This is a genomic window from Acinetobacter sp. MF4640 (assembly GCF_002018895.1).
Lineage (GTDB): Bacteria > Pseudomonadota > Gammaproteobacteria > Pseudomonadales > Moraxellaceae > Acinetobacter > Acinetobacter johnsonii.
In genome coordinates this window covers 1-57,671 of sequence record NZ_MVOM01000010.1, presented here as the reverse complement: position 1 = coordinate 57,671, position 57,671 = coordinate 1, and the positions used below count along the sequence as shown (strand labels likewise).

45 protein-coding genes, 6 tRNA genes and 2 pseudogenes (1 of these 53 running past the window's edge) are annotated in these 57,671 nt (G+C 42.2%); 27 read left to right on the top strand and 26 right to left on the bottom strand.

The window, feature by feature from the left end; all coding sequences use genetic code 11:
• The 3 genes from MF4640_RS05155 to MF4640_RS05145 form a co-directional block, all read left to right on the top strand.
• On the top strand, positions 1 to 214 hold the end of the coding sequence (locus tag MF4640_RS05155; RefSeq protein WP_078388900.1) for a PepSY-associated TM helix domain-containing protein. Its footprint begins 1,514 nt before the window's first position; the window shows 214 of its 1,728 coding nt (coding positions 1,515–1,728); its start codon lies beyond the left edge, outside the window; its stop codon occupies positions 212 to 214.
• Positions 211 to 549, top strand: a complete 339-nt coding sequence (locus MF4640_RS05150) for a DUF3325 domain-containing protein (RefSeq protein WP_078388899.1) — start codon at positions 211 to 213, stop codon at positions 547 to 549. The genes MF4640_RS05155 and MF4640_RS05150 overlap by 4 nt, the downstream gene beginning before the upstream one ends.
• Positions 550 to 628: 79 nt before the next feature.
• A complete protein-coding gene (locus MF4640_RS05145; protein WP_171263854.1) occupies positions 629 to 1,147 on the top strand; it encodes a tetratricopeptide repeat protein in 519 nt (172 codons plus the stop codon).
• Positions 1,148 to 1,416: 269 nt separating this feature from the next.
• Here the strand turns inward: MF4640_RS05145 and MF4640_RS05140 are convergent, their stop codons facing one another.
• Together MF4640_RS05140 and MF4640_RS05135 are read right to left on the bottom strand one after the other, a co-directional pair.
• Positions 1,417 to 2,367, bottom strand: coding sequence for a DUF4424 family protein (locus MF4640_RS05140; RefSeq protein WP_078388897.1), 951 nt, complete (start codon positions 2,365 to 2,367; stop codon positions 1,417 to 1,419).
• A gap of 20 nt (positions 2,368 to 2,387) precedes the next feature.
• On the bottom strand, positions 2,388 to 2,921 hold the full coding sequence (locus MF4640_RS05135; RefSeq protein WP_078388896.1) for a cysteine peptidase family C39 domain-containing protein: 534 nt from the start codon (positions 2,919 to 2,921) through the stop codon (positions 2,388 to 2,390).
• Between the two features lie 221 nt (positions 2,922 to 3,142).
• Here MF4640_RS05135 and ahcY point away from each other — a divergent pair, with 221 nt between their 5' ends.
• The 6 genes from ahcY to MF4640_RS05105 all read left to right on the top strand — a co-directional run bounded on the left by ahcY (position 3,143) and on the right by MF4640_RS05105 (position 13,087).
• Positions 3,143 to 4,525: an adenosylhomocysteinase gene (gene ahcY / locus MF4640_RS05130; protein WP_078388895.1), complete on the top strand. Its 1,383-nt coding sequence runs from the start codon at positions 3,143 to 3,145 to the stop codon at positions 4,523 to 4,525.
• A gap of 185 nt (positions 4,526 to 4,710) precedes the next feature.
• Positions 4,711 to 5,547 (top strand): methylenetetrahydrofolate reductase [NAD(P)H], encoded by an 837-nt coding sequence (gene metF, locus MF4640_RS05125; RefSeq protein WP_078388894.1) that lies wholly within the window; start codon positions 4,711 to 4,713, stop codon positions 5,545 to 5,547.
• Positions 5,548 to 5,587: 40 nt separating this feature from the next.
• On the top strand, positions 5,588 to 6,304 hold the full coding sequence (locus MF4640_RS05120; protein ID WP_005399751.1) for a 16S rRNA (uracil(1498)-N(3))-methyltransferase: 717 nt from the start codon (positions 5,588 to 5,590) through the stop codon (positions 6,302 to 6,304).
• Between the two features lie 181 nt (positions 6,305 to 6,485).
• On the top strand, positions 6,486 to 9,362 hold the full coding sequence (locus tag MF4640_RS05115; protein WP_078388893.1) for an EAL domain-containing protein: 2,877 nt from the start codon (positions 6,486 to 6,488) through the stop codon (positions 9,360 to 9,362).
• Between the two features lie 138 nt (positions 9,363 to 9,500).
• Positions 9,501 to 11,780: an NADP-dependent malic enzyme gene (locus tag MF4640_RS05110; RefSeq protein ID WP_078388892.1), complete on the top strand. Its 2,280-nt coding sequence runs from the start codon at positions 9,501 to 9,503 to the stop codon at positions 11,778 to 11,780.
• 83 nt (positions 11,781 to 11,863) lie between these two features.
• Complete coding sequence (locus tag MF4640_RS05105; RefSeq protein WP_078388891.1) at positions 11,864 to 13,087, top strand: multifunctional CCA addition/repair protein; 1,224 nt, start codon at positions 11,864 to 11,866, stop codon at positions 13,085 to 13,087.
• Positions 13,088 to 13,139: 52 nt separating this feature from the next.
• On the opposite strand, the gene epmA is transcribed toward MF4640_RS05105, so the two are convergent.
• The 9 genes from epmA to lldP all read right to left on the bottom strand — a co-directional run bounded on the left by epmA (position 13,140) and on the right by lldP (position 23,923).
• Positions 13,140 to 14,123, bottom strand: coding sequence for an EF-P lysine aminoacylase EpmA (gene epmA / locus MF4640_RS05100; protein ID WP_078388890.1), 984 nt, complete (start codon positions 14,121 to 14,123; stop codon positions 13,140 to 13,142).
• Positions 14,120 to 15,187, bottom strand: coding sequence for a 4-phosphoerythronate dehydrogenase (locus MF4640_RS05095; RefSeq protein WP_078388889.1), 1,068 nt, complete (start codon positions 15,185 to 15,187; stop codon positions 14,120 to 14,122). The genes epmA and MF4640_RS05095 overlap by 4 nt, the downstream gene beginning before the upstream one ends.
• Before the next feature lie 302 nt (positions 15,188 to 15,489).
• Positions 15,490 to 15,759, bottom strand: coding sequence for a hypothetical protein (locus tag MF4640_RS05090; protein ID WP_005399757.1), 270 nt, complete (start codon positions 15,757 to 15,759; stop codon positions 15,490 to 15,492).
• A 129-nt stretch (positions 15,760 to 15,888) separates the two neighbouring features.
• Positions 15,889 to 15,979, bottom strand: a tRNA-Ser gene (locus MF4640_RS05085).
• A gap of 87 nt (positions 15,980 to 16,066) precedes the next feature.
• Positions 16,067 to 18,103 (bottom strand): NADPH-dependent 2,4-dienoyl-CoA reductase, encoded by a 2,037-nt coding sequence (locus MF4640_RS05080; protein WP_078388888.1) that lies wholly within the window; start codon positions 18,101 to 18,103, stop codon positions 16,067 to 16,069.
• Positions 18,104 to 18,292: 189 nt separating this feature from the next.
• The gene (gene dld, locus MF4640_RS05075) at positions 18,293 to 19,990 is read right to left on the bottom strand and encodes a D-lactate dehydrogenase (RefSeq protein WP_078388887.1); all 1,698 of its coding nucleotides are present in this window, start codon (positions 19,988 to 19,990) and stop codon (positions 18,293 to 18,295) included.
• A gap of 332 nt (positions 19,991 to 20,322) precedes the next feature.
• Entirely contained in the window at positions 20,323 to 21,477 is a 1,155-nt protein-coding gene (lldD, locus tag MF4640_RS05070) for an FMN-dependent L-lactate dehydrogenase LldD (RefSeq protein ID WP_004694007.1), read from the bottom strand.
• 2 nt (positions 21,478 to 21,479) lie between these two features.
• Entirely contained in the window at positions 21,480 to 22,223 is a 744-nt protein-coding gene (lldR, locus tag MF4640_RS05065) for a transcriptional regulator LldR (protein WP_078388886.1), read from the bottom strand.
• Positions 22,224 to 22,255: 32 nt separating this feature from the next.
• The gene (lldP, locus tag MF4640_RS05060) at positions 22,256 to 23,923 is read right to left on the bottom strand and encodes an L-lactate permease (protein ID WP_171054209.1); all 1,668 of its coding nucleotides are present in this window, start codon (positions 23,921 to 23,923) and stop codon (positions 22,256 to 22,258) included.
• Positions 23,924 to 24,549: 626 nt separating this feature from the next.
• On the opposite strand from lldP, the gene argG reads away from it, so the two are divergent.
• The gene (argG, locus tag MF4640_RS05055) at positions 24,550 to 25,893 is read left to right on the top strand and encodes an argininosuccinate synthase (RefSeq protein ID WP_004694013.1); all 1,344 of its coding nucleotides are present in this window, start codon (positions 24,550 to 24,552) and stop codon (positions 25,891 to 25,893) included.
• A 56-nt stretch (positions 25,894 to 25,949) separates the two neighbouring features.
• On the opposite strand, the gene MF4640_RS05050 is transcribed toward argG, so the two are convergent.
• On the bottom strand, positions 25,950 to 27,212 hold the full coding sequence (locus tag MF4640_RS05050; protein WP_078388885.1) for a GGDEF domain-containing protein: 1,263 nt from the start codon (positions 27,210 to 27,212) through the stop codon (positions 25,950 to 25,952).
• Between the two features lie 151 nt (positions 27,213 to 27,363).
• Between MF4640_RS05050 and pyrC the strand changes: the two genes are divergently transcribed.
• The 11 genes and pseudogenes from pyrC (at position 27,364) to MF4640_RS05000 (ending at position 34,171) form a co-directional block, all read left to right on the top strand.
• Positions 27,364 to 28,398 (top strand): dihydroorotase, encoded by a 1,035-nt coding sequence (pyrC, locus tag MF4640_RS05045; RefSeq protein WP_078388916.1) that lies wholly within the window; start codon positions 27,364 to 27,366, stop codon positions 28,396 to 28,398.
• Positions 28,383 to 29,042, top strand: coding sequence for a ribonuclease T (gene rnt / locus MF4640_RS05040; RefSeq protein ID WP_005399764.1), 660 nt, complete (start codon positions 28,383 to 28,385; stop codon positions 29,040 to 29,042). Before pyrC ends, rnt begins: the two co-directional genes overlap by 16 nt.
• A gap of 20 nt (positions 29,043 to 29,062) precedes the next feature.
• Positions 29,063 to 29,138, top strand: a tRNA-Glu gene (locus tag MF4640_RS05035).
• Between the two features lie 125 nt (positions 29,139 to 29,263).
• Complete coding sequence (locus tag MF4640_RS19405; protein WP_171263853.1) at positions 29,264 to 29,425, top strand: hypothetical protein; 162 nt, start codon at positions 29,264 to 29,266, stop codon at positions 29,423 to 29,425.
• 125 nt (positions 29,426 to 29,550) lie between these two features.
• Complete coding sequence (locus MF4640_RS05030) at positions 29,551 to 30,981, top strand: amino acid permease (RefSeq protein WP_078388884.1); 1,431 nt, start codon at positions 29,551 to 29,553, stop codon at positions 30,979 to 30,981.
• Between the two features lie 176 nt (positions 30,982 to 31,157).
• Positions 31,158 to 31,233 (top strand) — tRNA-Glu (locus MF4640_RS05025).
• A 109-nt stretch (positions 31,234 to 31,342) separates the two neighbouring features.
• Entirely contained in the window at positions 31,343 to 32,755 is a 1,413-nt protein-coding gene (locus MF4640_RS05020) for an amino acid permease (RefSeq protein ID WP_078388883.1), read from the top strand.
• An 80-nt stretch (positions 32,756 to 32,835) separates the two neighbouring features.
• Positions 32,836 to 33,740 (top strand): annotated as a pseudogene (locus MF4640_RS05015) (alpha/beta hydrolase).
• 132 nt (positions 33,741 to 33,872) lie between these two features.
• Positions 33,873 to 33,948: transfer RNA gene (locus MF4640_RS05010), tRNA-Glu, on the top strand.
• A 24-nt stretch (positions 33,949 to 33,972) separates the two neighbouring features.
• A tRNA-Glu gene (locus MF4640_RS05005) sits at positions 33,973 to 34,048 on the top strand.
• A gap of 47 nt (positions 34,049 to 34,095) precedes the next feature.
• A tRNA-Glu gene (locus MF4640_RS05000) sits at positions 34,096 to 34,171 on the top strand.
• A gap of 78 nt (positions 34,172 to 34,249) precedes the next feature.
• Here the strand turns inward: MF4640_RS05000 and MF4640_RS04995 are convergent.
• Positions 34,250 to 34,858, bottom strand: a complete 609-nt coding sequence (locus MF4640_RS04995) for a YiiX family permuted papain-like enzyme (RefSeq protein ID WP_078388882.1) — start codon at positions 34,856 to 34,858, stop codon at positions 34,250 to 34,252.
• A 62-nt stretch (positions 34,859 to 34,920) separates the two neighbouring features.
• Here MF4640_RS04995 and MF4640_RS04990 point away from each other — a divergent pair, with 62 nt between their 5' ends.
• A complete protein-coding gene (locus MF4640_RS04990; RefSeq protein WP_078388881.1) occupies positions 34,921 to 35,586 on the top strand; it encodes a glutathione binding-like protein in 666 nt (221 codons plus the stop codon).
• Between the two features lie 8 nt (positions 35,587 to 35,594).
• On the opposite strand, the gene MF4640_RS04985 is transcribed toward MF4640_RS04990, so the two are convergent.
• The 6 genes from MF4640_RS04985 to MF4640_RS04960 form a co-directional block, all read right to left on the bottom strand.
• Complete coding sequence (locus MF4640_RS04985) at positions 35,595 to 36,839, bottom strand: NADH:flavin oxidoreductase/NADH oxidase family protein (protein WP_058869293.1); 1,245 nt, start codon at positions 36,837 to 36,839, stop codon at positions 35,595 to 35,597.
• A 118-nt stretch (positions 36,840 to 36,957) separates the two neighbouring features.
• Positions 36,958 to 38,547, bottom strand: a complete 1,590-nt coding sequence (locus tag MF4640_RS04980; RefSeq protein WP_078388880.1) for an ABC transporter ATP-binding protein — start codon at positions 38,545 to 38,547, stop codon at positions 36,958 to 36,960.
• A complete protein-coding gene (locus MF4640_RS04975) occupies positions 38,522 to 39,535 on the bottom strand; it encodes an ABC transporter permease (protein ID WP_078388915.1) in 1,014 nt (337 codons plus the stop codon). The genes MF4640_RS04980 and MF4640_RS04975 overlap by 26 nt, the downstream gene beginning before the upstream one ends.
• Positions 39,535 to 40,596 carry a microcin C ABC transporter permease YejB gene (locus tag MF4640_RS04970; RefSeq protein WP_078388879.1) on the bottom strand — a complete coding sequence of 354 codons (1,062 nt, stop codon included), beginning with the start codon at positions 40,594 to 40,596 and terminating at the stop codon, positions 39,535 to 39,537. Before MF4640_RS04970 ends, MF4640_RS04975 begins: the two co-directional genes overlap by 1 nt.
• A 21-nt stretch (positions 40,597 to 40,617) precedes the next feature.
• Positions 40,618 to 42,459, bottom strand: coding sequence for an extracellular solute-binding protein (locus tag MF4640_RS04965; protein ID WP_078388878.1), 1,842 nt, complete (start codon positions 42,457 to 42,459; stop codon positions 40,618 to 40,620).
• Positions 42,460 to 42,494: 35 nt separating this feature from the next.
• Entirely contained in the window at positions 42,495 to 45,764 is a 3,270-nt protein-coding gene (locus tag MF4640_RS04960; protein WP_078388877.1) for a LysM peptidoglycan-binding domain-containing protein, read from the bottom strand.
• Positions 45,765 to 45,973: 209 nt separating this feature from the next.
• Between MF4640_RS04960 and dnaQ the strand changes: the two genes are divergently transcribed.
• From dnaQ to nudC, 3 genes are all read left to right on the top strand, one after another.
• Entirely contained in the window at positions 45,974 to 47,395 is a 1,422-nt protein-coding gene (gene dnaQ / locus MF4640_RS04955; RefSeq protein WP_078388876.1) for a DNA polymerase III subunit epsilon, read from the top strand.
• A 126-nt stretch (positions 47,396 to 47,521) separates the two neighbouring features.
• On the top strand, positions 47,522 to 49,165 hold the full coding sequence (locus MF4640_RS04950; protein WP_078388875.1) for a chemotaxis protein: 1,644 nt from the start codon (positions 47,522 to 47,524) through the stop codon (positions 49,163 to 49,165).
• Positions 49,165 to 49,941, top strand: coding sequence for an NAD(+) diphosphatase (gene nudC, locus MF4640_RS04945; RefSeq protein WP_078388874.1), 777 nt, complete (start codon positions 49,165 to 49,167; stop codon positions 49,939 to 49,941). Before MF4640_RS04950 ends, nudC begins: the two co-directional genes overlap by 1 nt.
• A gap of 42 nt (positions 49,942 to 49,983) precedes the next feature.
• Here nudC and MF4640_RS04940 read toward each other — a convergent pair whose 3' ends face one another.
• Genes MF4640_RS04940 through MF4640_RS04930 form a run of 3 tightly spaced genes read right to left on the bottom strand, consistent with a single transcriptional unit; the run spans position 49,984 to position 52,009 of the window.
• The gene (locus tag MF4640_RS04940; protein WP_078388873.1) at positions 49,984 to 50,868 is read right to left on the bottom strand and encodes an alpha/beta hydrolase; all 885 of its coding nucleotides are present in this window, start codon (positions 50,866 to 50,868) and stop codon (positions 49,984 to 49,986) included.
• Complete coding sequence (locus tag MF4640_RS04935) at positions 50,858 to 51,541, bottom strand: BON domain-containing protein (protein ID WP_078388872.1); 684 nt, start codon at positions 51,539 to 51,541, stop codon at positions 50,858 to 50,860. Before MF4640_RS04935 ends, MF4640_RS04940 begins: the two co-directional genes overlap by 11 nt.
• 60 nt (positions 51,542 to 51,601) lie before the next feature.
• Positions 51,602 to 52,009 (bottom strand): YraN family protein, encoded by a 408-nt coding sequence (locus tag MF4640_RS04930; protein WP_078388871.1) that lies wholly within the window; start codon positions 52,007 to 52,009, stop codon positions 51,602 to 51,604.
• 331 nt (positions 52,010 to 52,340) lie between these two features.
• Between MF4640_RS04930 and rsmI the strand changes: the two genes are divergently transcribed.
• A complete protein-coding gene (rsmI, locus tag MF4640_RS04925) occupies positions 52,341 to 53,186 on the top strand; it encodes a 16S rRNA (cytidine(1402)-2'-O)-methyltransferase (protein ID WP_062034476.1) in 846 nt (281 codons plus the stop codon).
• A 209-nt stretch (positions 53,187 to 53,395) separates the two neighbouring features.
• Here the strand turns inward: rsmI and MF4640_RS04920 are convergent, their stop codons facing one another.
• The 4 genes from MF4640_RS04920 to MF4640_RS04905 all read right to left on the bottom strand — a co-directional run bounded on the left by MF4640_RS04920 (position 53,396) and on the right by MF4640_RS04905 (position 57,347).
• Positions 53,396 to 54,325: a LysR family transcriptional regulator gene (locus MF4640_RS04920; RefSeq protein ID WP_010326350.1), complete on the bottom strand. Its 930-nt coding sequence runs from the start codon at positions 54,323 to 54,325 to the stop codon at positions 53,396 to 53,398.
• A gap of 95 nt (positions 54,326 to 54,420) precedes the next feature.
• Positions 54,421 to 55,239, bottom strand: coding sequence for a peptidoglycan DD-metalloendopeptidase family protein (locus tag MF4640_RS04915; protein WP_005399783.1), 819 nt, complete (start codon positions 55,237 to 55,239; stop codon positions 54,421 to 54,423).
• 153 nt (positions 55,240 to 55,392) lie between these two features.
• On the bottom strand, positions 55,393 to 56,163 hold the full coding sequence (gene surE / locus MF4640_RS04910; RefSeq protein WP_005399784.1) for a 5'/3'-nucleotidase SurE: 771 nt from the start codon (positions 56,161 to 56,163) through the stop codon (positions 55,393 to 55,395).
• Between the two features lie 479 nt (positions 56,164 to 56,642).
• On the bottom strand, positions 56,643 to 57,347 hold the full coding sequence (locus tag MF4640_RS04905; RefSeq protein ID WP_078388870.1) for a DUF1003 domain-containing protein: 705 nt from the start codon (positions 57,345 to 57,347) through the stop codon (positions 56,643 to 56,645).
• 197 nt (positions 57,348 to 57,544) lie between these two features.
• Between MF4640_RS04905 and MF4640_RS04900 the strand changes: the two are divergent.
• A pseudogene (locus MF4640_RS04900) lies at positions 57,545 to 57,671 on the top strand (IS5/IS1182 family transposase); the annotation flags it as partial.

The following is a 57,671-nucleotide window of genomic DNA, read 5'->3' as shown; positions in this document are numbered from 1 at the left end:
ACTCGCTTTCGCCCTGCTGCCAGTGGTCAACTTGATGACAGGCGGTCAAGCTTTGTGGAACAGCATTGCGCAGGGTCAATGGATGATTGCATCGGTTGATTTAGCCATGTGGGTAATGGCAGTGATCTTCTATTTCGCTTATGACAAAGTGAAAAAACATCAAGGTTTGCCGAATAAAAAAGTGAAAGCACCCGTTCAGGAGGCCGAAGCATGATTTGGTTTCTGATCATTTGGACTTTAGCGACCTTAGGTTTTTTTGCACTTGCTAGCAGTATGTCTAAGCACCAAAAGCAAATCTTTGCTAAAGAACTGACACTTCAGCAAACACGCTTAGCAACCACTGTGGGTTGGTTACTGTTAATTGTTTCTTTGCTCATTTGCTTAACACAAGGACATTGGAGCACCGAAATCAGTTATTGGGTCGGCGTGATTAGCTTCGCAGCACTTTTTGTTGGACTTTGCTTAAGTTATTTTGAGCAAAAAATTAAGAATAGTGCTGTTTCAGTTTTATTCTTATTTATATTCAGCCTAACTTTGCACCTGATCTGAACCTAAAAGCCAATCTTCGAATTGGCTTTTTCACTTGAAAGCATTAGGCTATCCACAGTTTAAATCTTTGGTTATTTGTATGCCTAAATCTCCTAAAATTCCTGCTGAATTGGTCAACCTTGCAACAACAGGTAATAGTGATGCTCAATTTGAACTTGCTGAACTGTATATGCAAAGTGAAAATGAAGATGACATTACGCTTGCAGAAGAATGGGCGCTCAAAGCAGCAGCATTGGGTCATGTAGAAGCCATGTATTGGCTGGGTGAAGGTTATGCTTTTTATGCAAAAGAACTTCGCGAAGAAGATCCAAGCGAAGCTAAAACCTACTTTGGACATGCACATCACTGGTTAAAACAAGCCGCTGAACTCAAACACCCAACTGCAATATTAGAGTTAGCTGGTTTTTACCGTCGGGGCGATGTGGTTGAAAAGGATGGCGCTAAGTCGATTGAACTGGTACAACAAGCGGCGGAACTGGGTGAGGCTCAAGCCATGCGTGATTTGGCTTTCATTTATGAAAATGCACTAGGTGTTGATGCGGATGAAGAAAAAGCCAAATACTGGCACGACAAAGCAGATGCCGCAAAACAAGAATAAACACAAGTCCATTCTTTGATGTCATGCCAGTTAGTGAATATACTGACTGGCATTTTTTAAATTTCATTCGATACGCCATAAGGTCATCCGCAACCTGAGCAAGAATAAAAGTAATGCTTTTATTTGCAGCGTAAGATGAAGTAATCGCCTTTAAAATGAATTGTTTTTGCAACAAAAGGCGCTCTACATTCATAACGCAAACAGATTTTTCGGATGAAAAATGTTTTTGGTTCTTTTGCCGAAACAAAAGAACGCCCCAAAAATTGGACTTAAAACTTACGCACAAAAATAATATCTAAATCCTGCTTCGGCACAAAATTCTTTTCTGTCATTTGAAATTGTGTCGAACTGATCTTTTTCACCTGACCCTTCCAACAAAATGAAACCAGCTCATTCGGGTCACGCTCAATGGTCAGTTTAAAACTTTGAATAGGTTTCGCCCAATTTGCGCCCGTTTTTAAGATATAGCCCAAAGCTTGATAAGGTGCATATTGCGACTTGGCCTTTTTCAAACCCGCTTTGAAGTTTTGATCCATACAATAGGTTTTTTCATCCTCTTCAGGATATAAAGAGACCGAACCACCGACCAATGGCATGTACTCATGTTGTACATGGGTCAACGCATTGGCCTTAAACTTCTGCTGCCAACTATAAATAATTTGCGATTCCCAATAAATTTCATCATCCACCTGATAAGGCTTTAAAAGCTGCTGTACCGTTTTGTCCTGACAACGGTACAAACGCTGATTAAGCGTAGAGTCTTGTTGCAATAACCACGGATACATCAAATCTCGATCGGAAAAACCACATTTTTTCAAACCCGTAGTCACATCGACAACGTCACCATTGGAATTGAAGTCCCCACTGGCTGTTAAAGCGGGTAAAAATGCACGCACATGCGTTTCTGGCTGAATCTTTTGTGCATTCGCTTGTACTTTAAAGCTTTCAATCAATTGTTCGGTATGTGCAAAATCGCTTTCACGCGAACTGCCCACACGCGGCAAGGGAAATAAAACAGTTTCCGTAATATCTTGAGTTGTAAGATTTTTAAATTGGTAATTCACCCGAATGATGTTTTTACTGATAAACAAATCTTCACTTTGCATACTGATTTTTGGATTTTTCAGATATTGCACACCGCCCGTTGCCACAAAACCCGTGCTGTCATTCGCACTGATCTGCATAGAGATGAACACGCATAGTCCAAGGATTTTTTTCATTTAATGCCTCCTTTTCATGTTTATTGTGCTGTTTCCATGCGAGCGCTTGAATGATCAAGCACGATCACTTGTCGGCAGATGCCCTCGACTTGACGTTGCTGTTCAAATACAGATGCAGGCATCGCATCAAAACTATCAAAGAAACAGATTTCCTGCTCATCTATAGCATAAACCAGTGAATGGTTTCCGACGCCTTCTAAAGTATCGTAATAGACAATGATAAATTTATTTTGCTCAAATGCCTGTTGAATTTGTTGGTAATTGATGGCCGCTAAAACTGGCAGTTTTAGTTGCTCAGCTTCTGCATAACTCAATTTTTCTTGTGCTTGAAGCTCTGGGTCTTCATCAGTATAAAATTGAACATCAAAGCCAAATTTCTTTAATCCGACTGCCAAGCCAATGGTTGTCGTTCCGTTTTCTGCATCATAACCACAGACCTCTATCAACTGTTCAATATCCGCATCGATATATAAATGCTGGAGTAGCATCCATACCGCATAAATACCGCCATTAGCTTCAAGGTTCATTAAGGATTCAGGGATATTCACGGCCATAACACAATTCGAAAAAGATGATTGTGTTGATAATAAACAAAACATCGTTGGAACTGAATCAATTTCCAAGTACAATACTTCGCTAGTCGAGGGATGCTGCGACTTTTTCACAGGTACATAAATGTGAAATCGCTAGGCTCGACGATCCGGTTCAAATCCCTTTTGAATCAACAACGGCATCCGCGAACTGAATGATCAATTTTTTATATTAGGAGATCGTGATGAACGCGGTTACTGCTTCATTTACAGATTACAAAGTTGCTGATATTTCACTCGCTGACTACGGCCGTAAAGAAATCAAACTTGCTGAAGCTGAAATGCCAGCTTTAATGGGTCTTCGTAAGCGTTATGCTGCTGCAAAACCACTTGCAGGTGCGAAAATCCTTGGCTGTATCCACATGACCATTCAAACTGCTGTTTTAATTGAAACATTGGTTGAATTAGGTGCAGAAGTTCGCTGGACTTCTTGTAACATCTTCTCTACTCAAGACCACGCTGCTGCTGCAATTGCTGCGTCTGGTGTTCCTGTATTTGCTTGGAAAGGCGAAACAGAAGAAGAATACATGTGGTGTTTAGAACAACAAATCAATGTGAATGGCACACCTTGGGATGCCAACATGATTTTGGATGATGGCGGTGATTTAACCCTACTTGTTCATGAAAAATATCCTGAAGTGATTGCAAAAATCCACGGCGTAACTGAAGAAACGACGACAGGTGTTCAACGTCTGTATGAAATGCTTCGTGACGGTACTTTGAAAGTTCCTGCAATCAACGTGAATGACTCTGTAACTAAGTCTAAAAATGACAACAAATATGGTTGCCGTCACTCACTGAATGATGCCATCAAACGCGGTACAGATATGCTTTTATCTGGTCGTCGTGCGCTTGTGATCGGTTACGGTGACGTAGGTAAAGGTTCTGCTCAATCTCTTCGTCAAGAAGGCATGATTGTACGTGTCACTGAAGTCGATCCAATCTGTGCGATGCAAGCATGCATGGACGGTTACGAAGTTGTATCTCCATACAAAAATGGCGTACAGACTGGTAAAAAAGAAGATGTAAATGCAGACCTTCTTCAAAATACTGACCTGATCGTAACAACAACAGGTAACTACCACGTATGCGACGCTGCAATGCTTGATTCATTAAAAGCAGGCGCTGTTGTATGTAACATCGGTCACTTTGACACTGAAATCGACACCAACTACTTACGTGGTTACAAGTGGGTTGAAGTGAAGCCACAAGTTCACCAAGTTTATCGTTCAGAAGATGAAAACAATTACTTGATCCTTCTTTCTGAAGGTCGTTTAGTTAACCTAGGTAATGCAACGGGTCACCCATCACGTATTATGGATGGTTCTTTTGCCAACCAAGTACTAGGTCAAATGCACTTGTTCGCTGAAAAATTTGCGGATCTTGCAGAAGATCAAAAACAAGCTGCGATTCGTGTAGAACTGCTTCCTAAGAAATTAGATGAAGAAGTTGCTGCAGCAATGGTTGCTGGTTTTGGTGGCGTCTTGACTAAATTGACTCAAGAACAAGCAGACTACTTAGGTGTAGCTGTTGAAGGTCCATTCAAGTCAGATGCTTATAAATACTAAGTTTTATATTTCCCCTCATCCTAGCCTTCTCCAAGTGGGAGAAGGGACTTTTCATTATTAATTCAATTTATAGTGAAAGTCCCCCTCTCCTGTAAAGCGGGTTTTAAGCACTGCTGTAAATCTACGCGCAAGAGAGGGCTCGGAAGAGGTCTAAATAAAAAGCATTTATAAAAAAGGATTTGAACATGTCGAAACACATTCCTATTTCTTTTGAGTTTTTCCCGACCAAAACGGATGCGGGCGCAGAAAAACTGAAAGTTGTACACCAAGAATTACAGCTGCTCAACCCAGAGTTTTTCTCAATTACCTATGGTGCAGGCGGTTCAACCCGTGAACGCACCTTAGCAGCCATTGCAGAATTTAATGGTAAAGGCACACCTATTGCCCCTCACTTGTCTTGTATTGGTGATGACAAAGCACGTATTGCTGAGTTACTCGACATTTATAAAAATCAAGGCATTGACCGTATTGTGGCGCTGCGTGGTGACTTACCTTCAGGTCAAGTTGGCCTAGGGGAACTACCTTATGCTACGGATTTGGTACGTTTTATCCGTGAACATTCGGGCGATCATTTCAAAATTGAGGTTGCCGCTTATCCAGAAATGCACCCTCAAGCAGATAGTTTTGACCTAGACATTCAACGTTTTTGCGACAAAGCCAATGCAGGTGCGAATGCGGCACTGACTCAGTTCTTCTTTAATCCAGATGCCTACTTCTACTTTGTAGATCGCATTCAAAAAGAAGGCGTGAACATTCCAGTTGCACCAGGCATTATGCCAATTACCAATGCCAGCAACTTGATTCGCTTTGCAGATGGTACAGGCGCTGAGATTCCACGTTGGATTCGTAAGCAACTGGCAACCTATGGTGATGACACTGCCAGCATCAAAGCATTTGGTCATGAAGTGATTGTTAAACTTTGCGAACGCCTGATTGCAGGTGGCGCACCGAGTTTGCACTTCTACACCATGAATACGACTGATCCTACCCGCCAGCTTGTACTAGACCTCGGTTTAGCATAAGCATTTAAACTAGATTCACCCTATTTGAGAGTAAAACCGAATGCCTCGTTTTTTTATGGAAGCAGAACTCAATGTTGATCACACTGTCGAACTGACTGAAACTGTGTTTCACCACTGGGTAAAAGTTTTGCGTGCTCAAGTCGGTGAAACGGCTACTTTGTTTAATGGACAAGGCGGCGAATATGAAGTGACCTTAAGTGACGTTGCTAAAAAGTCAGCATCAGTTCAGGTCACTGCTTTTAACCCAACCAATCGTACGCCTGCGTTTAAAGCTTTACTCGGTCAAGTCATGAGTAAAGGGGATCGTATGGACTATGTCATTCAAAAGGCAGTTGAATTAGGCGTTTCCGAAATTCAACTATTAACGTCTGAACGTTGTGAAATGCGTTTGAAATATGACCGCGACCAAAAGAAGATTGATCATTGGCAAGGCATTGCCATCGCGGCTTGCGAACAATGTGGCATGAATCTTGTGCCAAAAATTCTTGCACCAGTTAGTTTGGAAAAATGGCTTGCATCTGAATTACCTGCGACGCGACTTGTACTCGCCCCAAATAAAGAAAAACTCGACGTATTGGCACATGCGACACCAAACATTGCACTACTCATTGGGCCTGAAGGTGGTTTAAGTGAGGCTGAAATTATAACAGCCAATGAGCACGGTTTTATCAGCTGGTGTATTGGTGAGCGTGTATTACGTACAGAGACAGCACCTGTCGTCGCTTTGTCAATCCTCAACTACAATTTAGTGATTTAAATCACATAAACAGCAGAGTCACCCTTTTGTTCTGTTAATATATTGATTATTATGTACAACAATATTACCCTTGACTTATATCAAAATATAAATTGATTGTGTTTTACACAATGCATTTAAATTTGAAAAAAGACACAACACAACGCCATTGGGTCATAAAAAAAATAAGGTTTCGCGATTCATGCCAGATATTTCTACAGAAAATCTTGATCGGCACTTGCAGACTGCGCAAATATCGCATTCCATTAGCCATCTTCGTTTCCTCATCAGTAGCTTACTGATTCTTAATTTTTATATTTTCTGTGCATATCACTATAATTTTTCTCAAGATTCTTTTTATTTTAACCTGTGGTTTTTTATTTCCGAGTTTATTCTCAGTATTTTTTGGCTCGTGAACACCGTGTATTTCAACCCGAAAAATCACTCTGCCAAACATGCACACCGCTGGATTCAAGGCATCTGTTTAAGTATTGGTCTTTTGGTTGCAGCAGGCGTCGTATGTATCTACTACTACTTACCCAGCCTATCTGGCAATTTTAACTATACAAATGCCCTACTCTTATCTGCACTTTTAGTGATTGTCACACAGACCGTTTGCCTCACCTATTTAACGCAACGCATCAGTTATTTTTGTTTGGTTTTTATTCCGTCTATCACCCCTTATGTCCTCTCGCAATTTATCAACTTCGATGCCAATCATACTCTTTTTCACCTTGCTGTGAACTTTATTCTGATTGTGATTTTGCTCTGTGCCAATGCCACCAACCGTATTAATCAGCACTTATCCCGTCTCTCAATTAAAAATCGAGAGTTGAAAAAAGAAGCTGAAAAACAAGTCGCTTGGACCGATGATTTATGCAAACAGCTACAAAACGAAATGAATAAATCCAAAGAAATTGAACAACAGTTACAACTGAATAATCAATTACTTGAGCAAAAAGTACGTGAACGAACCTTTGACGTAAATCAAATCAATAAAGACTTAAAAAATAAGCAAGAAAACCTATCGCTTGCCCATGAAATTTCAGGTATTCGTCCTTGGGATTGGAATATTAAAGATCGGCTCATTTCCCTGACCAATCACAAACAAGAAAAAGTACTTAAAAATTCCACAGAGCATCAACTTCAGCTTCAGTATCTGATTCATCCAAATGATATTGCCCCGTTTAAATCTGCAATGAAAAGTCATTTGCGGGGTCATTCAGATCGTTATGAAGCCACTTATCGTGTGCAACATAACAATGGGAAATGGTACTGGGTACATGACACTGGGCGTGTCATTGCTCGCGATCCAATCAATCAAAAACCGTTACAAATGGTGGGTATTCGACGAGATATTCAACATGAAAAAAGCAACCAAGAACGTCTGCGACTAGCAGCAAGCGTACTTGAACAAGCTGAACAAGGGATTTTCATCTTAGATGAAGACCTGCGTTATATCGACGTAAATCCGTTCTTTGAACGTTTGGCTGGCTTTGAAGCTGCACAAATTAATGGCAAGCATCTGTTTGATATTGTTGCAAACTATAAGTCGCATCAACGCAGCACACATAACCAAATCATTGGACAGCTCCTAAAAAAAGGCGAATACGACGGTGAACTGAATGAAAAGTTCCTATCAGGCAAAGAGCTGTGTATTTGGATGCATCTGAATGCCATTACCGATGAGCGAGATCGTGTCACGCATTATATTGGTATCGTATCCGATTTAACCGAGCGCAAACTGCAAGAACAGCGTCTGTCTTATTTAGAAAACTACGATACGCTGACCGACTTACCCAATCGTTTTTACTATAACTATCAGCTTCATCAGTATTTGGTTTCTCAACAAGACAGCATTAAACAACTGGCAATTATTCGGCTCAACATTGACCGTTTCCGCCCATTGAATGAATTCTTAAGCAATAATGGCGGCGATGAACTTCTGCGCCAAGTTGCTCAGCGCCTTCGTTTAACCAATGCTGAAGCCTTGATGGTGGCTCACTTAAATGGTGACGATTTTGCAATTGTATATGAGGTCTCTCATATTCGCCCCTCAGTTCAGGAACATATCGATCGAATTAACAAAGCCTTTAGCCTACCTTTTGATATTTTTGGTCAAGAACATATTATTACGCTTTCAATGGGGATTTCGCAGTACCCTGAACATGGTCGTCAACTGGACTACTTAAACAACTGTGCAGAACAAGCACTGAGTGAAGCAAAACGTTTAGGTGGAAATGCGACCAAGTTCTACAGCCTGAGCAATACCGTTGCATTAGAAGAAGTAATTTATTTAGAGCGTGATTTAAGGCTAGCGATACAAAACAATGAGTTGGTGGTTTATTACCAACCCAAAATCAACTTTCACGATCAGAAAATTTATGGTTTTGAGGCGTTGGTACGCTGGAATCACCCAACCAAAGGCATCGTGCCGCCGGGTCTCTTCATTCCGATGGCAGAAAAAACCAGCTTGATTTCAGATATTGGCCGCATTGTAATTTTACAAACCGCTAAGCAAATCAAAGAATGGAATAAATTGGGTTTTGATAATATCTGTGTTTCGGTCAATGTGGTTGCCCAACAATTACAACGTGGACAGCTTTTAAAGGACTTAGATGAAGCCCTTGATCGATATAAAATCAGTGGTAGTAGCCTCGAATTAGAAATTACAGAATCCACTTTGGTTGAAAATTCGGAAGCAGTGAAAAACCTCCTCGAAACCATCAAATTGCGTGGCATTCATATTTCTTTAGATGACTTTGGTACAGGTTATTCATCACTGTCTTACCTAACTGACTTCCCTATCGATACTTTAAAAATTGATCGAAGCTTCATTTCAAAAATTGGACACTGCAAACAAGAAGCCATTGTGAGCGCCATGATTGCCATGGGGAAAGCCATGGGTATGACCGTGGTGGCGGAAGGAATTGAGACCGAACAACAACTGAGTTACCTACAAAACTTAGAATGTGATATCGCGCAAGGTTATTTATTTTCCAAACCTCTTCCGCAGCTCGATGCTACCCAATATTTAAGAGATCATCTCGACACACCCTCGTATACATACTCAATATAAATCAGACTGTTTTAGCTCTAAGTTTGCTTAAAAAGCACCAGCTATCACTGGGATATACCAGCAACTAATGGTATATTCGGTCTTGTCTACTAAAAACTACCAGCTCCGCTGGCTAACCCACGCTACAAAGAGATTCAGATGGACGATCAATCATTAAAACAGCAAGCTTTGTATTATCACGAATTCCCAACCCCAGGGAAAATCAGCGTTACACCTAGCAAGCAGCTGGTCAACCAACACGATTTAGCCTTGGCGTATTCACCTGGTGTCGCAGCACCATGTCTTGAAATTGAAAAAGATCCTTCAAAAGCAGCGCTTTATACTGCACGTGGGAACCTTGTTGCTGTAATCACAAATGGTACTGCCGTTTTGGGTCTAGGTAATATTGGTCCACTTGCGTCTAAACCTGTCATGGAAGGTAAAGGCGTTTTATTTAAAAAATTCGCAGGTGTTGATGTATTTGACATCGAAATTGCAGAAAATGATCCTGACAAAATTGTCGATATTATTGCTGCATTAGAACCGACTTTTGGTGGTATCAACCTTGAAGACATCAAGGCACCAGAATGCTTCTATATTGAACAAAAACTTCGTGAACGTATGAATATCCCTGTGTTCCACGATGATCAGCATGGTACATCCATTATCGTTGGATCTGCTTTACTGAATGCTTTGCAATTGAATGGCAAAAAAATTGACGAAATTAAAATCGTCGCTTCAGGCGCAGGTGCTGCGGCTCTGTCTTGCCTAGATTTACTTTGTGCCATTGGTGCAAAAAAAGAAAATATTATTGTTGCAGACTCACGAGGTCTACTTACAACAAAACGTGAAGGTCTAGACGACTCTAAAAAACGTTATGTACAAGATGTTGAAGGCACTCAACTGGCTGACGTGATTGCAGGCGCAGATATGTTCCTCGGCTTATCTGCTGCGGGTATCTTAACCAAAGAAATGGTTAAAGTAATGGCGAAAGATCCGATTATCTTCGCACTTGCCAACCCAGATCCTGAAATTCTGCCTGAACATGCACACGAAGTTCGTGATGACGTGATCATGGCAACAGGTCGTTCAGATTATCCAAACCAAGTGAACAACGCACTTTGTTTCCCTTACATTTTCCGTGGTGCTCTTGATGTAGGCGCAACCACCATCAATGAAGAGATGAAAATTGCGTGCGTATATGCGATTGCGCGTATGGCACACATTGAAGCAGATGCGGCATCTTATGGTGAAAAATCTGCATCTTTTGGTCGCGATTACTTAATTCCACGCCCACTTGATCAGCGTCTGATTTTAGAAATTGCACCTGCTGTTGCACAAGCGGCCATGGATTCAGGTGTTGCAAGTCGTCCAATTCAAGACTTCTCTGCATACCGTCAACGTCTTTCTGAGTTTGTTTATAACTCAGCACTGATGATGAAACCTATTTTTGCTCAAGCAAAATCTGATCCGAAACGTATTGCTTATGCTGAAGGTGAAGACCTACGTGTACTTCGTGCAGTACAAATTGCGGTCGATGAAGATCTTGCAAAACCAATCTTAGTTGGTCGTACTGCGGTTATTGAAGCGAACATTAAAAAGTTAGGCTTACGTCTTGAACATGGTGTGAACATCACTATTGTCGATCAAGAAAAAAACCCTGACTACGAATTGTTTGCAGATGACTACTACACACTTATGCAGCGTAAAGGTGTAACACCTGAATATGCACAACGTGAAGCACGTCGTCGTTCAACCTTGATCGCATCAATGTTGGTGAAACATGGTAAAGCAGACGGTATGCTATGTGGTACGTATTCAAGCTACGACATTCACTTAGACTTCGTTAAAAACATCATTGGTAAAAAAGAAGGTCACAACTCTTTCTTTACATTGAATGCTTTAATGCTTGAAGACCGTAACCTGTTCATTGCTGACACTTATGTCAACACCAACCCAACAGCTGAACAGTTGGCTGAAATGACAATTTTAGCTGCTGAAGAAGTACGTCGTTTTGGTATGACACCACGTGTTGCTCTACTTTCTCACTCAAGCTTCGGTTCAGATCAAACTGATCCAAGTGCGCAAAAAATGCGTAAAGTGTTTGAGATTTTGACGCAAATCGCGCCAGAACTTGAAGTTGAAGGTGAAATGCATGCGGACGCGGCATTGGATGAAAACATCCGTAACTTTGCATACTCAAACTCGCGCTTCAAAGGTTCTGCGAACCTATTGATCATGCCAAACTTGGATGCAGCCAACATTTCATTTAACCTGTTGAAATCAACTTCAGGTAATAATGTTACCATTGGCCCTATCCTACTTGGCGCAGCGAAACCAGTTCATATTCTTACACCGACAGCAACAACACGTCGTTTAGTGAATATGACTGCGCTGACTGTAGCGGAAATTCAAGAAGCGGAGAAAAACGGCGAATAATTGTTTGTCGTTATACTCGTATCTTGTGACTTGAGAAAACCTCTATTCTGTAGCATGATGGCTGCAAGAATAGAGGTTTTTTCATGCAAGTTTATTTAGTAGGCGGTGCGGTCCGAGATCAGCTTCTGGGTCACCCCTATCACGAAAAAGATTATGTAGTTGTCGGTGCAACGCCTGAACAACTGCTTGCCCAGGGTTTCCAACCTGTAGGTAAAGATTTTCCTGTTTTTTTACATCCTGAAACCAAAGATGAATATGCACTTGCCCGCACCGAACGTAAGTCGGGACAGGGTTATCATGGCTTTGAGTTTTATACCGACAGTACCGTTACCTTAGAACAAGATTTAATTCGACGCGACCTTACCATCAATGCCATCGCCATGGATGCGGAAGGTACACTGTATGACCCCTATGGCGGCCAACGCGATTTAGAGCTCCGTGTTTTAAGGCATGTTTCTGATGCTTTTGTAGAAGACCCACTACGCGTCCTCCGTGTTGCACGATTTGCTGCACGTTATAAAACCCTAGGATTTACGGTGGCCGAAGAAACGTTGGCACTGATGCAACAACTCGCAGACTCGGGTGAACTGGAGGCACTGACTCCTGAACGCGTTTGGAAAGAAACCTCTCGTGCTCTGATGGAAGATCATGCCGATGAATACTTCGAAGTGCTACGTCGCTGTGGTGCTTTAAAAGTGCTTTTTCCAGAAATCGAGGCCCTTTACGGTATTCCACAGCGCCCTGAATATCACCCTGAAATTGACTGTGGTATTCATACCATGATGTCCTTACAACAAGCGTGTCGTGCCAACTACGCACTGGATGTTCGTTTTGCTGTTTTAGTACATGACTTAGGCAAAGCTTTGACACCTGTGGACGAGCTACCGCGTCATATCATGCATGAAGAACGTGGGGTCAAGCCTGTGACAGAAGTGTGTGAGCGCCTAAAAGTTCCAACGCAGATGAAGCAGCTCGCAATTACGGTCTGTAAAGAACATTTGAAATGTCATCAAGCCCTGACCTTAAAACCAGGCACTTTGTGGCGCTTGCTGCAACGCTTAGATGTACTACGTCGTCCAGAACGGGTTGAAGCCTTTGTACAGGCCTGTGAATGTGACTCACGTGGTCGTTTAGGGCTTGAAGATCGTGAATACCCACAATCTACATATATTTTAAAGGTGATGGATGTTGTGCGAAATATTAAAGCGCAAGACCTACCTTCGGATATTAAAGGCCCTGATATTGGTGAAATGCTGATAGAACGTCGAATACACGCGATTGGAGAGCTAAAGGCTCAGTACAGTTAAAACTTGATCGACTCAAATAAAGCGCCACAATCGGCGCTTTATTTAATTTCACTTAAGAAATGGATGCGGGAAAGGTAATCACCTTTTCCAACTGCATTTGTTCTGTTGCAATCATTAACAAACGATCCACACCTAATGCAATACCTGCACATGCCGTCATTTGAGGCAAAGCAGCCAATAAAAACTCATCAATTGGCATCACATGTAAGCCTAATTTTTCACGTTCAGCATTATCGGCTTCAAAACGCGAACGCAATACCTCTGCGTCGATCAACTCATCATAAGCATTGGCGAGTTCCAAACCCTCAATATACAGCTCAAAACGTGCTGCAACCCATTCACCGTCTTCATCCGTTTTAGTTTTGGCAAGCGAGGCCAACTCTGGCGGAAAATCGGTCAGAAATACAGGCGTATCAAAACCTAGACTTGGCTCTACAAAATGTGAAAAGAGCAAATCGATATAGCCCAGTCGGTCATCGCCCAAGTCCAAATTTAAACCCACGCGGTTACAGCAGTTTTTTAACTCTTTCAAACTGGCTTGCAGTGGGTTCAAATCCAAGCGATCCATAAACGCATGCTTATAGCTCAAAATGGTAGGGCGGACTTCACCAAAACGCTGCTTTAATGTGACATTCAATAAATCTGTCACTTCAAACATCAAAACCTTCAAACTGAAATTCGGTCTATACCATTCCAACATGGTAAATTCACTATTGTGTTTACGACCATGTTCATCATCACGGAAAACTTTACAGATTTGATAAATTGGCCCACTACCGCTGGCCAATAAGCGCTTCATGGCAAACTCAGGTGAGGTCTGCAAATAATGCGTTTGTTGCTTGCCTTGTAGATGGCGCTGTGCTTGAACCGAAGCCAAATGCACATCGGTCACACCAGCTTGAGATAAAATCGGGGTTTCAACCTCAAGCACTTCACGTTCAGCAAAAAACTGACGAATTTGGCTGTACATTTGCGCACGCGCTCGCATGGCTTTTAAGTCACAGGTTGGCTGATAATGGATCACGTCCTGAGTCATGCCTTCGGCCCTCCATGTGCAGTCCATTCACGGCGTAATGGATAGGTCTTTCTTAAATGATCAAAAGCTTTTTGATCGATCATTCCCTCTTTTAAGCAAGCACGTAAGGCTTGGTCATCCCGTGCAATCAGGTAGATTTCACTTAAATGCTGTTGAAGTGCAGATTTCAAATCTTGCCCTTCAAAATATTGAGCACACACAGCCAACTGTAACTCGAAGCTTTTATGGGCTTCAAATTGGAAAGTTTTACAGAAAGCCTCATAGATCATTTGTGTACCACGAGCTTTACCTTCTAAGCTATAACCTGCGATATGTGGTGTCACCAGACTCACAGCATTCAACACTTGTTCAGAAATCACAGGCTCATGCTCAAAGACATCTAGTACCACTTTACGCTGTGTTTTTTCGATGTCGGCCAATAAAGCTTGCTCTTCAATCACAGGCCCACGCGCAGAATTAATCAATATTGCTTTCGCTTTCATCGTAGCCAAAGCTTCGGCATTGAACAAATGGTAGGTTGGATGTGGTCCTGTTTTGGTTAAAGGCACATGCAATGAAATCGCATCGGCAGTACTTAATAAGGTATTAAAATCGACCTGCTGAATCGCATCTTGCTGTACAAAAGGATCATGACCGATCACATTCCAGCCCAATAATTGGGCCATATAAGCTAAGCGAGAACCGACATTTCCTAGGCCAATAATGCCCAAAGTAAAACTTTCTTTAGCGTTCAGCAATACTGGATTGAGATGGAGTAAAGCCGTAATTACATATTCAGCCACCGCCTGCGCATTACAACCTGCGGCATTCGCCCATTGAATATTCTGTTTCTCAATGGCTTCAATATCTAAATGGTCTGTACCAATAGTTGCACTACCCACATATTGAAGTGTGGTGTTATTGATTAATGCTGGATTGACTTGAGTTACGGAACGCACCAACAGTGCTTTGGCATCTACAACATCGGCATGTGTTAAAGTACGCCCTGCTTTGTGCTCAATTTCACCAAATTCGGCAAAAAAATAATCGGTAAATGCGAGATTTTCATCTGCCACGATTTTCATAATGTCTTCCAACGCTTTGTTGACTCTATGATAACCGTTGCACAAGCTCAACACTATGTTGCTCTGCAATACATCTGAATAAACAGTCACGATGTTTCATCTTCATGGTAAAAAACCGAATACTTTAAAGAATTGTTTAATATAGATTTACTTCGTTCAAAATACTGAAAAATATAAAGTCAACTCCGTAAACGCTATGATAGTACAAACAACTAGACAAATAATTTAATACTGTTATAAAAAACCTTCTCCCAACATTTCAGAGAGAAGGCAAAACCTCAAGCAAGTAATAAGCGAGATAATTATTTAGATTTATAAGAGAGTTTCATCCCCACGATATAGCCTGTATTGTCCTCAAACTCGCCAACAATACGACGATCCGAAGTTTCACCTTCCGCATCACCAAACCACATATAGCGACCACCTACGCTGAAAGCCATTTTTTGACTAATATTGTATTTAGCAGCCAAACCCGCACCCCAATAACCCTTCACAGGACCTAAAGTTGGTGCGGGGTCACCTGCACCTGAGTCCCATAAACCAGAGACTGCAATTGCTAAATTTGGCGACAATTGTCTGCCTAACTCCTAAAAGTTGAGACTTTCAATCACACGGCTATTTTTTTATCAGTAATATGGATTAATTTGTGAGAAAAATATGAAAAAAAAAGCCCCCTGTAACTACAGAGGGCTTTTAAAATTTGGCGGAAGCGGTGAGATTCGAACTCACGGAGGGGTATAAGCCCTCGTCGGTTTTCAAGACCGGTGCATTAAACCGCTCTGCCACGCTTCCATGTGCGCCATCATACGGAGCTTTTGTTTTGATGACAAGTAAAACTTACTGTCAAAGCAACCAACTGCATATTGTTTCATCAAAAACTTATAATTTCGAAGCGATTTCAGCACCTTCACGAATCGCACGCTTCGCATCTAACTCAGCCGCCAGTTTAGCACCACCAATAATGTGATAATTCGCGAGTGTATTTTGCTCAGCGCTTGGCATTAAGTCTTTCACTGACTCCTGCCCAGCACACACGACGATAGTATCGACACGGAGCAATTGATCTTGTCCTGCCATATCGACCCAAAGCCCTTCATTAGTCACAGCTTTGTACTGAACCCCACGCAACATACGTACTGCATGCTTTTTCAACTGTGCACGGTGTACCCAGCCTGAGGTTTTACCTAAGCCGGCACCCAATGCAGAGGTTTTACGTTGCAATAAATAAATCTCACGAATAGGCGGATGAACTTTTGCAATCTGCATGCCCCCTTCAGAGACATAATTCGGGTTTGGATCTACACCCCATTCACGTTGCCAATCTGCAAGCGGTTGTGGCTGAGGTTGATGCTCTGGTTTCAATAAATACTCAGACACATCAAAACCAATCCCCCCAGCACCAATCACCGCAACTTTTCGACCGACAGGTGCGCCGCGTAACACTTCTGCATAAGACAAAACTTGCGGTAAGTCACTCCCTTCGATACGTAATGCACGTGGCACAACACCTGTTGCAATGATAATTTCCTCAAAGCCTTCACGCTCAAGCTGCTCACGATTCACCTTGGTGTTTAAACGTAAGTCGACGCCAGTTTTTTCAATCTGTACTTTGAAATAACGAATGGTTTCATGAAACTCTTCTTTACCCGGTACAACTTTTGCCAAGTTGAACTGACCACCCACCTCATAACTTGCTTCAAACAAAGTCACTTGGTGACCACGACTGGCTGCAACCGTCGCGGCCGACATACCTGCGACACCACCACCCACAACCGCAACTCGTTTCGGTTGTTTCGCCTTCAAATAAACCAACTCTGTTTCAAACGCTGCACGCGGGTTGACCAAACAGGTTGCACGTTGGTTTTTAAAAGTATGATCTAAGCATGCTTGGTTACAAGCGATACACGTATTGATCTCATCAACACGATTGGTCGCTGTTTTATTCACCCAAAAAGCATCAGCCAATAACGGACGTGCCATTTGCACCATATCCGCTTTGCCCGATGCCAAAATCTCTTCCGCGGTATCTGGCATGTTAATACGGTTTGAGGCAATCACTGGCACAGCCACGTGCTTTTTCACTTCCGCAGTATAGTCAACAAAAGCAGCACGTGGTACCGAAGTCACAATAGTTGGAATCCGCGCTTCATGCCAACCAATCCCTGTATTCAATAAGGTAATGCCTGCTTTTTCTAGTGCTTGCGCAATCGTAACCACTTCTTTCATGGTATTGCCATCATGCACCAAATCGAGCAATGACAAACGGAAGCAAATAATAAATTTTTCGCCGACTTGTGCACGTATTCCTTTAACGATTTCGACCGCAAAACGCATACGGTTTTCAATCGCCCCCCCCCAACGGTCTTCACGTTGGTTCACATGACGGCTTAAGAATTGATTCAGTAAATAGCCTTCTGAACCCATAATTTCTACACCGTCATAGCCTGCCTTTTTTGCAAGACTGGCACAGTTGACGTAATCATCAATGGTATTCAAAATTTGTTTTTCAGACATTTGACGCGGTTTAAAAGGCGAAATTGGCGATTTAATTGGGCTGGCAGAAACCACAAAGGGTTGGTAGCCATAACGTCCAGCATGCAAAATCTGCATTAAAATTTTTGCGCCATGCTTATGTACGGCATGGGTCACTAAACGATGTGGAGCAATATCCCCCAGCGTATTCATCGTTCCACCCGCAGGAAGGAGCCAACCTTGACGGTTTGGAGAAATCCCGCCTGTAATGATCAGGCCAACACCGCCTTTAGCACGCTCACCGAAGTATGCTGCCAATTTTGGATAATTATAAAAACGATCTTCCAAGCCCGTATGCATGGAGCCCATCACCACACGGTTTTTAATGGTGGTAAAACCCAAATGTAAGGGTTTTAAAATATGTGCATAGCTATTGGTTGTCATCATGAATCCTTATCTCTGGCTTTGCAACTTGTTGCATACTACTTTAGCTGTTTTTTAAAATATTGGGATGACAATTTATAAAAAATTCTTGGCATCTACGGTCAATTCAACTGAGCGCTCAAAAACATACGACAATAAAAAAACCAGTGACGTTGCCCTCACTGGTTTAGTTTTTTAGACCAAAGCCCTTTACTGCCAATGCTTCAGCTTACTGGTTTGACCAATGCCCACATTAAAACTATTGGTTGGATCGAGCTTTTCATAATGCGTTCGTAGTGCAGGTTTTGCTACATATAAATGTCCGACATTATGCTCAGCTGGGTATTCCGCCCCACGTGCATCCAGTAAATGCCACATTTGGTGTTCCATCGCCAAAGGATCTACGCCCTTTTTCACAATATAGTCCTGATGAAACACATGACATAAAAAGTGACCATAATAGAGTTTATGAACAATCAGATCATCCATCTCTTTGGGTAAAGTTTCCACCCACTCTCGATCATTACGACGTAATGCAATATCCAGAGCCACAATATCTTCAACTTCTGAACGGTGCGTATCCCGATAGCGAATTGCTGCACCTGCAACAGCAAAACGATGTAAAAATGCTTTACGCCCTTCTTCCTCGCTACAGTGGAAAAAATCACCTGAAGTTTTATCTTGGAAATAATGTTTTAAAAAGCTTTCAACTTGTTCGACATCTTGATTTTCAATCCGAATAACCAAATGGTGTTCATACAGATCACGAAAAGCATTCATCCGTTTCGGTAAATGATTGGGCAAAAATTTGGTGATCAATTGCAGGACTTTATCTGACAGACCTTTCATACCAAATTTTTCTAAGTATGCATCGACCTTATCTTTCATTGCAAATGCAGCAGGTACTTTGGCTGTACCTAGCTTTTCAATGAACATGAAGGTGTCTTTACCGTACTCTGCCCCAATGTCATAAGCCACGCGGTGGATGTATTCCCCTGCAATCGGCAATCGCGGCAAATCTTTTAGTAAAAAACGGCGGATTTCAGTCAAATCATCATGTGAATTTGTACCCACGTAGAATACTTGGCTTGGAATTTTTTCAAAGGTATCCAAACGTACGGCAAAGACACATACTTTACCTGCTGAACCCGATGCTTCATATAAACGAGATGGATCGGCATTAAAACGCGCGGGCGTATTTTCATCCACTTGTTTAACATCATGTCCATAACGCTGATCCGATGCGCAGCAGTCTGAGTTATTGATAATATCGCCGATTTGATAATTTTTCGTTTCAAGCTTGCTTAGAATTTCTTCAGGTGTTTCTCCGAGATTTACTCCTAGATGATTCACCAACTCTAACTGACCATCATCGTTGACACGGGCATACAGTGCCAGCTCAGTATAAGCAGGACCACGGCGCACCAAAGCACCACCTGAGTTATTACAGACACCACCTAAAACCGAAGCTCCAATACACGATGAACCAATCACCGAGTGTGGCTCCCGATTAAATGGCACCAATTCTTTTTCAAGTCGATCTAGTGTTGCACCGGGTAGACAAATCACTTGCTGACCGTCATTAATAACCTGAATGCCAACCAAACGACGCGTGCTGATCAGAACCACAGGACGGTCATAATCATCGCCAAAAGGCGTTGAACCACCCGTCAAACCTGTATTGGCTGCTTGCATAATCACAATACAGTCTGCATCAACAGTCGCTTGCAGTACTTGCCACTGTTCAAGTAATGACCCTGGTGCAACAACAGCCAGTACTTTCCCTGCACCGTAACGACGACCTTGGCGGTATAAACGTGTGTCTTTATCGTCAGTTAAAACGTGTTGTTTACCAACAATCTCGATGAGTTTTTGAATGGTTTGCTGTGGAGATAATTGAGTTTGCATAAGGAGTTTTCCTATTCCAAATTTTAATTAAGGAATAATGTTTATTTATTCATTTATTTAACTTCTTATATTCGAATTCAAAGTGCAAAGATAAATTCCATATTTGAAATCCCCCTATATCCCCCTTTTCCAAAGGGGGACTTTTCTTTTACCTAGATCAATTCAAGTAAAAACAAGCCCCTCCGTTTACAAAGGGAGAGTATTGCAAATTTTACAATCAATTAATTTGCAACATTCCCCCTCTTTTATAAAGAGGGGTTAGGGGAGATTTACATTGTGAATTAAAACAACTTCACACTATCCATTTTCATACAATAGAAATTATTAAAAACTTACTCAGCTAATTCTTTCTCTAACTTCACCAAACAATCTGAAGTAATATCAGCAATGGTTTTTGCACCTGTTAAAGTCATTGCCACACGCATTTCTTTATCAATTAAATCAAGCAGATTTGAAACACCCTCACCGCCTGCCGCACCTAAAGCATAAACAAAGGCACGACCGAGCATACACGTGTCAGCACCCAACGCCAGCATACGTACCACGTCTAAACCATTACGAATACCCGAATCCGCGAGGATTTTAATATCACCCTTCACTGCATCGGCAATCGGCGGCAAGGCACGTGCAGAAGATAAAACACCATCGAGCTGACGACCACCATGGTTTGAAACCACAATCCCATCTGCACCAAAACGCACTGCATCTTTGGCATCTTCAGGATCCAAAATTCCTTTAATGACCATTGGCCCATCCCAAAACTCACGAATCCACTCAAGGTCTTTCCACGAAATAGACGGATCGAAGTTAGAACCTAACCAACCAATATAATCTTCTAGACCTGTAGGCTTACCTAAGTATTTGGAAATATTGCCCAAGTCATGCGGACGTCCCATCATGCCGACATTCCACGCCCAGTGTGGGTGGAAACACGACTGCATATAACGGCGCATTGCTGCATTTGGGCCACTCATACCCGAGTGGGCATCACGGTAACGCGCGCCCGGAACAGGCATATCCACGGTAAACACCAACGTTGAACATCCTGCTGCTTTAGCACGTTCCAAGGCATTTTTCATAAAACCACGGTCACGTAGTACATAGAGCTGGAACCACATTGGACGCTGAATCGCAGGTGCCACTTCCTCAATTGGACATACTGAAACGGTAGACAGTGTAAATGGAATACCCTTTTTATCTGCAGCGACCGCAGCTTGAACTTCGCCGCGGCGTGCATACATGCCTGTTAAACCTACAGGAGATAATGCAACAGGCATCGACAAAGTTTCATCAAACAGTTTGGTCTCTAAACTTAACTGTGACATGTCGTTCAGTACACGCTGGCGCAAAGCAATTTTTGATAAATCTTCTACATTACGCTTCAGGGTATATTCTGCATACGCACCACCATCGATGTAATGGAATAAAAATGGCGGTAAACGACGTCGTGCCGCTTCACGGTAGTCATTGGCAGAAGAAATAATCATGCTTATATCCTGTTTAATCGACTGGCGCGCTGACGACGAGCTTCTTCTTCATCAATCATTCGCACCTGTTGTACTACAAACTCAATGTGTCCACAGACTGCTTTACGTGCAGCTTCTGGATCACGACGTTCAATTGCATTCATGACTTGAAAGTGCTGATCATGCAATTGATCAAAACGGTGTGCTTCGCTATAGACTTTTCGACGTCCCAAAGCGACGTTGAACTGCAACAAATCAAACAAACCACGCATCATCTGAATCAAGACCAAATTATGAGATGCTTCAGCAATCGCCAAATGAAATTTAGCATCTGCACGAGCCGCCTCATCATCATTTCCCAAAGCCTGAAAATGGTTAATCTGATCATAATGATTTCGGATGTTCACCAGATCTTCTTGGGTTGCGCGTTGTGCTGCATACCAAGTTGTTCCACCTTCTAAAATAATGCGCGCCTCTTGCACATCAAATCGGTAGGCAGGATCCTCACTCATCAAATTACTAATCGGTTGTACGATTTGATAACTGGACCAAGTTGCTGGTAATTGTTTTAAAAAAGTCCCCGCCCCCACTTTGCTGACCAACATACCCATGCTGGTCAACTGCGAAATGGCCTCTCTTAAAGAAGAGCGAGAGACTTGAAGCTGTTCACACAGTTTTCTTTCAGCAGGCAGACGGTCTCCAACTTGCATATTGCTTTGTTCAATCAATACACGCAGGCTTTGTACAGCTTTATCGGAGACTTTCATCTGCTTTCCTTAACGTTGATACACAATTTGTGTTATGGAATCATCCATGGGAACACATAGGCTTGTAGAGTAATCATAATACCCATCATAATTGTGAACGTTATACTGTGTTTTAAGGTAAAACGGAATAAATCAGACTCTTTACCAACCAGTCCTACCGCCGCACACGCAATCGCAATCGATTGAGGTGAAATCATCTTACCGGTCACACCACCACTGGTATTTGCTGCCACCAGTAAAACTTCTGGCACACCAATTTGCTGAGCCGTAGTGGCTTGAAGTGCTGAAAACAGTGCATTGGCAGAAGTATCTGAACCCGTGAGGAATACACCCAACCAACCCAAGAAAGGCGAGAAGAACGTAAATGCTGAACCTGTATGTGCAAGGGCCAAAGCCAAGGTCGAAGACATACCCGAATAGTTTGCGATAAAAGCAAAAGACAACACCATACCAATTGAATAAATGGGAACTTTCAACTCATTCAGAGTTTCACCAAAAGTTACCACAGCATCTTTCGGTTTCATCTTCAAATAGGCAATGGTGATCAATGCTGCAATAAAGATCGCAGTTCCTGTTGCCGAGATCCAATCAAACTTGTAAATCGCGTCATAATCTTTAATTTCAGCAACCACTGGTGGCATTTTTTGAATCATTTGATGCAAAAATGGCACTTTGATTGAAATCACTAAATCATGCAATGCACCGTCTTTGGCAAATAAGTCCTTAAACGGTTTCACACTCCAGATCGTCACCATCACAGTTAAAATCGCGAAAGGAGACCATGCTTTTGCAATTTGTCCTACAGTGTATTTTTGCTGTTTTTGTGCAGCCACATCTTCACTCATCGTTGCGTCTTGATCTGCAAAACGGAAAATGTGCTTCGGCTGCCAGTATTTAAACAAAATTGTTAAAGAAACCAAGGATGCAATTGCAGCCGTAATATCGGGTAATTCTGGACCAACAAAGTTAGAAGTTAAGTATTGTGCAATTGCAAAGCTACTTGCACCTACCACAACTGCTGGCCATGTTTCTTTAACACCGCGCCAGCCGTCCATGATTGCCATAATCCAGAACAACACGATTGGCACCATAAATGGTAACTGACGGCCCACCATTTGGCTGATTTCCATCGTATCGACACCAGAGACTTGTCCAGCAACGATAATTGGAATACCCATCGCACCAAAAGCCACAGGTGCTGTGTTTACGATTAGACAGAGACCTGCTGCATATAACGGTTTAAAGCCTAAACCGACTAATAATGCTGCGGTAATCGCCACAGGAGCACCAAAGCCTGCAGCACCCTCTAAGAAAGTACCGAAAGCAAAACCCACCAACAGCATTTGTAAGCGCTGATCTTCAGTAATTGAGAGAATAGAAGAACGAATGATGTCAAACTGGCCTGTCTTCACTGAAATTTTATACAGGAATACCGCACCAATAATGATCCATGCAATCGGCCATAAACCGTAGAGGAAACCATAAGCCATCGATGCGAATGCCATCAGCACCGGCATCTTATAGGCAAATAAAGAGACAAGAAGTGCAAGTACAACAGTGATCGTACCTGCCACACTGCCTTTTAAACGAAATACCGCGAGCGCCAAAAAGAAAAAGATAATCGGAATCAGTGCAATTAGACTTGAAATCCAAATATTCCCCATAGGGTCATACATTTGCTGCCATTGAAGCATTGTCATCTCCTTGAAATGCTTACTAAGATTTAATTTTGAGCATATTATTGGTACTTTTACTCATATTGGACAGACCAATATAAGCAACTGTAAAGAGAAACAAACCAATAATGACTTATACTTGGCTTATTTTGATTTAAAACGAAGTAAAACTTCAATTAAAAGTTGATTTTGGTATGACCAATATTTTCAACTTTTACAAACACGATCATATTTCAATCAAATCCATATTATTGTTTTTACTTATTTTTTTATGAAAATATAGCCAATTATAGACTTTAGTCTAATAATATAAAAAATAATCACCCCACTAAAACCTAGCTTAATGCACAAAAATTGGAAAAATCACACAATATTGGTAATACCAATTTAAAATCAAACTAACCAAACGCCGTTATTGATTAATTTATAGCCCAAACACTTTCTAGAAAGACAAAAATTAAGCACACAATATAGAAACCGATTTTATCCAGAATTTTTTCAGCAGTATCAATATGTACATGAGCTTTAATATTTTTAAAGCATTATGATTTTTTAGAAAAACCATTTGGAAAAGTGCTACAATCGCGGACATATGTATTCTTTCAGGCCACCCATTCTCGGTGCCTATATTTATATCGTTAGGATTAACAATGACTGATAATGCAACTATCTTGCAGAATGTCCCAGTTGGCAAAAAAGTTGGTATTGCCTTCTCTGGTGGTCTAGATACTTCAGCTGCACTTTTGTGGATGAAACAAAAAGGCGCAGAACCTTATGCTTATACAGCAAACTTAGGTCAGCCTGATGAAGACGACTACGATGCGATTCCAAAAAAAGCGGAAGCGTATGGCGCAGTAAAAGCTCGCTTAGTTGACTGCCGTTTACAGCTTGCACTTGAAGGTATTGCTGCAATTCAATGTGGTGCATTCCACATTTCAACTGGCGGTGTACCGTATTTCAACACGACGCCGTTGGGTCGTGCAGTAACAGGGACTATGCTTGTTACCGCAATGAAAGAAGATGATGTCAACATCTGGGGTGATGGTTCAACATATAAAGGAAACGATATTGAACGTTTCTACCGTTATGGTTTATTGACCAACCCTGCACTTAAAATCTATAAGCCTTGGTTAGACCAAACGTTTATTGATGAATTAGGTGGCCGTGCTGAAATGTCGCAATTCTTGATCGACAACGGCTTTGACTACAAAATGTCAAAAGAAAAAGCGTATTCAACTGACTCAAACATGTTGGGTGCGACCCACGAAGCAAAAGATCTTGAATACCTCAATGCAGGGATCAAAATTGTTGACCCAATCATGGGCGTTGCATTCTGGAAAGACGACGTAGAAGTTAAAGCTGAAGAAGTATCGATTACTTTTGAAGAAGGCTTCCCTGTTGCAATCAATGGTCAACGTATCGAAGACCCTGTTGAGTTCATTCTTGAAGCCAACCGTATTGGTGGTCGTCATGGTCTAGGTATGTCTGACCAAATCGAAAACCGTATTATTGAAGCAAAATCTCGCGGTATTTATGAAGCACCGGGTATGGCACTTCTACATATTGCTTATGAGCGCTTGGTTACAGGTATTCATAACGAAGACACGATCGAACAGTACCGTATTAACGGTCTACGTTTAGGTCGTTTACTTTACCAAGGTCGTTGGTTCGACTCTCAAGCATTAATGCTACGTGAAACCGCACAGCGTTGGGTTGCGAAAGCCATCACTGGTACTGTGACTTTAGAGCTTCGTCGTGGTAATGACTACACCATCATGAACACTGAGTCTGAAAACCTCACTTATGAAGCTGAGCGTTTGACGATGGAGAAAGGCGATTCAATGTTTACGCCAATGGACCGTATTGGTCAGTTAACTATGCGTAACTTGGACATTACCGATACTCGTGCGAAACTTGGTATTTATACCAATACTGGTTTGCTTGCAGTCGGTACAGGTTCTGCTGTTCCACAGCTAAAAGACAAAAACAAATAAGTTTGTTGAATGTCAAAAAAACCGCTCATAAGAGCGGTTTTTTTTATTTTAGCGATTCATTCTATACAGGTCGATGTGGTTAAAGGCTGATAATAAATCTGATTACGTCCCAATTGCTTGGCACGGTATAAAGCCTGATCTGCAATCCCTAGCAACTCGGCTTTGCTCAAATCAACCTCGCCTTTAAAGACTGTAATCCCTAAACTAATGGTGACAAATGCAGACACTTCAGACATTTCATGCGGAATTTCCAAACGCTCAATCGCTCGGTAGATATTTGAAGCCACCGCATAAGCGCCATGTGCATCAGTTTCAGGTAATAACACCACAAACTCTTCGCCGCCATAACGCGCCACAAAATCCATATGTCGAATCGCATTTTTAATAGATTTTGCAATCGATGAAATCACATCATCGCCCTTTTGGTGACCATAACAGTCGTTATATTTTTTAAAAAAATCAACATCGATAAACAAAATCGATAAGGGTGTTTCATCCTGACGTGATTGCTCATAATAGGTATCCATCATTTCGTCAAAATTACGCCGATTTGATATCTTCGTCAGCTCATCATTCTGACTCAAATGCAGTAACTCTGAGGTATGTATTCGATGTATTTTTTCACTAATCTTCGCGCGACGAATATTGAGAAAAATAATGCGCTCGCGGGCATAGATCATACGGCTGATGATAAACCCCAGCAAACAGCTACCAAACATCACACGCCCCATCACGATCGCATCAAACTTGACCAGCGTCGAAATGAGCACTAAAAATGAAACCCCAGCAGCTACTATGCCTGTGATAAAAACATATCCCGGTTTTACCCCAGTCAGTAAAAACCCCAATACATAAATCATGCAAATGATCATCATCGCTTGATGACGCAAAGCTTCGGTATGCACCGACATGGTCAACCAAGTCGTCGAGACCACAGCACAAAACACAGCAAACATGGCAGCATAGGCAAAAAAAGCCTTCAGCTTGGTAAAATGTGAAAAAATATAAAGGAACAAAAGCCAGACAGCACCATTCAGCAACCCAAGTAAGCAATGAATAAAATCTTGTTTAAAATGAGACTGTTCAATAATCCAGTAATCCCCTGGAATCGTTAAAATGGCAAAAATAAAATAAGCCAAAACACCAGACCAAAGAAAGTCATTAATATTGCGACGCGCGCGCTCTAAGTTTAATCGCCAAAACTCTTGTTCTAATTTCTGAGGAAAAACCTGACCAATACGACGGTTGTGTCGTGTAATCAGCTCTTCCATTTTTTCTTTATCGTACTGAAGTTTGGCGAGGTTGTATTTATATTCCATACCAGACCAGATTTAATTCTTGTAGTTGCCTAAAAATAACACAAAATTACAAAGATAAATCATAATAATCAGACAAGATGCCTTTATTTGTCATTACCATTTTTGGCGCATATGCATTATCATCTGTTTTATTTCTTTGACAGAAATCGCCTTGAATACGATTACGATTCTCCAGCCAGATGACTGGCACGCTCACCTTCGTGATGGTCTTGCATTACAACGTACTGTTCCCGATTTAGCCCAACAGTTTTCACGCGCTATTTGTATGCCAAATACCGTACCTCCTGTTAAAACGGTTGAGGAAGCGAATGCGTACCGTGAACGCATCATGGCGCACGTACCAAAAGGCAATGCCTTCGACCCACGTATGGTGTTGTATTTTACTGACACAACTTCGCCTGAAGAAGTCAAAAAAATTAAAAACTCTGAGTTTGTAAATGCCATTAAACTCTACCCTGCTGGCGCGACCACTAACTCAGATAATGGTGTAAGCGACATTCGTAAAGTCTATGCCGTTATTGAGCAACTTGAAGAACATCAGGTTCCATTACTGTTGCATGGTGAAGTCACACATAATCATGTCGATATTTTCGATCGTGAAAAACGTTTCTTAGACGAAGTTCTTTCTCCGTTGCTAAAGCAATTTCCAAAACTGAAATTGGTTTTAGAACACATTACGACCAGTGAAGCAGCTAACTTTGTTTTAGAACAAGACCGCAATGTGGCTGCAACCATTACTCCGCAGCATCTACTGTTTAACCGTAATGATATGTTGGTTGGTGGCATTAAACCGCACTTCTATTGCTTACCCATTTTAAAACGTCAAACCCATCAGCAAACTTTGCTCGAAGTTGCGACCAGTGCCAACCCTAAGTTTTTCTTAGGCACAGACAGTGCACCACACTCTAAAAATACCAAAGAAAATGCATGTGGATGTGCAGGTTGTTACAGCGCACCAACGGCAATTGAACTTTATGCTCAAGCATTCGATCAAGTGGGTAAACTTGAACGCCTTGAAGGTTTTGCCAGCCACTTTGGTGCAGACTTCTACGGTCTACCGCGCAATACTTCAACAATTACACTCGTAAAAGAAGACCAAGTCATCCCTGAGAGTTTAGACTATTTGGATGGTGAACAAATTATTCCGCTGTATGCGGGTAAAACCATTCAATGGAGAAAAGTGTGACAAATGAAACATTGCCAATAATTGGTCAGCGTTTCCGTGGTTTTCTACCTGTTGTTGTCGATGTCGAAACAGCAGGTTTTAATGCACAGACCGATGCCTTATTGGAAATTGCTGCAATTCCGATTATTTATAATGAAGAAGGTCAATTTGTACCGGGTCCTGCACATCACGCGCATATCAACCCCTTTGAAGGTGCAAATCTAGACCGTCGCTCATTGGACTTTATTGGTATTGATCCCTTTAACCCCATGCGCATGGCCATGGCTGAAGACGAAAAAACAGCATTAAAACGTATTTTTAAAGCCGTTAATGAAGTTCGTCGCCAACAAAACTGTACACATGCGGTCTTGGTCGGTCATAACGCCCACTTTGATTTAGGCTTTGTACAAGCAGCGATTGCACGTACAGGAACCAAAAATCAAAACCCATTTCACAGTTTTTCTGTATTTGACACCGTCACCTTAAGTGCTGTGATGTTTGGCCAAACCGTTCTTGCGAAGTCATGTATTCAAGCAGGGATTGAGTTCGATGGTAGAGAGGCCCACTCGGCTTTATACGACACTCAAAAGACCGCCGAACTGTTCTGTTATATTTTGAACAAACTCGCGCCACACCTACTTGACACTCTGGTGGCGGATCAATAAGATACCGCCATCCTCGCAACGTCCCTATCGTCTAGAGGCCTAGGACATCGCCCTTTCACGGCGGTAACCGGGGTTCGAATCCCCGTAGGGACGCCATCTTATTCTATTTCTAGAACACATCACTTTTCATTTAATCGGTTCTGATTGACCACCGATATTTCATTTCAATTTTAACCATACGCTCGCTATACGATGCTTCGTATTTTTCAAGGTTGATTGCTATGCTTAAGAAATTTTTAATCTTTTTATTGATTCTATCGCCTTCTATTTTTTATCTATGGTTTGTCCAACAAGGGACCAATAACACCAAACAAGACCCTGTTGCACAAGAAATCCACTCAAGTGCTGAAAACAGCTCTTCTTATCCAACACCCGACCACTAAAAAATAGTCTTTAAGCATTTGTTTTTTAAATTGATACCGATAGTTCATCAGAAAATTTCAATTCACGTGATTTTTCATCTTATTAAAAACTAGAATATAACTTTAAGCCCATTGTTTGATTTTCTATGCAATCTGCAACGCCGCCTTCGCAATCCTCAACTGATTCACCGCAAAATACCTCATTAAAACGTGCCATGAGCACACGCCACCTGATCATGTTATCGCTTGGTGGTGCCATTGGCACAGGCCTGTTCATGGGCTCAGGCGAAGTGATCTCTCAGGCAGGCCCTCTCGGTGCTGTACTGGCTTATATTATTGGCGGGTTGATCGCATATATGGTCATGCTTTGCCTCGGGGAGCTTGCAGTACATTTACCTGTTTCTGGTTCATTTGGTGCCTTTGCAACACGTTATATTGGCCCTGGCACAGGTTATATGGTGTCGTGGATGTATTGGCTCGGCTGGTCGGCAACACTCGGCACCGAATTTACCGCAGCAGCCATTTTGGTACAGGAATGGTTCCCACAAACGTCAATCTGGTTATGGACGTTAATCTTTGCCAGTGGCGTACTGATTTCAAACCTCAGTTCAACCCGAGCTTTTGCAGAATCTGAGTTTTGGCTCTCCATGATCAAAGTCGCAACTGTACTTATTTTCATTCTATTAGGCTTTGCCTGTATTTTCGGTGTTATCCCTTTTCAGGGCTATGAATCTGCGCCCTTATTTAGCAATTTGACTGCACAAGGCTGGCTACCAAATGGTCTTATTCCGTTGTTTACCACCTTATTAATTGTGAACTTTGCTTTTAATGGCACAGAAATGATTGGTATTGCCGCAGGTGAAACTGAAAACCCAGAAAAAAATGTGCCCAAAGCCATTCATGCCGCGGTTTGGCGCCTCATTATTTTCTTTGTTGGTACTATCATTGTCATCAGTTCCCTGCTTAGCTACACCAACACAGGTTTGCAAGTGGGCGGGCATGGCGGCTTAAGCAGCAGTCCATTTGTGACTGTATTCACCCAAATGGGCATTCCTTATGCTGAAGACTTTATCCGTTTTGTGATTATCACGGCATTATTATCAACCGCGAACTCAGGCTTATATGCTGCATCACGTATGATGTGGGCCCTGTCCTCACAAAACCAACTCCCCAAGCTTTTTGCTAAAGTAAGTAAATCTGGCGTGCCTTATATTGCCATTTGGGTCACCATGATTGGTGGCTTGCCGGGCTTACTCTCAGAGCAGTTTGGTGCAGATGTCATTTTTAAGAACTTGATGGGTGTCGCAGCATTTACCATGGTGATTGTTTGGATGAGTATTTGCTGGAGTCAGTTTAACTTCCGTCGCCAATGGTTAAAGCAAGGCCATGCTTTATCGGAGCTGAAATTCCGTACCCCTTGGTATCCGTTGGTTCCGATCCTAGGCTTTATCTGCTGTACAGCAACTGGCTTAAGTATGGCGGCTGACCCTGAAATGCTTTCAGGTTTTATTGGTTGCTTGCTCTTTATGGCGGCTTGCTATGCCAGTTATTATTGGCTCTATCACAATAAAAACTAAGCATTCTAACCAAAAGTGAGCTCAAGCTTATTTTTTGAGCTCACTTTTGTAACAATAAAAAATTCATTCAATTTAATTACTTGTTTTGCCTAATGTTTGAACTTTCAACCATCACAGAGCAAAAACCCTTTTGACAAATAGGCCTTTAATCCTTAATATACGCATCACCTCGCAACGTCCCTATCGTCTAGAGGCCTAGGACATCGCCCTTTCACGGCGGTAACCGGGGTTCGAATCCCCGTAGGGACGCCATATCTTGATCTTATCCGATCAACACTTATTCATAATTACTATTATTTCATTGCAGATTTGCAGTTTTTCACTACAATAGCCCGCTTCATTCCTGAACTTATTAACGCTTATGCACTCATCTCCGAATGATGCTTCGCATCAGGGCAATTCTGCGCCTTTAAAACGCGCTATGAGTACTCGACATCTGGTTATGATTTCGCTTGGCGGCGCAATCGGGACTGGCCTATTTTTAGGGTCGGGTGAAGTCATTGCACAAACGGGGCCTGTAGGTGCCATTATTTCTTATTTCCTCGGCGGGATCATTGCATATATGGTCATGCTGTGTTTAGGGGAACTTGCTGTTCATATGCCTGAGTCTGGCTCATTTGGCGCCTATGCCAAACGCTATATCGGACCAGGTACAGGTTATACCATCACATGGCTGTACTGGCTGACGTGGTCCGTCACGCTAGGCACCGAGTTTACAGCTGCTGCACTTCTCATGCAGGAGTGGTTTCCAGATAGTTCAATGTGGATGTGGACTCTAATTTTTGGTGCTTTTGTATTTAGTTTAAATATGATCTCGACCAAATGGTTCGCTGAATCTGAGTTTTGGTTGGCTTTAGTCAAAGTTATCACCGTTGTTATTTTTATTTTATTGGGTCTACTCGCTATTTTTGGCGTGATTGGCTACAGAGGCTATGAAGCTGCGCCTTTATTTAGCAACTTAACGGCTCAGGGTTGGTTCCCAGAAGGCTTGTTCCCTATCTTTACCACCATGTTGATCGTGAACTTTGCATTTTCTGGTACAGAGCTTATTGGTGTTGCTGCGGGTGAAACCAAAGATCCTGCTAAGAACGTACCCAAAGCCATCAATACCGCGATTTTCCGTTTATTGATTTTCTTTGTGGGTACCATTTTGGTCGTGACTTCACTCCTTCCGCATCAAGAGGCAGGTTTAGCGGCTGAAGGCGTGAGTAGTAGTCCATTTGTAACCGTATTCCAACACATTGGCATTCCTTATGCTGAAGATATCATTCGTTTTGTGATTATCACTGCGTTGCTATCTGCTGCGAACTCGGGACTATTTGCCGCTTCGCGTATGATGTGGTCGTTGTCTTACCAAAAACAGTTGCCAGCAGTCTTCTCAAAAATCAATGCACGTGGTGTCCCTTATGTGGCAGTTATCGTGACCATGATTGGGGGTATGCCAGGTTTACTGTCTGAACAGTTTGCACCTGAAGCCATTTTTACCAATTTACTGGGTATAGCAGCGTTTACCATGGTTGTCGTTTGGATGAGTATTTGCTTAAGCCAATTTAACTTCCGTCGCCAATGGTATAAACAAGGACGTAAAAAAGAAGAATTAGGTTTTGCAGCACCCCTGTTTCCTATTGTGCCAATCCTTGGCTTTATCTTCTGCTTTATCACCTGCGTCAGCATGGTGTTTGATCCAAGTATGCGTATTAGCTTCTTTGGTTGTTTACTGTTTATTGCAGTATGTTATGCGAGTTATTACACCTTTTATCACAAGAAAACTTAATCCGTATTGTTAAAAAGAGCGACTTCGGTCGCTCTTTTTTTTATACTGTTTTTATCAAGTACATCATCGGTGCATACACGATGAATATTGTATGGATTCATGGGATGAATCAGCAGCATAAGACTGCGCGTACCCTGCTTCAACATTGGCTTGTGATCTTACAACAGGTACTGAGCGAACTTGGCCGCGCAGATGACCTTCCCTATCTTCAGCGGCACAGTCGGCTGGCCTTTTATGGAGATCTTCTAACACGTCAGCATTTAGAAAACACCCTCAACGCCAGCACCCTCATGCCACAGCATTGGTCTCCTTTTTCCTTTTTGCATCCTATTCACCTGACGCACACCGCTGCACCCAATATCGAACATCAAGCTGAAATTTCTAAAAATCCTCAGCTCACCATTTCAGATGAGCTCTCATTTAATAATAAAATTAAATACATCAACCTCCTCGGCAAAGATCTGGCCTTACGTGACTTAGCTAGTTTAATCACCACTTCCCAGAGCTGCATAGTAGCTTTATTCATCGTTTTTTGATGGAAGCGTATCTATATTTATCCAATCCACACCTCATCCACACCGTGCATACGCGTCTGCATGAGCACTTACACGGTACAAAACCCAATATTGTGATTGCCCACTCTCTAGGCAGCGTGATTGCCTATAATTATTTAATTCAACACCCCGAACTTAAGATTCAAGCACTAATTACCCTCGGTTCACCACTTGCCTTTCGCGTTATTCAGTGTCATTTGCAGCAACCCATTCAACGGCCCGCTGCTTTATATGGCGATTGGATCAATTTTTATTCAGATGCTGATTTTCTAAGTGCTTTTCCACTGAACCAAAAACCGTTTGCTTTTACTCCCGCGATTATCAACAAGAAAATCACCACTGATATTGCTCATCCTCATCTGATCGAAGGCTATTTACACCATCCCGAGTTCATCAACAACTTGCTAAGTTTGCTTAAAAAATCGGCTTAAATCATATGATTTTTAATCATTTTATCTAGATTGTTTTAAATTTATGCACTCAACACTTAAAACTGGAATTATTTAGAGAAAAGCGTTTGACACCCCTCTATTTTCGCCCTAATATACGCCCACCTCTGAAACGTCCCTATCGTCTAGAGGCCTAGGACATCGCCCTTTCACGGCGGTAACCGGGGTTCGAATCCCCGTAGGGACGCCAATTTCAGAAGTAAAGTTTTATTAAGTCCCTATCGTCTAGAGGCCTAGGACATCGCCCTTTCACGGCGGTAACCGGGGTTCGAATCCCCGTAGGGACGCCATTACTTAAGATCAAAAGTAATCGGTTTTAAAACATCACTTCTGTACTGTCCCTATCGTCTAGAGGCCTAGGACATCGCCCTTTCACGGCGGTAACCGGGGTTCGAATCCCCGTAGGGACGCCATATTTGAGATTGATTTTTTTCTATAGTCATCTCATAAAAAAGCCCAAGCATGATGACTTGGGCTTTTTTATTCCCTGTTCATTTACGATCGACTTCAACCAAAGCGGTCGAGGCAAAAATAGTCTGTGGTGCAATCACAGTTTCATTCAAGGGAATGTTTTGCCCATATCGCTGTTGCATGAGTTGCTTGACTTCAGACGAACTTAAATCAAATTGCTTCAGTTTGGATAACGGAGCCAACTCAATACCTAAAGCATCATGATAGGCCTTCCAGACTATTTCTGAGCAATATAAAGCACGATTGTCCCACTCAAAATAAAGATCATAAGGCTGGCCTAAGTATTGTTCTGCGTTCTTGCTTAGTTGCTGCTTTTGCTGAACAGTCAAATTCGTTTTAAAACGCTTCACCACATAATGCCGCTCTACCCCGCGATCAATCCACTGCTGAAGTGCTGTATATTTCACAGGCTGAACTGCCTCTAAAACCCATGCTTTTCCATCTTTATTAACAATTAAACCCATATGGCTATAACGAGACTTGGTCGCTTTTTGTATCCCTAAACTTTGTTGAGACTTCGAGACGTGAAAAATAATATCGCCTGTTTGATAGGACATATTCGCCCATAGCAGTTGAGGACTTACCAACAGTGAAACAGCACTTAAAAGCACAACATTTCTATTTTTCATCCTAAATTTCCTTTATTCTTCTTTTTATAGATACGATCAATCACTTAAAACTAAAAATATTTATGATCTTACATCATCTTCAAAACTCACGTTCACAGCGTATTCTTTGGTTACTTGAGGAACTTGAGCTGTCTTATGAACTCCAGCTGTATGATGCAACACAAGCTAGACAAACAAATCTGAAATTTCCAATGCTCGACATTTCACATGATACTCAGGCAATACGACTTACGGAAAGCCGTGCAATCATCGAATACCTGTGCCAACTGCAACAAAAACTCATCATTCAACCTGACCACGTAGAGTACTGGAACTTTTGTTTTTATAGTCGTTATAGCGATGCCAGTCTCATGCCCAATTTGGCATTGAAACAAGTTTTCCAACACATTCAGCAACAAACACCTTTGCTTGTACGTTTTGTGAGTTTGGCCTTTCAAAGCGCCTTCAATCGCGCTTATTTAAACCCTGAGCTACATCGACAACTCAAAGCCATTGATACCCACTTAAGCACGCATGCATACTTTGTAGGCGATGTATTTAGTTATGCGGATATCTTGATGTGGTTTCCACTCTATGCTGCCAATTATGCCACTCCGCAGTTTACTCAGTATCAGGCCATTCAACACTATTTCACCCAAATACAAAGTAAACCTGCCTTCAATGCTGCAATGGCACGTGGGCAATGGTCTGCTTCCTATTTTGAACACTATTGGTCTATCACGCAGTAATGCTATGCTTAAGCTGACTTTCTAGAGTTGACTTGCCCTTTAATCACCGCCTTTACATTGCCTTTTAAATAATTAAAAAACACTTTAAGCGGTGATAGTTTCGGATTTGGTTGTTTACCTTCTGCGATATCCTTAAATTGCGCGGCATACCAGATCACTTCCATAATCGCCATTTTATCGATCATTGAAATGCCTGTTTTGATCTTATCGACTGCATAACGTACATCTTGCCCTGCAATTAAACGATTAGTCACGTCGGGTTCTACCGCAAATGGACGCGCCATCCCAATAAAGTCACACGCGCCACTTTCTAAAGCTGCGTTCATACCCGCAGCAGTACGAAAACCGCCTGTCACCATCAACTTACACTGGACTTGTTCACGAATTTTTTCAGCAAACTCTAAGAAGTAAGCCTCACGTGCAATAGTCGATGCCTTACGCTTTTCTTGCTTCACCCCTGCCATGGCAGGTGCTTCATAGCTGCCCCCTGAAATCTCAATCAAATCAATCCCAGCCGCATCAATAGCTTTAAATGTCGCAATGACATCTTCTTCACTAATCCCGCCACGCTGAAAATCTGCTGAATTAAGTTTGACCGAAATAATAAACTGCTCTGACGTTGCCGCACGTACCGCTTTATAAATTTCCAATAAAAAACGCATGCGGTTTTCAGCAGAGCCACCCCATTGATCTTGGCGTTTATTGGTCAACGGCGATAAAAACTGACTGATAAGATAACCATGTGCACCATGTAATTGCACGCCTTCAAAGCCCGCTTTTTCACAGATGGCGGCTGAAGTTGCAAAGCGCTGGATAATATCAAGGATTTCATCTTCACGAAGCGCTCGTGGCGTTCCAAAGCTCATTGCTAAAGCGGGACTAAACGGTACTGCTGAAGGTGCAACCGTTTCCTTATTCAAGCCCTTAGGACACTGACGGCCCGGATGTGACAACTGCACCAATTGCACCATGCCATGTTTTTTACCAATCGCAGCCCATTGTTTTAGTGGTTCTAAGTCACGCTCGGTTTCAATCACCACCACGCCTGGCTCATTTTTAGCTCGGAAGTCCACCATCACATTACCTGTAATGGCACAGCCTAGGCCTCCTTTTGCCCAAGCCTCATACAAGCCTAAGTGCAAATGATTCGGCTGGCCAGCATGATTAGCCAGTGCTTCACTCATTGCCCCTTTAATCATCTTATTTTTAAAATGGACCTGCCCAATGTCGATTGCGCTTGCAAGCTGGCTCATGAAAATTCATCCTTTAATATTTTTTAGTGTTTTTACTCTATGTGTTTTTTGGCTACAGTCAAGAGAATTTGACAATTCATTTTGTCAAAATTTCTGATCTTTTATTTAGAAAATGATTTTACTGATACTGACTGGCTTGAATCAATTGACGCGTATAGTCAGACTGCGGTTGCTCAAAAAGTTGTTCAGTGGCTTGCAATTCCACTACTTTGGCATGTCGCAAAACCAAAACTTGTTGGCAGAGTGCACGTACCACTTGTAAGTCATGGCTAATAAACAAATAGCTGATACCCTGCTCGTGTTGTAGGCGGCGTAATAACGCCACAATCGAACGCTGCGTGCTTCGGTCTAAGGCCGAAGTTGGTTCATCTAAAATCAATAGTTTCGGTTGAAGCACCAAGGCTCGTGCCAAAGCCACACGCTGTCTCTGTCCACCGGATAGCTCATGCGCGTAATAGCTTTTAAATATAACTGGCAACTCCACCTGAGTTAAGACATTCTCAACACATTGCGTCCTCTCAAATGAAGACAAAGGTTTTAAAGTCAAACCTTCTGCAATGATTTGTTCAACACTCATGCGTGGGTTCAAACTTGCAAACGGGTCTTGAAACACGATTTGAAAATCACCGCGAAGCGGACGTAATGCTTTTTGCGAAAGTTGGTTTAAATCATGTTCTCCAAACAGAATCCGCCCTCGACTTTCAATCAACCTTGCTACAGCCAGTGCCAAAGAACTTTTGCCTGCACCACTTTCCCCAACAATTCCCAACGAATGCCCTTGAGCCAAGCTCAAGTCCAAAGCTTCAACCGCAGCAAGATACTGTGTCGTGCGATTAAACCAGCCTTTTTTAATCGGAAATTTAACCTCAAGTTGTTTTAAGCAGAGCAAAGGTGCTGCATCTTGTACATTAATGGCTTGACCAAAAGAATGATTGAGTAAGTTTTGAGTATAAGTAGACTGCGACTGCTCAAAAATCTGCGCAACCGCCCCTTGCTCTACGACCTTACCTTGATGGATGACCACGGCATCATCAGCATAGTATTTCACCAAGTTGAGGTCATGGCTAATCAAAATCATGGCCATGTTATGGCGCTGTTGTAAAGACTTCAGCAAGTCTAAAATTTGAACTTGCAGCATGACATCTAGTGCCGTGGTGGGCTCATCAGCAATCAAAATATCAGGCTCTTGCACCAGTGCCATAGCAATCATGACCCGCTGGCGTTGGCCACCAGACAGCTCATAAGGAAAACGCTGCAACACACTTTCAGGATTTGGAATGCCCACATCTTCTAGCAAGGCAATCACACGTTGCCGCGCTTGAGCTTTCGACCAGCCCTGTAACCATAAAGTCTCGGCAATGATTTTTTCTACTCGATGTAAAGAATTCAAGGCAGTCATCGGCTCTTGAAAAACCATTGCAATTTTTTGCCCACGAATCTGCCTAAACTGATCATCGCTCAGCTCGAGTAGCTCTTTTCCGTCTAACAGTACTGACCCGTACACTTGCAATGCTTTCGGCAATAACCCCATCAAGGCTAAAGCACTGATCGATTTTCCTGAACCACTCTCCCCAACCAGCGCTAAAGTCTGCCCAGCACGCAATTCAAAACTGAGCTGATCAACCAATACCCGTTCTGAACTGTGAATGCTCAATGCATTCACTTTAAGTATGGAGGCTGTATTATTGGCGTCTAGGGTCAAATGCATCGCGTAAAGCCTCTCCTATATACATCAGCAACGCAAGCACAAGGGCCAAGCTGAAAAAGCCAGACAGTGCTAACCATGGTGCATTTAAATTATTCTTGCCTTGTAACAAAAGCTCGCCTAATGATGCCGCATCAGGCGGTAAGCCATAACCCAAGAAATCCAGTGCTGTTAGTGCTGTAATATTGGCTGTTAAGATAAAAGGCAGTTGTGACAGGCTAGAGCTGATTGCATTGGGTAAAATATGCCGAAAAATAATAGCTCGGTTGGTGACACCTAAACTTCGCGCGGCACGGACATAATCCAACTGACGTGCCCTCAAAAACTCAGCTCGTACCAGTGGAACTAAAATTGTCCAACTGAATAACAGCATGATTAAAAACAGCCAGTAAATATTTGGGCTAAACATACTGACTAAAATCATCACCATGAATAGCATGGGTAGCCCACCCCACACTTCTAAAATGCGCTGTCCGATTAAATCGACCCAACCACCGTAATAACCTTGTACCGCTCCAATCACAATGCCCAGTACAGCTGAACTGAAAGTCAAAACAAAACCGAACAGCAATGAGACACGTAAGCCATATAATACTCGTGCCAAAACATCACGACCTTGGTCATCTGTCCCGAGCCAATTTTGCATCGTGGGCGGTGACGGTACAGGGACTGTCAAATCTACATTGGGGGTTTGATATGAATATTGAATCAACGGCCAAACAGCCCAACCTTTTGCTTGAATCAGCTGCTGTACCACCGGATCTTTATATTCAGTTTCAGTTTCGAACACACCGCCAAAAGTCGTTTCAGGATAGTGTTTCAATACTGGGAAATATAAGGTCTGATCATACTTAAGCAACAGCGGTTTATCATTCGCAATCAGTTCTGCAGCTAAAGACAGTACAAAAACACAAAGAAATAAAATACAACAACTGAGACCAAACTTATTTTGCTTAAACCGCTTGAAACCTGCCTGTAAAATAGGTGACATCAGCCTCTCCCTTGCGAATCAAAATGTATTCGCGGATCAATCCACTGATATAACACATCGCCAATCAGACGCAGCAGCAAGCCCAACAAAGTAAAAATGAATAAGGTGCCAAAAATCACAGGATAGTCACGCTGCACAATCGCCTCAAAGCCCAATAGGCCTAAACCATCCAGATTAAATATGATCTCAATAAATAAATTGCCCACAAAGAAGTAAGCGATTAAAGCTTCAGGTAAGCCTGCTACCACAATCAATATCGCATTGCGAAACACATGACCATACAACACTTGAGACTCAGTCAGGCCTTTGGAACGTGCCGTCAGCACATAAGGCTTGCCTAGCTCTTCCATAAACGAATACTTGGTGAGATAAGTCACTGTGGCAAAGCCACCAATCACCATCGCCAAAAGCGGTAAAGCCATGTGCCAGAAATAATCTTTAATTTTGCCCCATAACGACAAATCCGCAAAATTTTCCGAAACCAAACCTTGTAAGGGGAACCATTGGAAATAAGAACCGCCTGCAAAAAAGACAATCAAGAGAATTGCAAAAATAAACGCAGGAACTGCATAGGCCACTGCCAACAGTAGCGATGTAGACTGATCAAACACCGTGCCGTGCAATCGGGCTTTTTTGATGCCCAAAGGAATCGAAATCAGATAAATTAGCAAAGCACTCCACAGCCCCAAGGACACGGATACAGGTAATTTATCCTTAATCAGTGCTGTAACGGGCTGGTCTTTAAAAAAGCTCGTGCCGAAGTCCAGTTGCGCGTAATTTTTCACCATTTCAAAAAAGCGTATATGCATGGGCTGATCAAAACCATAGTGTGCTTTGATCTTTGCGAGCATTTCATCACTGAGTCCTTGCGCGCCTTGATAGACATTTGAGCCTACACCCGCACCGCCCAGATTACCCAAAGTTTGCATAGCTTCCGCTTGTTGAATGGCTTGCTCAACAGGACCACCGGGCGCAATTTGAATCACAGCAAAATTGATCAGCAAAATCAGAAATAAGGTCGGAACGATCAGCAACAGCCTTTTGAATATATACATACGCATCTCACCCACCCCTATGCCAGCTTATGGCTTGGCTGCCTGACCTAAATACTGACTCACCTTTTTTGCCTGTTTGACATCACTCCACCAATAATCCAAACCGACATGCAACTGTGGACTCCGTGCTGGTTTTTGATACATATTCCAATAGGCATACCATTGATCCGCTTTACCATAGGTCGGTATTTGATAATAACCTGCACGCAACAAGCGATCTAAAATACGCGTTTGCACCACCACTTGCTTACGATCAGGCGCTTGAATCAACTGTTGGATCATCTGATCGATCACCGGATTTTGAATACCCGAATAATTATAATTTCCCACCTGATGGGCTGAAGCACTGCCCCACAGTTGCACCTGTTCTTTGCCCGGTGTCAAAGACTGTGGCATCGTTTGTAGGGTCATATCAAAATCTTGAGTCCGCATACGCTCATAGTACTGCGGTGTATCAACCTGTCGAATGTTCAGCTGTATTCCTAGGCGCTTTAGATGGCGAACAAAAGGCGTAATTTCACGTACAGCATCACTCGGCTGAATCAGAAACTCAAACTGAATCGGCTTATTTTTCCGATCTAACAGTTGACCTTTTGCATTATATGTATAGCCATTTTTTAATAAAATCTGTCGTGCGATGAGTAAATTATTTCGATTATAGCCCGATCCATCTGAAGCTGAATAACGCCAATTTTTTAAAACACCATCTCGCTGCACGGGATGCAATTTTGCCAAATAAGGCTTTAAGATTTTGATTTCAGCAGCCGAAGGTAGACCCTTCGCCTCTAGTTCGCTGTTAGAAAAATAACTTTGCAAGCGTTGATATTGCCCATAGAACATCGCCTTGTTTTGCCACTCGAAGTCGTAGGCATAGGTTAAAGCTTGGCGAAAATAAATATCTTGAAAAGGCTGACGACGGGTATTAAATACAAAACTTTGCGTTGGAATTGGATTGAAATGCTTAAAGCGATATTTTTTAACGAGACCTTGTTTCGCTGCGGGAAAGTTATAGGCTGTCACCCATTGTCGTGCAGACTCTTCCTCATGCAAGGTATATAAACCCGCCTTAAACGCAGTAAAAGCAATATCTTTGCTGCGGTAATACACATAACCCACGCGGTTAAAATTATAGCGTCCTTGGTTGACCTTTAAATCTCTGGCCCAATACTTTGGATTACGCTTATAAACAACCCGCTGCCCTGCATTGATTTTCTCTAAGAGGTAAGGGCCTGAACCTAAAATCGGTTTGACCGAAGTTTGACTGAAATCTTTGCCTTGCCAGTCTTTTTTGGAATAAATTGGCATTCTGGCCACAATCAAAGGCATTTCCACATTATTTCGGGTTTTAAAATGCATTTTGACGCTGTATTTGGACAACACTTCTGTCTTGGCTAAATCCGACAAATACATCTGTAAGCCAAAATTGGATTTGCTTTGAAAGATATCAAAACTGAACTTTACATCGGCTGCGGTAACAGGACTACCATCACTAAACCGTGCTTTTGGGTTTAAATGAAAAATGATCGCGTTAAAGTTTTTCGGGTCATAGCTGACCTTTTCTGCCAGCAATGGATACATCACCGCAGGCTCGTCCAAAGAGCTACTCATGAGTGAGTCAAATAAATAATTGGTTCCCTCAACCGCAGTACCACGACCATTCATGCTGTTTAAGTTATCAAAACTCCCAATGACTGCACGTGTTAATTCGCCACCCTTCGGTGCCTGCACATTGGCATAAGGCAGATGATCTAATTGGCTGTATTTCGGCATACCATAAGGTGCAATAAAAGGCATGGTCTGCAGTGCAGACCATGCCTTTAAAGGAATCGTTACAAGGCTGAACAGCAAGAGTGTTGTTCTAACCTTCATCGGGGATTTCTCTGAAATTGCATTTCAACTCAATATTAGTTCGGCACCTTAATTACATCCCCAATGCGCAACTGTGTATTCGGTTTAATGTCATTGAGCTCAGCCAATTGCGAAGTGTCCATACCATAACGACTTGCCAGTCCAATTAAGGTATCACCACGTTTCACCGTGTACTGCGAAATCAGTTTTGGGATTTGAATGGTCTGCCCAACTTGTAAGCCCGCACGCGGACTCAAATTATTTAAACTAGCAAGCTCTGACACTGACATCCCCGCACGGCTTGCAATTGAATTTAACGACTCGCCTGACTTCACTTTATAGGCTTCAGTTGCACGGCTAGAAGTTGCTTGTGGTTTTGCTGCCACTGTTTCTGTTTTGATTGGAGCTGAATCAACATCGCCTTCAATTTTCAAACGCTGACCGACACGAACATTGGCTGTACGGCTTAGGTTGTTTAATTCAGCCAAATAGTTCAATTGCAAGTGATATTTACGCGCAATGCTATTTAGGGTTTCACCCGATTTCACCACGTGAATATCGGTTGAGTTATTACTTGCAGTCGTTTGTTTTTCGACTGTTTTCGGCGTTTCAACAGCAGGCACTTCACCCGTTAATTTGAGTTTTTGACCCACACGTAAGCCCGCTGTACGACTCATATTATTGAGGTCAGCAATATAATCCATACCCAAATTATATTGCGAAGCAATCGCAGTTAATGAGTCTCCAGACTGAACGGTATAAGTATCTGGCACGCTTGAGCCCGCAGGGATCTTAATACTTTGACCCACTTGCAAGCCGCTATTGGTTGAAAGATTATTGAGATCAGCTAGCTCCGACAGGCTCATCTTCGACTGTGATGCAATGCTATACAAAGTATCACCACGTTGTACTTTATAACTTTCAACTTTGAACTGTGGCTCAGCTTTGACTGGAGATGCTTTGGCACTACTTGTCGTTAAGCTTTTGACATCATTGAGTGGCACATTAATTTTTTGTCCCACCAACAGGTTGCTGCCCGCATTTAAACCCGGTGTTAAATCTGCCAATTCTTGATTTGACAGCGCATAGCGGTCTGCAATCAGTTTCAGATATTCACCACGTTTCACTGTATACGACTGGGTTGCCACTTTGGTTGGGCTGCTAGTTTTTTCATCGTTGGATTTAGTACGGGATTGAGCTGTTTCTTTTAAAGAAAGCTTTTGTCCCACACGTACACCACTGGTCACGCTTAAACCGTTATAGTCAGCCAACTGTTTTAAGCTTAAACCAAATTCATCCGCGATACCAGTTAAGGTATCATTGGCACGAACGGTATAACTCTCGGGTTTAGTCTCAGCTTTCACTGTAGAACGTACTTCAACTTTTTCAGTTTGTGGTTTTGCATCATATAAATAAATCGATGTACCGACATAAAGTGTGGCATTGGCATCCATTTGGTTCCACTTCGCCACATCACGCCAGTTCACCCCATTTTTGGCAGCAATCAGCGCCAAAGTATCACCCGGTTGTACTGTATAAGTTGAACGTTTACCTTTTGGCGGCACAATCACAATTTCAGAGTCAGTCTTAACAAAGTTTTTGCCTTGATTACGTTTCACTTCATCCGAGTCAAGACTGGTATTGTCAGCCACAGATTTTGGATAAGCAAAACCTTTGGTTAACTCTTTGCCTTGCAGCTCAGCCACAGACTGACTGGTTTGAATTGCGGTGAGCTTAATTTTACCATCCAAAGGATCTACAATTTCTGTCCCCTGAGGGGCCAAAGCTTGAATTTCAGCAACCACTTCAGCTTGTTCAGCCTGCGTTGCAATCGGCTTCAGAACTTCATCGACAGTTTTACTTTGACCTTCAGCATGAATTGCTGCGGTTAACTGTTCACGCTCTGCTGCTGAAATTGGTGGTTCAACGGAAACGGGTTTCACTGACGTGACAGGCGTAACCGCAACTGGAATACGCGGCGCACTTGGAATATCGCTATTAGCAGCAAAAGCAGCCAGGGCATTAGAACCCTTAGGCGTTGAACCACGAGACGGCGTCGCAATAGCAGTACTGCTCGACGACGTTACTGTAGACGAAGTGGCAGGCTTTCCTGTTGTGGTTTTTGTTGTTGTCGTCGCTAAAACAGGTGGTGTAGTTTTCGACGGTGTGATCGCTTTGGTGTTCAACGTCGGTGGTTCAATTTTGCTTGGTTGAATCGTTTGGTTATTTTCAGGCAGTTTGGTATTTGCAGATGCCCACAAGCCGCCTGAACCACCCTGTAATTTTTTCAAACGTACATCCACTGAAGGACTCAAATCCGCAGGAATTAAAATCCGCATTGGACTTGCACCATCAATCCATTCACCACGGTGTCCCGGATTTAACTGATACAGCTCGGCACGACTTAAACCTGTAATCGACGCAACTTCATTTAGACTCACCGCGCCCACAGTAACCTCTCTAAAGTGCGGACGGTTCGCAATCGGCGGTAAATTGATGTTATAGGCATTTGGATTTTTAATGATCTGCGCAACCGCCAAGAAACGCGGCACATAGTTCATGGTTTCTTCAGGCAGTTTTAATGACCAATAATCTGTTGGCAAACCTGCGGCTTTATTACGGTTAATCGCTTGTTGAATACGGCCCGGACCTGCGTTATAAGCCGCTAGTGCAAGTTCCCACGAACCAAACTGGTTATATAAACTGCCCAAGAACTCATACGCAGCACGCGTTGACTCGACCACATCACGGCGACCGTCGTATTGGCTACTTTGTTTTAAGCCATAAATACGTCCCGTACTTGGAATAAACTGCCATAAGCCCGCAGCCGCAGCACTACTGGTTGCAGCAGGGTCATACGAACTTTCAATCACAGGTAGTAGAGCCAGCTCTGTTGGTAAACCGCGACGTTCGGCTTCTTTAACGGTGTGATACAAATAACGTGAAGCTCGTGCACTTAAACGATCCAAATACGGTTGGCGTGAAATAAACCACCCACGCTGAGCATCAATACGCGGATTCCAATGATCGGTGTTCATTTTAAAGCCAACGGTCATACGCTTCCAAACGTCACCGTGCTTTAACACCAACAGTCGGTCTCCTTCCACCGCACGCATGTCGGTTGCAGAAAGTAAATCTTCTAAAGAATCTAGGCTGTTTGCATCTAGGTAGTTCGATCCGACTTGTTTGGATTTAGATGTTTGCGTTGCACTTTGCGTCGAGGAACAACCAGCCAGTCCAAGTGTCGCAAGTGCTGAACCGAGTACTGTAATTTTAAATAATGTCGGTAACATCGGTTGGCCAAAAATGGCAGCTGACTTATACATAAGAAAATCCAAACAACTCGTATAAAATTTATTTTTTAGATCTGCCATTGTAGTAAAGCACGCCGCAGACACAAGGCGTTAATTTAACTTGAAATCAGTATAAATGTTACAAGAAATTAAAAAAGCTGCATCTTATACACTTCTCTAGTGCATTTGCGTTATACAATGGTGCCCGCTTAGTTTTAATTTTCAGTTTACGGAAGTTGTGTATGTCACAAACAATTACCCTGTATGTCGATGGTGCTTGTCGTGGAAACCCTGGTCTTGGGGGATGGGGCGCGTACATTATTACAGAAACTGAAGAACATAAACTGTGTGGCGGTGAAGACAACACCACCAATAACCGTATGGAACTCACCGCGGCCATTGAAGGCATTCTTTTTTGCCCAACCGATGCGAAGTTGGTAGTCTGGACAGATTCAACCTATGTCAAACGTGGCATTACCGAGTGGATTACGGGTTGGAAAAAGAAAAACTGGAAAGACGTTAAAAACCCAGATTTATGGAAAAAACTCGATGCAGCCTGCCAAGGCCGTGATATCGACTGGCACTGGGTCAAAGGCCATGCAGGTCACGAAGGTAATGAAATGGCAGATCAATTGGCAAACCTCGGTGCCGATCAAACACAGGCTCAACTTCGTCAGTCTAAAACAACGACAACAGAACCATCCATAGATAAAAAAAAAGTTGAACCAGACTGGTTGTTAAACGACCCTTTTGGTTTGGGTTTCGATGACGAAGAAGTTGATAACAGCGAAGATTTAGCCGAAAGTGAAATACACGTTGCAGAACAAGAGCCAAGTTTAATGGCTGAACCAGAACTTGGCACAACGGTTGCTTCTACTGAACAAACGCCTGAAGTTGCGGCAAGTGTCGATTTAACACAACTCAAACAACATCCGCAAATTGTGATTACTCCACGTAAGGTTGAGGTCTTTGGACCTCGACAGCTCATCCTCGATACAGAGACCACGGGTTTTTATTATCAAGATGGTGATCGCATTATTGAAGTTGGCGCGATTGAAATGGTCAATCGAAAGCTCACAGGCAGCTCGATTCATATCTACATCAACCCAAAAAAACCTGTGGGCGATTCTGAAAATGTCCACGGGATCTCTGATGACTTTTTAAAAGATAAACCGCTGTATCAAGAGATTGCTGACACTTTATTTGCCTATCTAAAAGGTGCGGAAATCATTGCGCATAATGCAAGCTTCGATATGAACTTCTTAGACATGGAGTTCAAGCGTGCAGGATTTGTTGCGCTTTCTGAAGTTTGTGCGGTGACAGATACCCTCGCGATGGCAAAATCTAAGCATCCGGGGCAAAAAAACTCACTCGATGCCTTAGTTCGCCGTTACGAAATTCCACAGCGTGACCGTACCTTCCACGGGGCCTTGCTGGATGCTGAAATTCTAGCCGACGTTTACTTGGCTATGACAGGTGGTCAGGTTTCCTTTGATATGGATGCCCTGTCGCATAGTGAACAACAAAATGGGCAAAGTCAGCGTCAAGCACTGGATATTGAACTGGCGGTAATTCACCCTTCAGCCGAAGAACTTGAAGCACATGAGACTTGGGTCAAACAATACCAAGAAAAACATGGCACACCCTGCCTTTTTGCCAAATAAATTCTAAAGTTTTTGTTAACTTTTGTATTACAAGATTTTTCAGTTAGGCTATAGTGATGAACAAGTTGCTATGCCTTCTTTGGGCCGCATATAAACACGATAAAACACTAGGATAGGTGCAGATCAATGTCTTACCAAACCTCTATTCATTTTGATCCAACAGCGCTGCTGATAATAAAAAATGAAGTGGATAATTCCATTAAACTGGTTGAATCAGCTGTGAGCACCTTAGCAGAAGATCAGACTTTACCATTTGGAATTGACGATGCATTAAACCAATTTGAGCAATGTGCTCAAGTGCTTGCATTGATTGATATGTCGAGCTTGGCCAAAATTGCTGAATATTCCGCAGAGCTTATGCGCAAGATCATGGGGAATCCTGCACAGATTAATACGCAAGATGTGATTGCACTCAGCGAAGGCACGACCATGCTGAAGCGCTATATTGAGTTCATTTGCTTAAGAGAAGTGAAAATTCCACAGTTTTTACTCGATACCTTAAACCGTCTTGAAATTGCATTAGCAAAGCCTCTAACGCAAGAAGGTCAACACATCGAGTCCTTACTGGACTGTATTACCCCAGATTTCAGCCTCCCTCAAGCACCAAGTCTTGAAAAATCTCAATATGTTCACCGCTTGTACAAGCTGTCTTTAAGCCAAATGCTGAAACAAGAAGAAAGCGAACTTGATTTACAAGCAATGAAATTGGTGGGCACTTATTTAGCGGGTCTAGCAGAACAAACGCCGAGTAAACAATATTGGAACTTGGTCTATGTTGCACTCAATCAAATTGAACAATTGCTCATTAATGAACCACGTTTACGCACTTTGATTAGCATCGAACGTAACATTGCACAGTTCTTTACTGCGCCTGAACGTTTCAAAGCCAGCCTCACCGATCTTGCCAACATTCTCAGCCTATGTATCAGCCAAGAAGACGAAGTTTCTCAACACATCCGTGGCAAACTCAATATTGGCGATGACTTACTCACAGATACGCAGCTGCAAGTTTTCAGTCGTCATCTGTATGGCCCAGATTTCGACACGATGCATACCATTAGTGATTTGGTGACCACCGAAATGTCGCAAATCCGCAATGACATTGAGTACAACTATCAAAACATGACGCCTGAGAAAACCCAAGAGCTCCAAGCAAAACTGGTCGATTTGGCGAACATCTTCAAAGTATTGAACTTAAATGAGGCGCATAATGACTTAAACCGTCAAGCAGCATCACTTAGTCAAGCAGATATGCTGAAAGATGAAGGTTTTGCGCAGCAGTTGATGAACGTGATCTTGTCGGCAATGAACTCGATTGGCGTGCTAGAACGTCACCATACTTCAAGCCGCCTACAGCTTCGTGTGAACAACATGAATATTTCACTAGACCGTTTAGATGAAGCCCATGCTGCTTTATTGACTGAGGCTAAAACCTCTATCGACTTAAGTAGTCAAGCTTTGGCGCAATATCAGCAAGAACAAGATTTAACTGCTCTTGAGAATACTCCTGCGCAACTACGTGAAGTTGCGGGCGCAATGTTGTTCTTAGGTGCAGAAAATGGTCAAACCGCCCTGAATATTTCAGCAGATTTTGTGCAACAACAAATCACGGCTGAAACTGCGTTCACTGCTGCTCAGGTGAATCATGTGCTTGACACTCTTGCAAGTGCAGATATGCTGATTGATAACTTAAAAAACAAACAGCCTGTATTACACAGTATGTTTGATGTAGCATTGGACAGTAGCCAAAAACTAAAGACTGTTGCCTAATGTCAGAACTTTCACTTGCTTATATTTTCCACCAACAACAATTGTTGGTGGACCATAATTTTCAATTGCCTCGTGTAGAAAAGCTAGCAAGTGATTTAAGTTTTCACTCGGGTGATCAAGTGATTGCCCGAGACCTGCTAGACAATGAGCCGATTCCTGAAGGCTTAGAACTCATCCCAATTCGCCAGTTGCTTCCGCTCTGGAGCACCCAACAATTCGAGCAAGCCAGCCGAGCTATTCAACTGCTAGAATGGCGTCGCAATCATAAATTTTGTAGTCATTGCGGCCACGCCACAGAAGCACATGCCAGCGAATATGCCATGATCTGCCCTGCCTGCGGTTATCATCAGTATCCACGGGTACAACCCTGTGTCATCACCGTCATTACACGAGGTGAAGATGAAATTCTGTTGGCAAAAAATGCACGGAATACCCGTAGCAATATGTATGGGTTGATTGCAGGTTTTGTTGAAGTCGGTGAAACATTAGAAGAAGCTGTACGCCGCGAAACCTTGGAAGAAGTCGGCATTCAAGTTAAAAATGTTCAATACTTAGCGAGTCAGCCTTGGCCTTTCCCAAGTAACTTAATGATTGCGTTTAAAGCAGAATACGCGTCGGGTGAGCTTTGCTTACAAGAAGAAGAAATCAGCGATGCCCAATTCTTCAAGTTTGATCAATTGCCTGAAATTCCGTTCAAAGGCAGTATTGCACATGCCATGATCATGCATGCGACAGAAGGCACAACAGTCGCAGATGATACACGTGAGTGGCTCTAAGCTCACTCACCATCTCTACAACAAATATACTTTAAAACCCAATTAGTGCTTAAGCGCATCCTCTAGCGCCTGCATAATTTTTTGCTTGGTCGTGAAGTAACGACTAAACAAACTCGATACCGAACCAATCATTGAAATATGACCGATACGCGGCACCGTCCAAAGTTGACTGTAGTTGCCTTTTTCTTTCAACCTACGATCCAAATCAACGGCATTACTCAACCCGACGACATCATCATTTTCTGCAACCAACAGATAATGTTTAACCGTATTCGACTCGACGAAATAATATGGCATCACTTCCTGATAAGGCCTGTTCTGATCAAAAGCATCTGCACAAATTGGATCGCCTTTATAGTCGAAATGATAAGGGCCTGCCAAACCAATAATGGCGGTAATTTGATTGCGGCATTGTATTTCATATGGCTTCGGATGATAGAGCGCAGACATCACATTAAACGCGCCCGCAGAATGCCCCATCAACACCACTTTTTCCGTTGAAATTTGATATTTAAGCTGATGCACATTGAGATAATTTAAAGCCAAGCTGAGATCATCAATAGAGGCAGGAAAAATATGCTCAGGCGCCAAGTGATAGTTAATCACCGCCACATCAAAGCCTTCTTTGGCAAAGGCTTCACCAATAAAACGATAATCTTTTTTATCGCCATGCATCCACGCGCCGCCATGCACAAATACAATCAGAGGACGGTGTTCACGCGGTTTTTGCGTGCGAAACAGATCTAGACGGTGTCGCGCGCGTAAGCCATAGGCCACATTTTCTTGGACCGAATAACCCTTACGTGGTGTTAAACGGTTTAGGGCATAACTACCTACATCATAAATACGAAAGTCACGATAGAGTAATCTTGCATACTCTACCGAACGATTCAGTCTTTGAACAAAAGGCTGAAGCTTATTGAACATTATTTGGTTCAACTTGGTCTGGGTCTATCGCAACAGGCGTTTGCTCTGTCGGTGTTGAATTAATCATTGGTGATGCAAACGCACTGGTCATTTGCGTCTGTTGCTCTATATTATCCACCAATGTGATAATTTTAGTCACATTCCCCACTTGCTGTAAAACTTGGTTTAAATCGGTAATTTCAGCACCATTTAAACGTCCCATCACATATAACACGCCATCTTCGGTGTGAATACGCACTTTCGCATCTGAAACAACAGCAGCTTTCATGATCAAGCCACGTGTATTTGCCGTAACTGAGGTGTCTTGCATGATGGTGCTATAACTAATTTGATTTCCAACTGTAATGTAGTTATGCACGGTTTTGACATCCGACATCGCACGTACATTGTCTTCAGCTAACTGACGTAAGTGTTGATCAGGTACTTGTCCTGTTAATAAGACATTCCCATGAAAACTTTCGATATTGACACGTGACTGTTTAAAACGACTGTCCAATTTATATAAGTTAATTTTTGCAGTACGCTCAATTGAAGAGTCAATAAAGACCTGCCCTAATGAACGTGCACCGCTTTCTGTTCCTACAGCGGCTGTTCCTGTCCCACCCGAAATGAAACTTGCACATCCAGATAAACTTGCGACGCATAATACGGTCATTGCAATACGATTGAACACTCAGCAAGACTCCTCAACTTTTCAAACTATTTTAATTCAGCATTTCAGCTTTGATTTTGTTCAAAGATTAATAAAGTCTTGATCAAAAGTAAAAGCATTTTCTATCCATTGCTGATCATAAGTGAATTTTGAAAAATCTTGCTGTATGGTTTTTGCAATTTCTTTAAAAAAATCAAAACAAATCACATCAAAGCGGCAATAATATTGCTGGAAATGTGGATGATCTTGTAAAAATAACATGGCCGTTTTTGCTATTTTGCGTTGTTTTGAATAGGAAATTGTTTCAATAGCCTGCGCAAAACGCGTTTTTGAGCGTGCTTTGACCTCAACAAAAACCAATTCCTGCCCTTTTTGTACAATCAGATCAATTTCGCCAAAGCGCGAGTGATAATTGGACCGTACATGAACATACCCCTGTTCTTCTAGCACAGTCAAAGCTTGTTGCTCTGCCCATTGTCCCAGTTTCATCTCTTTATCTTCCCTACTTCATTTTTATTTTTTAATCATCACATTTCGAAAAACTCAATTTCGATCAAAAATCTCACGTCTTGATGTTTAAAACCACTGCTGTGAGTCTCTCGAACCAATCAATTCATTTCATTCTACTTTTAAAGCCCTCCTGACGTTTAAATTTCAATCGAATGTCTTACCGACTCCTGCAAATCCATCGCCGACAACATTCTAGCTCACGCCACGACGGACAATTCAGGTAGAATGCTTATCGCGGTATCGGTTGAATGTACCAAAGCACACGACTCACCCCCCATCCTTTTATTATTTTGCAGCGCGGAGAAAACCCATGAGTGCCCAGTTATTTGTAGTCGCAACCCCTATTGGGCACTTAGATGACATGACTTACCGCGCAATTGATGTACTAAAATCAGTCAAAATCATTGCTGCTGAGGATACACGAACTTCAGCACAATTACTGAAACACTTTAATATTCAAACTCCACTTACTGCATGCCATGATCATAATGAAAGCAACAAAATTGACATCCTTATTCAGCGTTTGTTGAAAGGTGAAGATATGGCGCTTATCAGTGATGCAGGAACGCCTCTTATCAGTGATCCAGGTTTTAAATTGGTTCGTGCAGCGCAAGAGCATAATATCCGCGTAATCCCTGTTCCTGGCGCTTGTGCTGCCATTGCCGCTTTAAGCTCAGTGGGCTTACCAAGTGATCGTTTCAGCTTTGAAGGTTTTTTGTCTTCTAAACAAACCCAACGACTGGCGAGTTTGGAAAAACTCAAAGACGAAACACAAACCCTGATTTTTTATGAAGCACCACATCGTATTTTAGACAGTGTCAGTGACATGGCTAAAGTCTTTGGTGCTGACCGCCCTGTTGGTTTTGCCCGTGAAATTACCAAAACCTTTGAAACCATCAAGAAGATGACTTTAGGTGAGTTGGTTGAATTTATTGCAAACGATCATCATCAACAAAAAGGTGAGATTGTATTGGTTGTTGGTGGCGCGACCACTGAAAAAGATATGGCACAAGAAAAACTCGACCAGCTTTTAACGCGTCTCTTACAAGATTTGTCAGTGAAAGCTGCATCACAGTTAGCGGCTGATTTGACCGGCATTAAAAAGAAAATTGCTTACCAACGTGCTTTAGAATTAACACAAGATCAGGCTGAATAAGCTTAGATAGCTTGAAATAAAAGTATTGCTATTCTTTTTGAATGAAAAAAATAAAGAGCAACAGATGTAAGTGCTTTGGCCTTTCTCTGCTGCTCTCCATGTTAAGCAGTTCCATGTGAACCGCTTAACTCAAATTATGTAGTTATGTCATTTAAAATTTATAAGCATGTGTATGGGTTGACTGATCGTCAGTTACAATCTCTATCGAATTAGCTTGCTTCTTGGTAAATACGACCGCCGGGTAGTTGGCAAAAGTATTGTTTCAATGCATCCAGACAACGATGGATCTTCATCGGCTGTTGTTCATGCTTTGAAATGATGGCATATAGCGTAAAGTTAGGGAGCTTCCACTCTGGAAGAACTTCCACTAAAGAACCGTTAACCAATTCTTTTTGCACATCCAAATATAAAATACGTGCAACTCCATGCCCATGTTGGCATAAAGTCTTTGTCACTAAAATATTATTACTGGCTACTCTTGATTTCATCTCAAGTTTAACCGCATCACCTGTCACCACATTTTTAAAATCAAAATCATGATTGTTCTTCATAATCGTGATCGGAATAAGATCATGATTTTTCAAATCTTCAGGTCGTGAAATTGGTGCAGACTGATTCAAATAGCTCGGTGAAGCAACCAAAATCTGTTCCACGCGCGCCAATGGCACGACATGTACGCTTTGATCGTCAACCGTTGGGCTCATTCTTAGGGCAATATCAATTCGCCCATTCATCAAATCCACATAATGATTATCTGCTTCAATATGAATAGATAATCCACGATGTGCAGACATCCAATGCGACAAAGCAGGAATCACATGATTGGCACCTAACTCTGGCGTAGTGGCTATTCGCAGCTCACCCACGAGATCATCGCGCAATTCATTAATACGTATTTTGCCACGTTCAGCAGCGGCGAGCATTTCTTGACAGCTGTGGAAAAAAGCCTGGCCTGCTTCAGTTAAATTCAACTTTCTTGTTGAGCGATGTAAAAGAACAACTTCCATCTCTTGCTCTAAAGAACGAATTTGCTGACTCACAGCACTTGTAGTGATGCCTAACTCACGCGCAGCACCACTAAATGAACTCTTTTCGACAACACAAGCAAAAACACCCATTGCCCGTAGTTGATCTAACATAAAATTCTCTCTGGATTCATGAGAAGTTTTCATCTATTTGATAAAAACAACTCATTGTATTATACGGTGAATTTTTTGCGTTGCATCCAGATTTTTTAATTTAATGGTAAAACTATAGTCGGATTGATTGGCTTGCCATCTAAGCGTACTTGGAACTCTAACATGGTGCGCGTTGCACCTGTGGATCCCATTTCAGCAATTTTCTGTCCTGCCGTCACATTTTGACCGCTCTTCACATTCATCGCACTGTTGTGTGCATATGCTGTGATATAACCATCAATATGCTTAACCAAAATTAAGTTCCCATATTCTTTCAATCCGTCTGCTGCATACACCACTTGGCCATCTGCTGCTGCATAAATTGGATCACCTTGGTTACCAGCATAGCGAATACCTTTCACATTATTTGCTAAATTATAACCTTGCAAAACAGCGCCATTACTTGGTTTTACCCAGCGTAAAGTTGAACTTTTCGAGCTCACAACAGGTGCGGTCGGTACTTTAGCAGGAGTTGTTGTGGTTGTGGTGGTCGTATTTTGACTCGGGAGACCAATATTTTGACGTTGAATTGGAGCGGTTTGTGTAATAGGTTGCGTCGTAGTTGTACGTGGGCTACCCGAGCCTTTTAAACGTAATGACTGCCCCACATAAATACGATACGGCGCAGCAATATCATTCATGTCTGCAACAGAGGTATAACTCAGCCCATAACGAGTTGCAATACCGCTCAGCGTGTCGCCTGAACGAACTGTATAATAGTCTGGTGCTTTCGCAAAACGTGTTGCATTGTTAACCTGTGGTTTAGAAGCACAACCACTCAAAATAACAGTTGAAACTACAGCTGTGGATAACACGACAGTTTTCAGTAGTGCTGTAGGAATTGCAATGAAACGAATTTGAGACAACACAGACATTTATCTTACTCTCTAAAAATACAAAAAATAATCAGTTTAATTTGCGCTAAGATTAGCAAAAAAGTATGTGAAAATAGTATCTCTGCGCGTATTTTCACAAAGTTATAACAAACAGCTGAATACATTCCTTGTATTGCTCAGCTGTAGCGACTTTTACGCACTTATTTGCCCTTGTAATGCATGCAAAACTTCATAGTTGGTTGCATCCATCTGAATAGGCGTAATACTGACAAAACCATTTGCCACAGCGAAAAAGTCTGACTCTACCTCATCATAGCCTCTTTTCGGTTCTGCCACAGCTTCACCTGCAAGCCCAATCCAGTACACTTGACGACCACGTGGGTCAACATGACTGGTAATCGGCTTAGACTGACGACGACGTCCTTGATAAGTAATTTTAGCGCCCTGTAACTCAGCAACATCTGGAATATTAATATTTAAAATATGGCGTGGTGGCAATGCAGGCAAACCTTGCTTCACAAAATCATGCACCCACTGTGCGGCATGATGATAATCTTCTGGGCTGTTGTACGAACGCACTTCAGGGCCCGCAAGTGATACCGCAATGGCTGGCTGTTTCATTAGACGCCCTTCAAATGCTGCTCCAACTGTACCTGAGTAGAGTACATCATCACCCAAGTTTGCCCCGCTATTGATGCCACTAACAACCAGATCAAACTCAAAGTCAAATAAGCCATTCATGGACAAATAGACACAGTCGGCGGGTGTTCCATTGACTGCCCACATGTCGGGTGCAATTTCGATTGGGCGTAAGGGTCGATCTAAAGTCAAAGCACTGGAAAAACCACTGCGTTCACTTTCGGGTGCTACAATCACCACGCGACCTAATGGACGTAAAGCATGTGCGAGCGCTTGAATACCTGGTGCAAAAACACCATCGTCATTAGCTATTAAAATATTCACTGATGGATCTTCTTAAATCTATATGAGTCGGTAAAAGCCTTATACATCTATTTTGCACTCGTCTTCGTCTTTTTAATCTGCAATTCATACAGGTAGATTTGGGGGTAGCTTTAAAAAAAACTAAATCTTTAAAGCGAAAAGAAAAGCTATAGAGTCCTCGATGCAGAACGACTATACATTGAGATCAGGCAATCTGAAAAGATGAAATCATTGATCTGGGTGAGTACTTTACTCTTGCATGAACAGAGTACAAAAGAGAGAGCTTAAAAATAGAAGAAGCTAAGCATAGGTTTAAAGTGTTTACTGGAGAGTACGCCTTCAAAAAGATAACATATAGATCTCTTGATTCTATAAAACTACTCTTCTCTTACATAAACAAATAAATATAAAGCAATGAGTTAAAAATATTTAAGAGAGCAATTCCAGCTATGACTCACTATTACAAAACATACTTTTAAGTGTTTGGATATTGAGACAAGTTATTCGCGTTTTTTACTCATTTCGGATAACAAATCCAGTTGTATTTCTTGTATTTGGGCTAACCTATTCCACTGATGCATCAACAAATGATCTAGTTTTTCATTTAAATGTTGAATTTCTAACTCTGCCTTTAAATTAATTTTATAATCGTTTTGCGAACGCAATCTGTCTTTAGCTTCCTGTCTATTTTGGCTCATCATAATCACAGGAGCTTGAATCGCTGCAATACAGGATAAAATTAAATTTAATAAAATAAAGGGATACGGATCGGCAGGATGCGTGACCATAACCACTGTATTGACAATAATCCAAATGGCTAGGAAAGTCGCAAAGCACATGAGAAAAGCCCAACTACCGCCAAAGGTCGCAATTTTATCTGCCAGCCTTTCCCCTAAAGTCCAATTTTGATCCAACTGATTTTCAACATTTTTGGTGATCACTTCATGTTGTTGCAAACTTTTAATCACCTCATATTCAAGATCAGTCACTTCCCCCTTTTCAGACTTTAACAGTGAATGAACATACTGAATTCGATATTTGGTTAAGTCTGCTTGGCATATATAACTTTGAGGCGACCATTCTGGAAAATCATGTGAAATTTCTTCGGTAATAGATTTTCGTATTGCCCCCATAGGAATGAGATTTTTAATGAGGAATTTCTGCCCACAGACTAAACATTCATGACTTTGATTTTTTTCGCTCATGCTCGTTCTCTTTTATAATCATTATTGGTTTTGGGGAGATAAACATCATCGAACAAATTTTAAACCAATGTCAAATTTTCAGCACCACTCAGAGTAGCTCCTCATTAAGATTTTTCTAGACAGTAGCCATGAATAAAAAAATGCCACAGATATAATAGACCTCTTGCGAAAGTAAAAACCACCTCAATATAAATTTCATGAGATATCAGAAATTAAATCGTTTTTCAGATTCTGAATTCAAACGCTTGGTTGGCGTACCTCGACATGTTTTTACTGAAATGGTAGAGGTTTTAGAAAAAGCAGAATCACTCAAAAAGAAATCAG

Excerpts from the sequence above, each read along its gene's own strand:
- ahcY (WP_078388895.1), top strand. The coding sequence starts at position 3,143 with ATGAACGCGGTTACTGCTTCATTTACAGATTACAAAGTTGCTGATATT.
- nudC (WP_078388874.1), top strand. The coding sequence starts at position 49,165 with ATGTCAGAACTTTCACTTGCTTATATTTTCCACCAACAACAATTGTTG.
- lldR (WP_078388886.1), bottom strand. The coding sequence starts at position 22,223 with ATGAAAGTCTCCGATAAAGCTGTACAAAGCCTGCGTGTATTGATTGAA.
- MF4640_RS05030 (WP_078388884.1), top strand. The coding sequence starts at position 29,551 with ATGCAATCTGCAACGCCGCCTTCGCAATCCTCAACTGATTCACCGCAA.
- MF4640_RS04950 (WP_078388875.1), top strand. The coding sequence starts at position 47,522 with ATGTCTTACCAAACCTCTATTCATTTTGATCCAACAGCGCTGCTGATA.
- MF4640_RS04905 (WP_078388870.1), bottom strand. The coding sequence starts at position 57,347 with ATGAGCGAAAAAAATCAAAGTCATGAATGTTTAGTCTGTGGGCAGAAA.
- MF4640_RS04965 (WP_078388878.1), bottom strand. The coding sequence starts at position 42,459 with ATGAAGGTTAGAACAACACTCTTGCTGTTCAGCCTTGTAACGATTCCT.
- lldD (WP_004694007.1), bottom strand. The coding sequence starts at position 21,477 with ATGATTATTTCTTCTGCCAATGACTACCGTGAAGCGGCACGACGTCGT.
- MF4640_RS05080 (WP_078388888.1), bottom strand. The coding sequence starts at position 18,103 with ATGACAACCAATAGCTATGCACATATTTTAAAACCCTTACATTTGGGT.
- MF4640_RS05095 (WP_078388889.1), bottom strand. The coding sequence starts at position 15,187 with ATGAAAATCGTGGCAGATGAAAATCTCGCATTTACCGATTATTTTTTT.
- MF4640_RS05140 (WP_078388897.1), bottom strand. The coding sequence starts at position 2,367 with ATGAAAAAAATCCTTGGACTATGCGTGTTCATCTCTATGCAGATCAGT.
- MF4640_RS04995 (WP_078388882.1), bottom strand. The coding sequence starts at position 34,858 with ATGAAAAATAGAAATGTTGTGCTTTTAAGTGCTGTTTCACTGTTGGTA.
- argG (WP_004694013.1), top strand. The coding sequence starts at position 24,550 with ATGACTGATAATGCAACTATCTTGCAGAATGTCCCAGTTGGCAAAAAA.
- MF4640_RS05150 (WP_078388899.1), top strand. The coding sequence starts at position 211 with ATGATTTGGTTTCTGATCATTTGGACTTTAGCGACCTTAGGTTTTTTT.
- MF4640_RS04970 (WP_078388879.1), bottom strand. The coding sequence starts at position 40,596 with ATGCGTATGTATATATTCAAAAGGCTGTTGCTGATCGTTCCGACCTTA.
- MF4640_RS05115 (WP_078388893.1), top strand. The coding sequence starts at position 6,486 with ATGCCAGATATTTCTACAGAAAATCTTGATCGGCACTTGCAGACTGCG.
- MF4640_RS05050 (WP_078388885.1), bottom strand. The coding sequence starts at position 27,212 with ATGGAATATAAATACAACCTCGCCAAACTTCAGTACGATAAAGAAAAA.
- MF4640_RS05145 (WP_171263854.1), top strand. The coding sequence starts at position 629 with ATGCCTAAATCTCCTAAAATTCCTGCTGAATTGGTCAACCTTGCAACA.
- MF4640_RS05135 (WP_078388896.1), bottom strand. The coding sequence starts at position 2,921 with ATGGCCGTGAATATCCCTGAATCCTTAATGAACCTTGAAGCTAATGGC.
- MF4640_RS04915 (WP_005399783.1), bottom strand. The coding sequence starts at position 55,239 with ATGTCTGTGTTGTCTCAAATTCGTTTCATTGCAATTCCTACAGCACTA.
- MF4640_RS04920 (WP_010326350.1), bottom strand. The coding sequence starts at position 54,325 with ATGTTAGATCAACTACGGGCAATGGGTGTTTTTGCTTGTGTTGTCGAA.
- MF4640_RS05120 (WP_005399751.1), top strand. The coding sequence starts at position 5,588 with ATGCCTCGTTTTTTTATGGAAGCAGAACTCAATGTTGATCACACTGTC.
- MF4640_RS04960 (WP_078388877.1), bottom strand. The coding sequence starts at position 45,764 with ATGTATAAGTCAGCTGCCATTTTTGGCCAACCGATGTTACCGACATTA.
- MF4640_RS04990 (WP_078388881.1), top strand. The coding sequence starts at position 34,921 with ATGATCTTACATCATCTTCAAAACTCACGTTCACAGCGTATTCTTTGG.
- dnaQ (WP_078388876.1), top strand. The coding sequence starts at position 45,974 with ATGTCACAAACAATTACCCTGTATGTCGATGGTGCTTGTCGTGGAAAC.
- rnt (WP_005399764.1), top strand. The coding sequence starts at position 28,383 with ATGGAGAAAAGTGTGACAAATGAAACATTGCCAATAATTGGTCAGCGT.
- dld (WP_078388887.1), bottom strand. The coding sequence starts at position 19,990 with ATGCAAACTCAATTATCTCCACAGCAAACCATTCAAAAACTCATCGAG.
- MF4640_RS05110 (WP_078388892.1), top strand. The coding sequence starts at position 9,501 with ATGGACGATCAATCATTAAAACAGCAAGCTTTGTATTATCACGAATTC.
- MF4640_RS05105 (WP_078388891.1), top strand. The coding sequence starts at position 11,864 with ATGCAAGTTTATTTAGTAGGCGGTGCGGTCCGAGATCAGCTTCTGGGT.
- MF4640_RS04980 (WP_078388880.1), bottom strand. The coding sequence starts at position 38,547 with ATGCATTTGACCCTAGACGCCAATAATACAGCCTCCATACTTAAAGTG.
- rsmI (WP_062034476.1), top strand. The coding sequence starts at position 52,341 with ATGAGTGCCCAGTTATTTGTAGTCGCAACCCCTATTGGGCACTTAGAT.
- lldP (WP_171054209.1), bottom strand. The coding sequence starts at position 23,923 with ATGACAATGCTTCAATGGCAGCAAATGTATGACCCTATGGGGAATATT.
- epmA (WP_078388890.1), bottom strand. The coding sequence starts at position 14,123 with ATGACTCAGGACGTGATCCATTATCAGCCAACCTGTGACTTAAAAGCC.
- MF4640_RS04940 (WP_078388873.1), bottom strand. The coding sequence starts at position 50,868 with ATGTTCAATAAGCTTCAGCCTTTTGTTCAAAGACTGAATCGTTCGGTA.
- MF4640_RS05020 (WP_078388883.1), top strand. The coding sequence starts at position 31,343 with ATGCACTCATCTCCGAATGATGCTTCGCATCAGGGCAATTCTGCGCCT.
- MF4640_RS04975 (WP_078388915.1), bottom strand. The coding sequence starts at position 39,535 with ATGTCACCTATTTTACAGGCAGGTTTCAAGCGGTTTAAGCAAAATAAG.
- MF4640_RS19405 (WP_171263853.1), top strand. The coding sequence starts at position 29,264 with ATGCTTAAGAAATTTTTAATCTTTTTATTGATTCTATCGCCTTCTATT.
- MF4640_RS04930 (WP_078388871.1), bottom strand. The coding sequence starts at position 52,009 with ATGAAACTGGGACAATGGGCAGAGCAACAAGCTTTGACTGTGCTAGAA.
- MF4640_RS04985 (WP_058869293.1), bottom strand. The coding sequence starts at position 36,839 with ATGAGCCAGCTTGCAAGCGCAATCGACATTGGGCAGGTCCATTTTAAA.
- metF (WP_078388894.1), top strand. The coding sequence starts at position 4,711 with ATGTCGAAACACATTCCTATTTCTTTTGAGTTTTTCCCGACCAAAACG.